General features: G+C 61.0%; 59 protein-coding genes, 1 tRNA gene and 1 riboswitch (1 of these 61 cut by a window edge). Of the genes, 39 read left to right on the forward strand and 21 right to left on the reverse strand.

Going from position 1 to position 54,820, the window contains the following annotated elements; all coding sequences use genetic code 11:
• A partial coding sequence (locus tag ACP7B1_RS03535) for a glycerol-3-phosphate dehydrogenase C-terminal domain-containing protein (RefSeq protein ID WP_426136519.1) occupies positions 1-505 on the forward strand: 505 nt, incomplete at its 5' end.
• Between the two features lie 58 nt (positions 506-563).
• Here the strand turns inward: ACP7B1_RS03535 and ACP7B1_RS03540 are convergent.
• From ACP7B1_RS03540 to ACP7B1_RS03550, 3 genes are all read right to left on the reverse strand, one after another.
• Positions 564-1,487: a homoserine O-succinyltransferase gene (locus tag ACP7B1_RS03540; protein WP_346305001.1), complete on the reverse strand. Its 924-nt coding sequence runs from the start codon at positions 1,485-1,487 to the stop codon at positions 564-566.
• 31 nt (positions 1,488-1,518) lie between these two features.
• Positions 1,519-1,596: riboswitch (SAM riboswitch) on the reverse strand.
• Between the two features lie 94 nt (positions 1,597-1,690).
• A complete protein-coding gene (locus ACP7B1_RS03545; protein WP_346305000.1) occupies positions 1,691-2,308 on the reverse strand; it encodes a glutathione S-transferase family protein in 618 nt (205 codons plus the stop codon).
• 87 nt (positions 2,309-2,395) lie between these two features.
• Positions 2,396-3,559 carry a dihydrodipicolinate synthase family protein gene (locus tag ACP7B1_RS03550; RefSeq protein WP_346304999.1) on the reverse strand — a complete coding sequence of 388 codons (1,164 nt, stop codon included), beginning with the start codon at positions 3,557-3,559 and terminating at the stop codon, positions 2,396-2,398.
• A 252-nt stretch (positions 3,560-3,811) separates the two neighbouring features.
• Here ACP7B1_RS03550 and ACP7B1_RS03555 point away from each other — a divergent pair, with 252 nt between their 5' ends.
• The 12 genes from ACP7B1_RS03555 (at position 3,812) to ACP7B1_RS03610 (ending at position 18,264) form a co-directional block, all read left to right on the forward strand.
• Entirely contained in the window at positions 3,812-4,855 is a 1,044-nt protein-coding gene (locus ACP7B1_RS03555; protein WP_346304998.1) for a LacI family DNA-binding transcriptional regulator, read from the forward strand.
• The gene (locus ACP7B1_RS03560) at positions 4,852-5,853 is read left to right on the forward strand and encodes a Gfo/Idh/MocA family oxidoreductase (protein ID WP_346304997.1); all 1,002 of its coding nucleotides are present in this window, start codon (positions 4,852-4,854) and stop codon (positions 5,851-5,853) included. The genes ACP7B1_RS03555 and ACP7B1_RS03560 overlap by 4 nt, the downstream gene beginning before the upstream one ends.
• A 17-nt stretch (positions 5,854-5,870) precedes the next feature.
• Positions 5,871-7,472 (forward strand): acyl CoA:acetate/3-ketoacid CoA transferase, encoded by a 1,602-nt coding sequence (locus ACP7B1_RS03565; protein WP_346304996.1) that lies wholly within the window; start codon positions 5,871-5,873, stop codon positions 7,470-7,472.
• Positions 7,465-8,244: an enoyl-CoA hydratase/isomerase family protein gene (locus tag ACP7B1_RS03570; protein WP_426136523.1), complete on the forward strand. Its 780-nt coding sequence runs from the start codon at positions 7,465-7,467 to the stop codon at positions 8,242-8,244. The genes ACP7B1_RS03565 and ACP7B1_RS03570 overlap by 8 nt, the downstream gene beginning before the upstream one ends.
• The gene (locus ACP7B1_RS03575) at positions 8,244-9,752 is read left to right on the forward strand and encodes an aldehyde dehydrogenase family protein (RefSeq protein WP_346304994.1); all 1,509 of its coding nucleotides are present in this window, start codon (positions 8,244-8,246) and stop codon (positions 9,750-9,752) included. Before ACP7B1_RS03570 ends, ACP7B1_RS03575 begins: the two co-directional genes overlap by 1 nt.
• 107 nt (positions 9,753-9,859) lie before the next feature.
• Positions 9,860-11,107: an ABC transporter substrate-binding protein gene (locus ACP7B1_RS03580; protein ID WP_346304993.1), complete on the forward strand. Its 1,248-nt coding sequence runs from the start codon at positions 9,860-9,862 to the stop codon at positions 11,105-11,107.
• Between the two features lie 94 nt (positions 11,108-11,201).
• Positions 11,202-12,080 carry a carbohydrate ABC transporter permease gene (locus ACP7B1_RS03585; RefSeq protein ID WP_105733954.1) on the forward strand — a complete coding sequence of 293 codons (879 nt, stop codon included), beginning with the start codon at positions 11,202-11,204 and terminating at the stop codon, positions 12,078-12,080.
• Positions 12,077-12,958 (forward strand): carbohydrate ABC transporter permease, encoded by an 882-nt coding sequence (locus tag ACP7B1_RS03590; RefSeq protein ID WP_346304992.1) that lies wholly within the window; start codon positions 12,077-12,079, stop codon positions 12,956-12,958. The genes ACP7B1_RS03585 and ACP7B1_RS03590 overlap by 4 nt, the downstream gene beginning before the upstream one ends.
• Positions 12,959-12,962: 4 nt before the next feature.
• Complete coding sequence (locus ACP7B1_RS03595; protein ID WP_346304991.1) at positions 12,963-14,081, forward strand: ABC transporter ATP-binding protein; 1,119 nt, start codon at positions 12,963-12,965, stop codon at positions 14,079-14,081.
• Between the two features lie 13 nt (positions 14,082-14,094).
• Positions 14,095-15,618, forward strand: a complete 1,524-nt coding sequence (locus tag ACP7B1_RS03600) for a GMC family oxidoreductase (RefSeq protein ID WP_346304990.1) — start codon at positions 14,095-14,097, stop codon at positions 15,616-15,618.
• Positions 15,618-16,394, forward strand: coding sequence for a 3-ketoacyl-ACP reductase (locus ACP7B1_RS03605; RefSeq protein WP_346304989.1), 777 nt, complete (start codon positions 15,618-15,620; stop codon positions 16,392-16,394). Before ACP7B1_RS03600 ends, ACP7B1_RS03605 begins: the two co-directional genes overlap by 1 nt.
• Positions 16,395-16,584: 190 nt before the next feature.
• On the forward strand, positions 16,585-18,264 hold the full coding sequence (locus tag ACP7B1_RS03610; RefSeq protein ID WP_346307629.1) for a GMC family oxidoreductase: 1,680 nt from the start codon (positions 16,585-16,587) through the stop codon (positions 18,262-18,264).
• A gap of 54 nt (positions 18,265-18,318) precedes the next feature.
• Here ACP7B1_RS03610 and ACP7B1_RS03615 read toward each other — a convergent pair whose 3' ends face one another.
• Together ACP7B1_RS03615 and ACP7B1_RS03620 are read right to left on the reverse strand one after the other, a co-directional pair.
• Positions 18,319-18,576: a DUF982 domain-containing protein gene (locus ACP7B1_RS03615; protein ID WP_105733947.1), complete on the reverse strand. Its 258-nt coding sequence runs from the start codon at positions 18,574-18,576 to the stop codon at positions 18,319-18,321.
• Positions 18,577-18,734: 158 nt separating this feature from the next.
• Positions 18,735-19,673 carry a LysR substrate-binding domain-containing protein gene (locus ACP7B1_RS03620; protein WP_346307628.1) on the reverse strand — a complete coding sequence of 313 codons (939 nt, stop codon included), beginning with the start codon at positions 19,671-19,673 and terminating at the stop codon, positions 18,735-18,737.
• 101 nt (positions 19,674-19,774) lie between these two features.
• Here ACP7B1_RS03620 and argH point away from each other — a divergent pair, with 101 nt between their 5' ends.
• From argH to ACP7B1_RS03645, 5 genes are all read left to right on the forward strand, one after another.
• Entirely contained in the window at positions 19,775-21,214 is a 1,440-nt protein-coding gene (gene argH, locus ACP7B1_RS03625; protein WP_346307627.1) for an argininosuccinate lyase, read from the forward strand.
• A gap of 5 nt (positions 21,215-21,219) precedes the next feature.
• On the forward strand, positions 21,220-22,119 hold the full coding sequence (locus ACP7B1_RS03630) for an amino acid ABC transporter permease (RefSeq protein ID WP_346307626.1): 900 nt from the start codon (positions 21,220-21,222) through the stop codon (positions 22,117-22,119).
• A 2-nt stretch (positions 22,120-22,121) separates the two neighbouring features.
• Positions 22,122-22,886 (forward strand): amino acid ABC transporter ATP-binding protein, encoded by a 765-nt coding sequence (locus ACP7B1_RS03635; protein ID WP_288194796.1) that lies wholly within the window; start codon positions 22,122-22,124, stop codon positions 22,884-22,886.
• A gap of 59 nt (positions 22,887-22,945) precedes the next feature.
• Complete coding sequence (locus ACP7B1_RS03640; protein ID WP_346307632.1) at positions 22,946-23,767, forward strand: ABC transporter substrate-binding protein; 822 nt, start codon at positions 22,946-22,948, stop codon at positions 23,765-23,767.
• A gap of 79 nt (positions 23,768-23,846) precedes the next feature.
• Positions 23,847-24,320 (forward strand): GNAT family N-acetyltransferase, encoded by a 474-nt coding sequence (locus ACP7B1_RS03645; protein WP_346307625.1) that lies wholly within the window; start codon positions 23,847-23,849, stop codon positions 24,318-24,320.
• A gap of 11 nt (positions 24,321-24,331) precedes the next feature.
• Here the strand turns inward: ACP7B1_RS03645 and ACP7B1_RS03650 are convergent, their stop codons facing one another.
• The gene (locus tag ACP7B1_RS03650; RefSeq protein ID WP_346307624.1) at positions 24,332-25,603 is read right to left on the reverse strand and encodes an MFS transporter; all 1,272 of its coding nucleotides are present in this window, start codon (positions 25,601-25,603) and stop codon (positions 24,332-24,334) included.
• A gap of 264 nt (positions 25,604-25,867) precedes the next feature.
• On the opposite strand from ACP7B1_RS03650, the gene ACP7B1_RS03655 reads away from it, so the two are divergent.
• Complete coding sequence (locus ACP7B1_RS03655) at positions 25,868-26,296, forward strand: DUF4864 domain-containing protein (RefSeq protein WP_403169083.1); 429 nt, start codon at positions 25,868-25,870, stop codon at positions 26,294-26,296.
• 12 nt (positions 26,297-26,308) lie between these two features.
• Here the strand turns inward: ACP7B1_RS03655 and ACP7B1_RS03660 are convergent, their stop codons facing one another.
• From ACP7B1_RS03660 to ACP7B1_RS03675, 4 genes are all read right to left on the reverse strand, one after another.
• Positions 26,309-26,716, reverse strand: coding sequence for an AprI/Inh family metalloprotease inhibitor (locus tag ACP7B1_RS03660; RefSeq protein ID WP_346307623.1), 408 nt, complete (start codon positions 26,714-26,716; stop codon positions 26,309-26,311).
• A 101-nt stretch (positions 26,717-26,817) separates the two neighbouring features.
• Entirely contained in the window at positions 26,818-27,495 is a 678-nt protein-coding gene (locus ACP7B1_RS03665; protein WP_346307622.1) for a lysoplasmalogenase, read from the reverse strand.
• Between the two features lie 30 nt (positions 27,496-27,525).
• Positions 27,526-28,458 carry a sterol desaturase family protein gene (locus ACP7B1_RS03670; RefSeq protein ID WP_346307621.1) on the reverse strand — a complete coding sequence of 311 codons (933 nt, stop codon included), beginning with the start codon at positions 28,456-28,458 and terminating at the stop codon, positions 27,526-27,528.
• Complete coding sequence (locus tag ACP7B1_RS03675; RefSeq protein ID WP_346307620.1) at positions 28,436-28,891, reverse strand: hypothetical protein; 456 nt, start codon at positions 28,889-28,891, stop codon at positions 28,436-28,438. Before ACP7B1_RS03675 ends, ACP7B1_RS03670 begins: the two co-directional genes overlap by 23 nt.
• 291 nt (positions 28,892-29,182) lie before the next feature.
• Here ACP7B1_RS03675 and ACP7B1_RS03680 point away from each other — a divergent pair, with 291 nt between their 5' ends.
• Complete coding sequence (locus ACP7B1_RS03680) at positions 29,183-29,950, forward strand: sulfotransferase family protein (RefSeq protein ID WP_403169087.1); 768 nt, start codon at positions 29,183-29,185, stop codon at positions 29,948-29,950.
• 25 nt (positions 29,951-29,975) lie between these two features.
• Here the strand turns inward: ACP7B1_RS03680 and ACP7B1_RS03685 are convergent.
• Positions 29,976-30,066: transfer RNA gene (locus tag ACP7B1_RS03685), tRNA-Ser, on the reverse strand.
• A 371-nt stretch (positions 30,067-30,437) separates the two neighbouring features.
• On the opposite strand from ACP7B1_RS03685, the gene ACP7B1_RS03690 reads away from it, so the two are divergent.
• The 3 genes from ACP7B1_RS03690 (at position 30,438) to ACP7B1_RS03700 (ending at position 32,797) form a co-directional block, all read left to right on the forward strand.
• Positions 30,438-30,761 (forward strand): hypothetical protein, encoded by a 324-nt coding sequence (locus ACP7B1_RS03690; RefSeq protein ID WP_223612331.1) that lies wholly within the window; start codon positions 30,438-30,440, stop codon positions 30,759-30,761.
• A gap of 269 nt (positions 30,762-31,030) precedes the next feature.
• Positions 31,031-32,029 carry a BMP family lipoprotein gene (locus ACP7B1_RS03695; protein WP_223612330.1) on the forward strand — a complete coding sequence of 333 codons (999 nt, stop codon included), beginning with the start codon at positions 31,031-31,033 and terminating at the stop codon, positions 32,027-32,029.
• A 132-nt stretch (positions 32,030-32,161) separates the two neighbouring features.
• On the forward strand, positions 32,162-32,797 hold the full coding sequence (locus ACP7B1_RS03700; RefSeq protein ID WP_346307617.1) for a LysE family translocator: 636 nt from the start codon (positions 32,162-32,164) through the stop codon (positions 32,795-32,797).
• Here the strand turns inward: ACP7B1_RS03700 and ACP7B1_RS03705 are convergent, their stop codons facing one another.
• The 3 genes from ACP7B1_RS03705 to ACP7B1_RS03715 are packed head-to-tail and all read right to left on the reverse strand — an operon-like array spanning position 32,798 to position 34,659.
• The gene (locus ACP7B1_RS03705) at positions 32,798-33,253 is read right to left on the reverse strand and encodes a GNAT family N-acetyltransferase (RefSeq protein ID WP_288192618.1); all 456 of its coding nucleotides are present in this window, start codon (positions 33,251-33,253) and stop codon (positions 32,798-32,800) included.
• 12 nt (positions 33,254-33,265) lie between these two features.
• A complete protein-coding gene (locus tag ACP7B1_RS03710; protein ID WP_105733935.1) occupies positions 33,266-33,475 on the reverse strand; it encodes a SlyX family protein in 210 nt (69 codons plus the stop codon).
• Between the two features lie 11 nt (positions 33,476-33,486).
• Positions 33,487-34,659: an iron-containing alcohol dehydrogenase gene (locus ACP7B1_RS03715; protein WP_346307630.1), complete on the reverse strand. Its 1,173-nt coding sequence runs from the start codon at positions 34,657-34,659 to the stop codon at positions 33,487-33,489.
• A gap of 209 nt (positions 34,660-34,868) precedes the next feature.
• Between ACP7B1_RS03715 and ACP7B1_RS03720 the strand changes: the two genes are divergently transcribed.
• The 7 genes from ACP7B1_RS03720 to deoA are packed head-to-tail and all read left to right on the forward strand — an operon-like array spanning position 34,869 to position 41,590.
• Complete coding sequence (locus ACP7B1_RS03720; RefSeq protein ID WP_223612327.1) at positions 34,869-36,401, forward strand: ABC transporter ATP-binding protein; 1,533 nt, start codon at positions 34,869-34,871, stop codon at positions 36,399-36,401.
• Entirely contained in the window at positions 36,398-36,952 is a 555-nt protein-coding gene (locus ACP7B1_RS03725; protein ID WP_346307616.1) for a cysteine hydrolase family protein, read from the forward strand. Before ACP7B1_RS03720 ends, ACP7B1_RS03725 begins: the two co-directional genes overlap by 4 nt.
• Positions 36,949-38,094 (forward strand): ABC transporter permease, encoded by a 1,146-nt coding sequence (locus ACP7B1_RS03730; RefSeq protein ID WP_288192615.1) that lies wholly within the window; start codon positions 36,949-36,951, stop codon positions 38,092-38,094. The genes ACP7B1_RS03725 and ACP7B1_RS03730 overlap by 4 nt, the downstream gene beginning before the upstream one ends.
• The gene (locus ACP7B1_RS03735) at positions 38,094-39,065 is read left to right on the forward strand and encodes an ABC transporter permease (RefSeq protein ID WP_346307615.1); all 972 of its coding nucleotides are present in this window, start codon (positions 38,094-38,096) and stop codon (positions 39,063-39,065) included. Before ACP7B1_RS03730 ends, ACP7B1_RS03735 begins: the two co-directional genes overlap by 1 nt.
• A gap of 1 nt (position 39,066) precedes the next feature.
• Positions 39,067-39,474 (forward strand): cytidine deaminase, encoded by a 408-nt coding sequence (locus ACP7B1_RS03740; RefSeq protein ID WP_288192614.1) that lies wholly within the window; start codon positions 39,067-39,069, stop codon positions 39,472-39,474.
• On the forward strand, positions 39,471-40,271 hold the full coding sequence (locus tag ACP7B1_RS03745) for a purine-nucleoside phosphorylase (protein WP_346307614.1): 801 nt from the start codon (positions 39,471-39,473) through the stop codon (positions 40,269-40,271). The genes ACP7B1_RS03740 and ACP7B1_RS03745 overlap by 4 nt, the downstream gene beginning before the upstream one ends.
• Positions 40,272-40,276: 5 nt before the next feature.
• Positions 40,277-41,590, forward strand: a complete 1,314-nt coding sequence (gene deoA, locus ACP7B1_RS03750) for a thymidine phosphorylase (protein ID WP_426136782.1) — start codon at positions 40,277-40,279, stop codon at positions 41,588-41,590.
• Between the two features lie 126 nt (positions 41,591-41,716).
• On the opposite strand, the gene upp is transcribed toward deoA, so the two are convergent.
• Positions 41,717-42,343, reverse strand: coding sequence for a uracil phosphoribosyltransferase (upp, locus tag ACP7B1_RS03755; protein ID WP_105733928.1), 627 nt, complete (start codon positions 42,341-42,343; stop codon positions 41,717-41,719).
• 30 nt (positions 42,344-42,373) lie between these two features.
• A complete protein-coding gene (locus ACP7B1_RS03760) occupies positions 42,374-43,393 on the reverse strand; it encodes an adenosine deaminase (protein WP_346308382.1) in 1,020 nt (339 codons plus the stop codon).
• Between the two features lie 116 nt (positions 43,394-43,509).
• On the opposite strand from ACP7B1_RS03760, the gene ubiE reads away from it, so the two are divergent.
• From ubiE to ACP7B1_RS03780, 4 genes are all read left to right on the forward strand, one after another.
• On the forward strand, positions 43,510-44,286 hold the full coding sequence (gene ubiE / locus ACP7B1_RS03765) for a bifunctional demethylmenaquinone methyltransferase/2-methoxy-6-polyprenyl-1,4-benzoquinol methylase UbiE (RefSeq protein WP_346308383.1): 777 nt from the start codon (positions 43,510-43,512) through the stop codon (positions 44,284-44,286).
• 8 nt (positions 44,287-44,294) lie between these two features.
• Entirely contained in the window at positions 44,295-45,872 is a 1,578-nt protein-coding gene (gene ubiB, locus ACP7B1_RS03770; protein ID WP_346308384.1) for a 2-polyprenylphenol 6-hydroxylase, read from the forward strand.
• 66 nt (positions 45,873-45,938) lie between these two features.
• Positions 45,939-47,333: a bifunctional phosphopantothenoylcysteine decarboxylase/phosphopantothenate--cysteine ligase CoaBC gene (gene coaBC / locus ACP7B1_RS03775; protein ID WP_346308385.1), complete on the forward strand. Its 1,395-nt coding sequence runs from the start codon at positions 45,939-45,941 to the stop codon at positions 47,331-47,333.
• A 106-nt stretch (positions 47,334-47,439) separates the two neighbouring features.
• Positions 47,440-47,976, forward strand: coding sequence for a GNAT family N-acetyltransferase (locus tag ACP7B1_RS03780; protein ID WP_223612318.1), 537 nt, complete (start codon positions 47,440-47,442; stop codon positions 47,974-47,976).
• A gap of 25 nt (positions 47,977-48,001) precedes the next feature.
• On the opposite strand, the gene ACP7B1_RS03785 is transcribed toward ACP7B1_RS03780, so the two are convergent.
• From ACP7B1_RS03785 to ACP7B1_RS03800, 4 genes are all read right to left on the reverse strand, one after another.
• The gene (locus tag ACP7B1_RS03785; RefSeq protein WP_346308386.1) at positions 48,002-48,367 is read right to left on the reverse strand and encodes a hypothetical protein; all 366 of its coding nucleotides are present in this window, start codon (positions 48,365-48,367) and stop codon (positions 48,002-48,004) included.
• Positions 48,368-48,420: 53 nt separating this feature from the next.
• Positions 48,421-48,966, reverse strand: coding sequence for an SRPBCC family protein (locus ACP7B1_RS03790; protein ID WP_346308387.1), 546 nt, complete (start codon positions 48,964-48,966; stop codon positions 48,421-48,423).
• A gap of 4 nt (positions 48,967-48,970) precedes the next feature.
• Positions 48,971-49,369 (reverse strand): metalloregulator ArsR/SmtB family transcription factor, encoded by a 399-nt coding sequence (locus tag ACP7B1_RS03795; protein WP_346308388.1) that lies wholly within the window; start codon positions 49,367-49,369, stop codon positions 48,971-48,973.
• A 110-nt stretch (positions 49,370-49,479) separates the two neighbouring features.
• Positions 49,480-51,069, reverse strand: coding sequence for a peptide chain release factor 3 (locus ACP7B1_RS03800; protein ID WP_223612314.1), 1,590 nt, complete (start codon positions 51,067-51,069; stop codon positions 49,480-49,482).
• A 108-nt stretch (positions 51,070-51,177) separates the two neighbouring features.
• Between ACP7B1_RS03800 and ACP7B1_RS03805 the strand changes: the two genes are divergently transcribed.
• Entirely contained in the window at positions 51,178-51,342 is a 165-nt protein-coding gene (locus tag ACP7B1_RS03805; RefSeq protein WP_346308389.1) for a hypothetical protein, read from the forward strand.
• A gap of 15 nt (positions 51,343-51,357) precedes the next feature.
• Here ACP7B1_RS03805 and ACP7B1_RS03810 read toward each other — a convergent pair whose 3' ends face one another.
• Positions 51,358-52,167, reverse strand: coding sequence for a class II glutamine amidotransferase (locus ACP7B1_RS03810; protein WP_346308390.1), 810 nt, complete (start codon positions 52,165-52,167; stop codon positions 51,358-51,360).
• Between the two features lie 162 nt (positions 52,168-52,329).
• Here ACP7B1_RS03810 and dut point away from each other — a divergent pair, with 162 nt between their 5' ends.
• The 4 genes in view from dut to ACP7B1_RS03830 are tightly spaced (at most 15 nt apart) and all read left to right on the forward strand, a layout consistent with a single transcriptional unit that may run on beyond the window.
• Entirely contained in the window at positions 52,330-52,815 is a 486-nt protein-coding gene (dut, locus tag ACP7B1_RS03815; RefSeq protein ID WP_223612312.1) for a dUTP diphosphatase, read from the forward strand.
• 15 nt (positions 52,816-52,830) lie between these two features.
• On the forward strand, positions 52,831-53,649 hold the full coding sequence (locus tag ACP7B1_RS03820) for an isocitrate lyase/PEP mutase family protein (RefSeq protein ID WP_346308391.1): 819 nt from the start codon (positions 52,831-52,833) through the stop codon (positions 53,647-53,649).
• Between the two features lie 2 nt (positions 53,650-53,651).
• The gene (locus ACP7B1_RS03825; protein ID WP_346308392.1) at positions 53,652-54,308 is read left to right on the forward strand and encodes an HAD family hydrolase; all 657 of its coding nucleotides are present in this window, start codon (positions 53,652-53,654) and stop codon (positions 54,306-54,308) included.
• Positions 54,308-54,820, forward strand: partial view of a proline racemase family protein gene (locus tag ACP7B1_RS03830; RefSeq protein WP_346308393.1) — the 5' portion only. It continues 492 nt past the right edge of the window; the window shows 513 of its 1,005 coding nt (coding positions 1-513); it begins with the start codon at positions 54,308-54,310; its stop codon lies beyond the right edge, outside the window. The genes ACP7B1_RS03825 and ACP7B1_RS03830 overlap by 1 nt, the downstream gene beginning before the upstream one ends.

A 54,820-nucleotide genomic window follows, 5' to 3' on the forward strand; every position in this document is an offset into this window, starting at 1 on the left:
GAAAAGCGATGCGCCGGCGGGGCTGGCGCCGCTGATGAACATTTTCGGCGGCAAGATCACCACCTACCGGCGGCTGGCGGAGCACATGCTGGAGAAGATCGAGGAGAAGCTCGGGGCCAAGGGCAAGCCATGGACGGCGACCGGCACGCTGCCGGGCGGCGATTTCCCGGCCGAAGGCTTCGAAGCGCAGCTGCAGCGGCTGCAGGCCGATTACCCCTTCCTCGCGCCGCGCCATGCCTACCGGCTCGTACGGCTCTACGGCACGCGGGCCTGGGTGCTGTTGGGCACGGCGGCATCGCTAACCGATCTCGGTGAGCATTTCGGCTGGGATCTCTATGCGGCGGAGGTGCGCTACCTCATCGCGCAGGAATGGGCGATGACCGCACAGGATGTGCTGTGGCGGCGCACCAAGGTCGGCCTGCATGTCACCGACGCCCAGGCCGACGCCCTCGAAACCTTCATGGCCAAAACCGTCCAGCGCCGATCGGATACCGCGCCGCAATAGGCTCCACGCTGCCCTATCCAAGGGTGAAGGGCGGGCGACCGTGCTGGCCCGGCCTCGTTTATCGGGATTTTCCGATTGAACCGATATCAAAGGGTGTCGTTTGATAAATCTCGTTTATCCAGTTGGACAGGAGCAAATGCGCATGCGAGCGCCAGCGATTGGGCGGCGGCCTTGATGGGTCGTCATCGGGGAAATAGTTGAACGGCAGGTTGATCGGTACCCCGGCCTGAATATCGCGGAAATACTCATCGGCCAGCGAACCGGAATCATATTCGAGATGGTCGAGCACATAAAGGCGGCGATACCGCGGATCTTCGACAATGCAGGCTCCCTTCTCCTGCGAATGTGTCAGCAGCGTCAGTTCCGGCCGCGCAAGAATGTCCGCCGGCCGCACTTCGGCCCAGCGTGATATCGGAATGGCGAAATCGTCGGAAAAGCCGTTGAGATAGGGCGACGCTGTCTTCAGGATTCTCTGGCTGTAGACGCCGAATGCTTTTTCGCCAAGCGCATGCTTCGGCACGCCGTGGAAATGATGAAGTGCCGCCATCGCCCCCCAGCAGACGTTCATGGTGGAATGGACGTTGGTTTGCGTCCACTCCAGGATATCGCGCATTTCCGGCCAGTAGCTGACATCCTCGAACGGGATTGTCTCGACGGGGGTTCCGGTAATGATGAAACCGTCGAACGTGCGGTGCTGCGCCTTTTCCCACGTCTCATAAAAGGCGCTGAGATGGTCTTCGGGCGTATTCTTCGGCTTGTAGCTGCCGACGGTCACCAGCGAAAGTTCGATCTGCAGCGGCGAAGCGCCAAGCAGGCGCGCGATCTGCAATTCTGTCTTGATCTTGTTGGGCATCAGGTTCAGCAGCCCGATCTGGAGCGGGCGGATATCCTGACGGATAGCCACGGCTTCCGTCATCACGCGTACGCCCTCGCTTACCAAAGTATCGAAGGCGGGCAGTTTGTCAGGAATCTTGATAGGCATCACGGTCACCAAAAAAAGCCAATAGAACGCTTCCGGTCCGCACGCGGCCCTTTAGCGAGTTTTTTAACGTGGCTGCAAGCCGGCCGGCCAAATCACCACGGGTTCTTCAATACTGGATGCTTGTGCAAATAGCTATCGGATTCAAATGCGGCGGGCTGTCGCTCGCCGCATGGGCCTGGAGGAGACGGTGTTTCACCGCCGTCTCAATCGTGCGTTTCACCGGAAAAGGCGGTTGCCTGCATCGAGGGACGCTGGCAATAGCCGGCATACCATGCGGCAAGGCGCGGGCGGCCTTCGGCAAACGGATAGACGTTGCGAAACGCGATCCAGTCGAGCGTTGTCGCGAGGGCGATCTCGCCGATGCGCGGCAGGCCCTCAAGGGATGCTTCCTTCTCGGCAAAATCGCAGGCCGCGATGATTTTCTGCAACTGGGCATCGCGCATGGTCGGCCAGCGCAAAGGCTCCGGCCGTCGCTCGGTTTCCCAGCGCACCACGATGCCGGAATCGGCAATGCCCTGCGCCGCCGCCTGCAGGCGCAATGTTTCCCAGCGTGCATTCCCGCTTGACGGGATGAGGGCGGAGCCGCCGGGGAGGGTGCTGAGATAGTCCGCTATGGCAACCGAATCGAACAGTGCAAAGCCGTCCTCGCCGATCAGCACCGGAACCTTTCCCAGCGGGTTGAGCGCATAGACCGCCTCATTGCGCCGGGTTGGGCTGGTTTCGTGGTGGATGACCTCGACCCTATCCGCCAGACCGATTTCGTGCATGGCGACCAGTATCTTGCGGGCGTAGGGCGAGTGTGTCTGGTAAAGCAGCTTCATGGGGAATCCCGGATGATGGAGCGAGTCGGCACGGACAATCGCCCGGCAAGCCCGCAGGATCAAGGGGGCTCCAGCAGAAGCCGGATGTCAGAGACCGTATAGCTGAAGCAGGCTCTTCATGCGGCTTGTGGCAAGTTCCGGCCTGTCGAGAACATTGGCCTGATCAGCCAGCCGGAAAATATCGGCATAGTGAACGATACCGCGTGCCGACTGCATGCCGGCGGGCATGGTGAAATGGCTCTGATGACCATTGAGCCAGGCCAGGAAAACCACTCCCGCCTTGTAATACTGTGTTGGGGCTTCGAAGATTTTGCGGGACAGCGGCACGGTGGGTTCGATCACCGCGCGGAAGGCCGTTGTCTCGCCCTTTGCCAGCAGCGCCAGTGCCTTCGAGGCCTGCGGCGCGACCGCATCGAAAATGCCAAGCAGGGCGTGGCTGTACCGCGCGCCGTCGCCTTCGATCAGTTCGGCATAGTTGAAATCATCGCCGGTGAAGCACAGCACGCCCTCGGGCAGCCGGTTGCGCAGGGCAATTTCCCTGGTGTTGTCGAGCAGCGAAATCTTGATGCCTTCGACCTTGTCCCTGTTGTCGTTGATGATGGCAAGCACGGTTTCCAGTGCGTCGTCAAAGGCATGGGAGCCCCAATAGCCGGCAAGTTGCGGATCGAACATGTCACCGAGCCAGTGCAGGACAACCTTGTTGCGCGTCTGGCGCAGGATTTCGCCGTAGACGGCCCGGTAGTCGTCCGGGGATTTTGCCACTTTGGCGAGCGCCCGGCTGGCCATCATCACCGCCCGGCCGCCCTCAGCCTCGACAAAACCGATCTGCGTTTCATAGGCGGCGATCACGTCTGCGAGGCTGTGGGTGTCTTCCGGCGCCAGCTGGTCGGTCCCGGCGCCGCAGGCAAGATCGGCGCCCGGCACGCTGCGCGCCTCGGCGAGCGACCGGCGGATCAGTTCCTGCGCGCCTGCCCAATCCAGCCCCATGCCGCGCTGGGCCGTGTCCATGGCTTCGGCGATCTTGAACCCGAGTGACCAGAGGTGATGGCGAAAGGCCATGGTGGCATCCCAGTCGACGGCGGGCGAACCCCAGGGTGTGCTGTCCCGAAGCGGATCGGACACCACATGGGCTGCGGCGTAGGCGATACGGCTGAAGGATGGCGGAGCATCCGGCCGCGCTGTCGGCTCGCCGGAAAGGCGGTAGGCTGAAAGTGTGCCATCGGCGGCGGGCAGGTTCAGAACTAGGCTCATCATATCGCTCCCGGTCGTATGAAGGGCTTTGTAATTTGGAACGTTCCAAAAAACAAGAGGAAAAAATCCAAGCCTTTGCGCGACCTGAAGATAAAGAGCCGCCGGTCGAGAGGGTTCAAATGAGCAAAAAATTACCGTAAATCAAAGCGTTCTGTGATACTCTGATGTTGCGTGGGGATAGGTCCCGATATTTCCCGCTTGACATATTTGGAACGTTCCAATTATATTTGCCATCTGACAGGGAGGAAGACCGTGAGCCGAAGCCGGACAACCGTTGTGGATATTGCGCATGCCGCCGGCGTGTCGAAGTCCACCGTGTCCCTGGTTCTGCAGGGCAGTCCGCTGGTCAATGAAAAAACCCGCGAGAAGGTCAACAGCGTCATCGCCGATCTCGGCTATGTCTATAATCGCGGTGCGGCCAACCTGCGCCAGTCGCGCTCGAAAATCGTCGGCATCGTGGTCAATGATCTCACCAACAGCTTCTTCGCCGAACTCGCCGTCGGTATGGATATGGTCGTTCAGTCGGCAGGCTACGTGCAATTCCTTGCCCATAGCGGCGAGAGCGTCGACCGCCAGCGCGAAGTCATCGCGTCCATGCGGGAAAACGGCATCGCCGGGATGATCCTGTCGCCGGCGCGCGGCACCGAGGCGGCGGATATCAAGCCGTTGATCGATAGCGGTATTCCGGTGGTGGTCGTGGTGCGCAATCTGCCGGGTGCCAAGGTCTCCACCCTGCTTTCCGACAATTATGCCGGCGCGAAGGCGGCCGTGCGTCATCTGGTTGCCCTTGGCCACACGCGCATCGGCTTCATGGGCGGCTTTCTCGATACCGCGGTTTTTGCCGAGCGGCTGCGCGGTTATCGCGATGCCTTGCAGGAAGCGGGCATTGCCGTCGATGAGGCGCTGATCATCCATTCCGCGCCATCCCGCGCCGGTGGTGTTGCCGCTGTGGAGCGCATGATGCTCCATCCCGATCGGGCAACGGCGGCGCTGTGCCTCAACGATGCGGTGGCCTTCGGTGTCTGCGATGGTTTGCGGGCAGTCGGCATCGAGCCCGGCAAAGGTTTTGGCGTGATCGGTTTCGACGACGTGATCGAGGCCAAGACCGCCGTCCCGGCGCTGACAACCGTTTCGGTCGACCCGCAGGGCATGGGCCAGCGTGCGGCCCAGCTCCTGCTCAAGCAGATCAATGCCGGCGGCAATGAGCAGGAATCGCTGGTGACATCCGTGCGCCTTGTGGTGCGGCAAAGCTGCGGTGCGCCGGTCAGGAACAATCATCTGGAGGAAATGGCATGACGCGGTGGGGATTGATCGGAGCAAGCACGATTGCGCATGAATGGGTGATCGACGCGATCCGTGCCCAAGGCGGCGAGATCGTTTCCGTCATGAGCACCAGTGCCGAGCGTGGCCGGAAATATGCTGCCGATCACGGCATTGCCAAATCCGTTGCATCCCTCGATGCGCTGGTCGGCGATCAGGATGTCGATGCGGTCTACATCTCGACCACCAATGAACTGCACAGGGGTCAGGTGCTCGCGGCTGCGGCTGCGGGAAAGCATGTGCTGTGCGAAAAGCCGCTGGCCATGAGCCTTGCGGATGCGCGGGCCATGGTTGACGCCTGCCGTGCGACCGGTGTGGTGCTTGGCACCAATCATCATCTGCGCAATGCCGCGAGCCACACGGCCATGCGCGATGCCATTGCTGCCGGCCGGATCGGCACGCCGCTTGCCGCCCGGGTCTTCCATGCCGTCTATCTGCCGCCGCACCTGCAGGGCTGGCGGCTTGACAAGCCGGAAGCCGGCGGCGGCGTTATTCTTGATATCACCGTGCATGACACGGATACCCTGCGCTATGTGCTGGGCGACGATCCTGTCGAGGCGGTTGCCGCCAGCCAGATCGGCGGCCTTGGCAAGGCAGGCCTTGCCGATGGCGTCATGGGCGTGCTGCGCTTCAAATCGGGCCTGATTGCCCAGTTCCATGATGGTTTCACCACGAAATATGCCGAAACCGGCTTCGAGGTGCACGGCTCCGAAGGTTCGCTGGTCGGCCGCAATGTCATGACGCAGAAGCCGGTCGGCACCGTCACCCTGCGCAATGCCGAGGGTGAAACCGAGCTCAAGCTCGACCAACGGAACCTCTACGAAACCGGCATTGCCAAATTCCATGCCGCCATCCTCGGCAAGGGGCAGCCGCCGGCAACGGGTGAAGATGGTGTCTGGTCGCTTGCCGCCGGTCTTGCGGTCACCGAGGCCGCCCGCACCGGCACTGCGCAGACAATCAATCCAGGTCTTTGAAGAGAACGACGTCAAGCATGAGCAAGCACATAACCCCTGAAGAGGCGGCAAACCTCATCCCCGACGCAGCGATCGTTTCGGTCTCGTCGTCGAGCGGCCTTGGCTGCCCCGATCTGATGTTGAAAGCCATCGGCGCGCGTTTCGATGCGACGGGCCATCCGCGTGATCTGACCACGCTGCATCCCATTGCGGCGGGTGACATGAGCGGCATCAAAGGCATCGATTACATCGCCAAGAAGGGGCTGCTCAAGCGCATCCTCGGCGGCTCCTACCCTTCCGGGCCTTCGACCGCCGAACCGCCGCTGATCTGGCAGATGATCGGCAATGACGAGGTGGCAGCCTACAATATTCCTTCCGGCATCCTGTTCGACATGCACCGCGAGGCGGCGGCCAAGCGGCCGGGCGTTCTGACCAAGGTCGGGCTCGATACATTCGTCGACCCGGACCGCCAGGGCTGCGCCATGAATGCTTCGGCCGCCCGCGAGCCGGTGGTCCGCAAGATCGAGTTTGAGGGCGAAGAGTGGCTGTTCTTCAAACCCGTTATCCCGCAGGTCGCCATTATCCGCGCCACCACGGCGGATGAGCGCGGTAATCTGACCTATGAGCATGAGGGCGCATACCTCGGCGGCTTCGATCAGGCTCTGGCCGTGCGCAACAATGGCGGTATCGTCATTGCGCAGGTCAAGCGCATCACCAAGAGCGGCTCGCTCAAGCCGCATGATGTGCGCGTTCCCGGCATTCTCGTTGACTATGTCGTTGTCGACCCCGACCAGAAACAGACAACACAGACCGTGTATGACCCGGCTATCTCGGGTGAAATCTTCCATCCGCTCGACGATTTCGCCCTGCCGGATTTCAACATCCAGAAGGTGATTGCCCGCCGTGTCGCCACGGAGCTTGAGGCAGGCAGCGCCGTCAATCTCGGTTTTGGCATCTCCGCCAATGTCCCGCGCATCCTGCTCGAAGAGGGCCTGCATGGCGCGGTGACATGGGTGATCGAGCAGGGGCCGGTCGGCGGTATCCCGCTTCTCGATTTTGCCTTTGGCTGTGCTTCCAACGCCGAAGCCTTCGTGCCGTCGCCGCACCAGTTCACCTATTTCCAGGGCGCGGGCTTTGATGCCTCGCTGTTGTCCTTCCTCGAGATCGACAAATCCGGCTCGGTCAACGTGTCCAAGCTCAGCTTCCGCCCGCATGTGACGGCCGGTGCCGGCGGTTTCGTCGATATCACCGCGCGAGCCCGCAAGATCGTCTTCTCCGGCATGTTCAATGCCGGTGCGAAGGTGCATGTGGAGAATGGCAAGCTTGTCATCGAGAAGGAAGGCAAGCTGAAGAAACTGGTCAACGAAGTCGAGCACGTCACCTTTTCAGGTCGCCGTGCCGTGGCGCAGGGGCAGGACATCACCTATGTCACCGAGCGCTGCGTCATGGTCCTGCGCCGGGAAGGCATCGTGCTGACCGAGATTGCACCGGGTGTCGATCTCCAGACCCAGATTCTCGATCAGTCGGAATTCCCGCTCATCGTTGCCGGCGATCTGAAACTGATGGCGGCAGAGCTTTTCGCCGAAGGTCCTTTCGGCTTGAAGCTGCCGCAGAAACCGGAAAGGACGCTCCATGGCTGAGCCCCGCATCACGGTTGACTTCAACGGGCCTGTCGCGGCCATCACCGTGTCGCGCCCGGAAAAACTCAACGCTTTCGATATTGCCATGCTGAAGGAACTTTCAGCCGCGTGCGACGAATTGGAGGCCAATGCCGATATTCGCGTCGCCATCCTGACCGGCGCCGGCAAGGCCTTTTCCGCAGGCGGCGACATCAAGGCTTGGGCGGCGATGACGCCGAACGAGTTCGGCCACGCCTGGGTCCGCTTCGGGCACCGCGTGTTCGAGCGTCTGGCGACGTTGCGTGTGCCATTGATTGCCGCGCTCAACGGCCATGCGCTGGGCGGCGGGCTGGAGCTTGCCGCGGCTGCCGATATTCGCATTGCCGAGACGCATATCCGCATCGGCCTGCCGGAGACGGGCCTCGGCATGGTGCCGGGCTGGTCGGGAACGCAGCGGCTTGTCCGCCGGTTCGGGGCACAGGCTGTCCGCCGCATGGCGCTGGGCGGAGAAATCTTCAGCGCGACCGAAGCCGCCGCGCTCGGGATCGTCGACCACGTGGTGGAAACCGGTGCCGTCGTCACCGCCGCGCAGGCCTATGCCGAGCGGATCGCCAGGCGCGGACCGGCTGCGGTGGAAGTGGCGAAACTGATGATTGCGTCGGCTAACGGCGAAGACAATGGCACGGCGGTCGAAGCCCTCGGCTCGATCCTCGTCGCCAAAACAGCGGACCTGAAAGAAGGTGTTTCGGCCTTTGCCGAAAAGCGTGAGCCCGTGTTCAAGGGAGAATGGTAATGACGGTTCTGATGCGGCCACAAGCGCTCGACAATTTCAAGGTGCGCGAATTCCGGATGCTGATCGACGGCAAATGGACCGATGGTGCAGAGGGCGGCGTGATCGAGCGCAAGAGCCCCGGCCATGGTGTCGTGGTCTCGCGCTATCAGGCGGGCACGAAAGCCGATGCGGAGCGCGCCATCCGTGCCGCCCGCAATGCTTTCGACAACGGCCCGTGGTCGCGCATGACCGGCGCTGAACGCTCGAATATCCTGCTTAAAGCCGCTGATCTGATTGCCGCACGTTCCGACGAACTTGCCTATCTCGACTGCATCGAATCCGGCAAACCAATTTCGCAGGCCAAGGGCGAACTGGGGGGTGCGGTCGATATCTGGCGCTATGCCGCCGCGCTCGGCCGCGATCTGCACGGTGAAAGCTACAATACGCTGGGCGATGGCACGCTGGGTGTGGTCCTGCGTGAGGCGATCGGTGTCATCTCCATCATCACGCCGTGGAATTTCCCCTTCCTCATCGTCAGCCAGAAACTGCCCTTTGCCCTGGCTGCCGGCTGCACGGCCGTGGTGAAACCGTCGGAACTTACCTCGGGGTCGACGCTGGTTCTCGGTGAAATCCTCATGGAAGCCGGTGTTCCCGCCGGCGTCGTCAATATCCTTGCCGGTACGGGCGCGGAAGTCGGTGCGCCGATGACCACCCATCCGGATGTCGATATGGTCTCGTTCACAGGCTCGACCCTTGTCGGCAAGCTGACGATGGCCAATGCCGCCCAGACGCTGAAAAAGGTCTCGCTGGAGCTTGGCGGGAAGAATCCGCAGATCGTTTTCCCCGATGCCAATCTCGATGATTTCATCGATGCGGCGGTGTTTGGCGCCTATTTCAATGCGGGCGAATGCTGCAATGCCGGTTCACGCCTGATCGTTCACCGGGATATTGCCGATGAGGTCACACAGCGTGTTGCCGCGCTGTCGGCCAAGGTCCGGGTTGGCGATCCGCTTGATCCGCAGACCAAGGTCGGCGCGATCATCACGCCGGAACATCTGGCCAAGATCGACGCCTATGTGCGCAACGCCGCATCGGCGGGCGCTGCCGTTTCCCATGGCGGCACGCCGCTGGATCTCGGCCTTGGGCAATATATGAGCCCGACCATTCTTTCGGCGGTGCAGCCGGATATGGCCGTCGCGCGTGAAGAAGTGTTTGGTCCTGTGCTTTCCGTGCTAACATTCGAAACGATGGAAGACGCCATCCGGATTGCCAATTCCATCGACTACGGCCTGTCGGCAGGCGTATGGAGCCGCGATTTCGATACCTGCCTGACGGTAGGCCGCCGGGTACGTGCCGGGACCATCTGGATGAACACGTTCATGGATGGTGCAGCGGAGCTGCCGTTCGGCGGTTATCGCCAGTCTGGTCTTGGTCGTGAACTGGGCCGTCATGCGGTCGAGGACTACACCGAGACCAAGACCCTGAACATGCATATGGGGCGGAGGACATTACTTTGGGCGTCGAATTAAATCGATTGTATTCGCCATTCGGCTTATTGTATGAATGGGGCAGGCTGAGGGATAACTGAGGTCTAGGGTAGTGGGAATTTTATCTTTTTTTCCTTGGGAGGAATGAAATGAATAAGTTGATGAATACGGTTGCTGCGGCAGCCATGCTGCTCGGCACGGCCACGATGGCCCGCGCTGCCGAAAACGTCGAAGTCCTGCATTGGTGGACATCCGGCGGTGAGGCGACAGCGCTGGAAGTCCTGAAAAAGGATCTGGAAAAGAAGGGCATCACCTGGTCTGACATGCCTGTTGCCGGTGGTGGCGGTACGGAAGCCATGACCGTGCTGCGCGCCCGCGTCACCGGCGGCAACCCTCCGACAGCCGTACAGGCCTTGGGCTTCGACATCACCGACTGGGCCAAGCAGGGCGTTCTTGCCAATCTTGACGATGTCGCATCGAAGGAAAAGTGGGCCGACGTTATTCCCGGCGCACTGCAGAACTTCTCCAAATATGACGGTCACTGGATCGCCGCACCGGTCAACGTCCACTCCACCAACTGGATGTGGATCAACAAGGCTGCACTCGACAAGGCTGGCGGCAAGGAACCCAAGAACTGGGACGAACTGATTGCCCTTCTCGACAACTTCAAGAAGCAGGGCATCACACCGATCGCCCACGGCGGTCAGCCATGGCAGGACGCGACGATTTTCGACGCGGTCGTGCTGTCGCTCGGCAATGACTTCTACAAGGCAGCTTTCATCGATCTCGATCCCAAGGCTTTGGGCGGCGCGAAGATGAAGGAAGCGTTTGACCGCATGACCAAGCTGCGTTCCTATGTGGATGACAACTTCTCCGGTCGCGACTGGAATCTTGCCTCCACCATGGTTATCGAAGGCAAGGCCGGCGTGCAGTTCATGGGCGATTGGGCCAAGGGCGAGTTCGTCAAGGCCAAGAAGGAGCCAGGCAAGGATTTCGTTTGCATGCGCTTCCCGGGTACCCAGGGTTCGGTCACGTTCAACTCTGACCAGTTCCTGTTCTTCAAGAAGAGCGATGCTGAGCACAAGTCGCAGCTCGTCATGGCATCGTCCATCGAGAGCCCGACCTTCCAGTCCGCTTTCAACGTCGTGAAGGGTTCAGCTCCGGCACGTACGGACGTTTCCGACGCAGCGTTCGATGCCTGCGGCAAGAAGGCGATCAAGGATCTGGCTGAAGCCAACAAGGCCGGCACGCTCTACGGTTCCATGGCCCATGGCTATGCGGTTCCGGCCGCCATCAAGAATGCGATCTATGACGTGGTCACCCGCGAATTCAACGGTGACCTGACATCAGACGCAGCGGTCAAGGAACTCGTTTCCGCCGTGGACGCTGCCAAGTAAGCGCGCTCCTTCTGTCCGGGGCGCAAAGCCCCGGACAGGTTTCCGTGAACATGCACGGCAATGACAAGAACTTAAGAGTTGAAGGGGTGAGGCTATGGATACCCGCAGCCGCATACAGGACTTGATACCCAAACTGGTGTTGGGGCCGAGTTTTCTGATTGTCCTGATCTTCGTCTATGGCTTTATCATCTATACGGGCGTCCTGTCGTTCACCGACAGCAAGATGCTGCCGTCCTTTGGTTTTGTCGGACTGGAGAATTACCGCAAATTGTGGGCGCTGCCGCATTGGTGGCGGGCCATCACCAATCTGGGTATTTTTGCCTCGCTCTATATCATCATCTGCACCGTCATCGGGCTTGGCCTTGCCATCCTGCTGGATCAGAAGATCCGCATCGAAGGTTTCCTGCGGCCGATCTACCTTTATCCCATGGCGTTGTCGTTCATCGTGACCGGTGTTGCCTGGAAATGGTTTCTCGATCCCGGCATCGGCCTTGAGAACACCATGCACCAGTGGGGCTGGACCAGTTTCGCCTTCAACTGGATCAAGGATTCCAAGATGGCGATCTATACGGTGGTGATCGCCGCCGTCTGGCAGTCCTCCGGCTTCGTCATGGCCATGTTCCTTGCCGGACTGCGCGGCGTCGACAACGAGATCATCAAGGCGGCACAGATCGACGGCGCCTCGACGGCCATGATCTATCGCCGCATCATCATTCCGCTGATGCGTCCGGTCTTCCTGTCGGCCTTTGTCGTGCTCGCCCATCTCGCCATCAAGGCGTATGACCTGGTGATTGCGCTGACCGGCGGCGGCCCCGGACAGGCAACCGAACTGCCTGCGACCTTCATGTATTCCTATACGTTTACACGCAATTCCATGGGCATCGGCGCGTCCTCGGCCATCATCATGCTGATCACCATTTTCGCGATCATCATTCCCTATCTCTATTCTGAAGTCAGGGGAGGCAGCAAATGAGCGCTCCGAGTCCGGACAATGCCATCTCCAGCGGCAAGCTGACCCGCGTCCTTATCTATATCGCCCTGCTGGTCTTCGCCTTTTACTACCTTTTGCCGCTCTACGTCATGGTGGTGAACTCGCTGAAGACCCTCGATGAAATCCGTCAGGGTGGCATGCTGTCGCCGCCGCATGAATGGACCATCGAGCCCTGGCTTGCGGCATGGTCGACGGCCCAGATCGGCGTGCAGCCGACGGGCTTGCGGCCTTACTTCATCAACTCGATCATCATGGTCATCCCGGCCGTGGCGATTTCAACGGTGCTGGGCGCGCTGAACGGCTATGTGCTGACGAAGTGGCGGTTCCGCGGCTCGAACGTCATGTTCGGCATGCTGCTGCTCGGCTGCTTCATTCCGTTCCAGATCGTCCTCATACCCATGGCGCGGGTTCTCGGCGCCCTCGGAATGGCCGGCACCATTCAAGGCCTGATTTTCGTGCACGTGATCTACGGTCTCGGTTTCACCACGCTGTATTTCCGCAACTACTACGAAGCATTCCCGACGGAGCTGGTTCGCGCTGCGCAGATCGACGGTGCCAGCTTCTTCCAGATTTTCTGGCGCATCCTGCTGCCGTCGTCGGGTCCGATCATCGTGGTGTCCGTCATCTGGCAGTTCACCAACATCTGGAACGACTTCCTGTTCGGCGCCTCGTTCTCGGGGTTCAGCAGCACACCGATGACGGTCGCGCTCAACAATCTCGTCAACTCGTCGACGGGCGTGAAGGAATACAACGTGCATTTCGCCGGCGCGATCCTCGCCGCACTGCCAACTCTTATCGTCTACATCGTTTCCGGGCGCTACTTCGTCCGTGGACTTATGTCCGGCGCCGTGAAGGGATAACCCAATGTCATTTCTCCAGATCAAGAACCTGCATAAATCCTATGGCAATGTCCCGATCCTGAAGGACATCAATATCGAGATCGACGAGGGTGGCTTTCTCGTCCTCGTCGGCCCTTCCGGCTGCGGCAAGTCCACACTGCTCAACACCATTGCCGGGCTCGAACCGATCAGCTCGGGCGATATTTCCATCAAGGGCAAATCGATCAGCGGCCTGCATCCGTCCAAGCGTGATATCGCCATGGTGTTCCAGTCCTATGCGCTTTATCCGAACATGACCGTTGGCGGAAACATCGCCTTCGGCATGGAAATCCGCGGCGTGCCGAAAGACGAGCGTGAGAAGGCCATCAAGCAGGTTGCCGATATGCTGCAGATCGGCCATCTGCTCGACCGCAAGCCGAGCCAGCTGTCCGGCGGCCAGCGCCAGCGCGTGGCCATGGGCCGGGCGCTCGTGCGCAACCCGCAGGTGTTCCTGTTCGATGAGCCGCTGTCCAATCTCGATGCCAAGCTGCGCGTCGACATGCGCACCGAGATCAAGCGCCTGCACCAGCGGATGAAAACCACGATCGTCTATGTGACGCACGACCAGATCGAGGCGATGACGTTGGCCACCAAGATCGCCGTGCTCAAGGACGGCATCCTGCAGCAATTCGGCACCCCGTCGGAAATCTACAACAATCCGACCAATCTCTTTGTCGCGGACTTCATGGGCTCGCCTGCCATGAACCTGCTCAAGGCGAAAATCGAGGGCGGTGCTTCGGATTTGAGTGTCGTGCTCGACCGGCCCGATTCCTCGCCGTTGCGGTTGCCGATCAGGAAAACCAACAGTGCGCTGGTGGGCCATTCCGGCAAGGACGTGATTTTCGGCATCCGGCCGGAAGCCCTGACCGATCCCGATGGGGCAGACCGCAATGCGAGTTCGCTGGTGGAAGGCGAGTGCCTGATCGACGTGGTCGAACCAGCGGGGTCTGATACCTTCGCCGTGACCAGGCTTGGCAGCAAGGAAGTGGTGGCGCGCCTGCGTGCCGACGCCCAGATCCTGCCGGGGCAGAAGACACAGCTGGCGTTTAATCTCGACAAGGCCGTGTTCTTCGATCCGCAATCGCAGCTGCGTATCGGCGCCTGACGATCACAATGTCATGAACGCCGCATCGCAACGAAGCCAATCCCCCGATATCGTCATCATCGGTTCGGGGATTGGCGGGTCGACTATTGCCGCCGGTCTGGCGGGATCGGGTGCAGACATCCTGATCCTGGAGGCGGGGGGTCATTTGCCCGACCGTCCGGAGAACCGCGATCCGCGCGCGATCTTCCAGAAGGGTTTTTTCCGCCCGGATGAAAGCTGGTACGATGCGGAAGGCAAGGCGTTCAATCCCGGCAATTACTACAATGTCGGCGGCAATTCGAAGTTCTATGGCGCGGTACTGACGCGTTACCGGGCTGAGGACTTTGCCGAGATGCAGCATCTCGAGGGGGTCTCACCCGCCTGGCCGTTTGCCTATGGCGAGCTGGAGCCGTGGTACGGCAAGGCGGAGGCGCTCTATCAGGTGCGCGGAAGCCAAGGCGAAGATCCGACGGAACCGCATCATTCGGCGCCCTACGGCTTTCCGCCCGTGCCCGACGAGGAACCCATCGGTATCCTGCGCAGGCGGCTGCGTGTTGCCGGTGTCCATCCGTTTTCCCTGCCGCTCGGCGTCGATATCGATACATGGATGTCCCACGGCAGGACGCCCTGGGATGCGCATCCCAACAGCTTCAACGGCAAGATGGACGCGGAAACCACCGCTCTAGCCGCAGCATTGAAGCATGGCAACGTTCGCCTGCAGACCAATTCACGCGTCACGCGGCTTGAGACAGCCGCAGACGGAAAATCGATTGCCGCTGTTCATTACGTGAAAGACGGAACAGTCTCTGTTGTCAGGCCAAAGCTGGTGATCCTCTCGGCAGGCGCCGTTCAATCCGCGGTGCTTCTGTTGCGTTCGGCTGACAGCTGCAATCCCGCCGGCCTTGCCAACCGTTCCGATCAGGTCGGCCGCAACTTCATGAATCACAACCTGTCGGCGGTCATCGGGTTCGATCCGCGCTTCCGCAATGATTCCATCTATCAGAAGACGTTCGGCTTCAATGATTTCTATCTGTCTGACGGCGAGGGTGGCGCGCCGCTCGGCAATGTGCAGCTGCTCGGCCGCATCAGCGGACCCGTGCTGAAGTCGGACCTGAAACTCGTGCCTGAATGGGTCCTTGACCGGTTCTGCAATCACACGGTGGATTTCCTCGCCATGAGCGAGGATGTGCCGAAACCGGAGAGCCGCGTTCGCGTCGATGGCGACAGGATCATTCTCGAATGGGTGCGCAGCAACTGGCCGGCACATCAGAAACTGGTCGCCCGGATCAAGTCGGTGTTGCGGGCCGCCGGATTTCCCATCGTTCTGTCCAAGGCCTTTGACCGCAAGACGCCGTCGCATCAATGCGGCACCGTGCGGATGGGCACGGATCCGGCGCGGGCACCGCTGGATGTCTATTGCCGCGCCTACGACCATCCCAACCTGTTTGTCGTCGATGCCGCCTTCCTGCCGACATCAGCCGCGGTCAACCCGGCGCTGACCATCGCCGCACAGGCGCTGCGCGTCGCCGATCACATCATTGCCGGGGAGCTTGCATGATGAGTATCCAGCCCAAACCCGTCGCCCTGGTTACCGGCGCCCGGCGCGGCATCGGCCTCGGCATTGCCAGGGCGCTTGCCGCCAGGGGATTTGATCTGGCAATCACCGACCTCGTGCGGGATGAAGCGGCTGATGCCGCTGTTTCAGCACTGGAATCACGCGGCGCAAAAGTACGGTTTATCGAGGCAGATCTGGCTGATCTTTCCAATCACGCGCAAACCGTCGGCGCCGTCATGGCAGCATTCGGCCGGATTGATTGCCTCGTCAACAATGCCGGCATCGGTTCGAAAGTGCGTGGTGATTTCCTCGATCTTGAGCCGGCAAACTACAATGCGATCTTTGATATCAATGTGCGGGGAACCGTGTTCTTCACGCAGGCGGTGCTGCGGGCCATGCTTGGCCGCACCGATGGCCGGGCCGCCCGTACGATCGTCAACATCACATCAGTTTCCGCGGAGATGACCTCGCCGGAACGTCTCGACTACTGCATGACCAAGGCGGCACTGGCGTCGTTCACGCAAGGGCTGGCCGTCCGGCTTGCGGAGGAAGGGATCAGCGTTTTCGACGTGCGCCCCGGCATCATCCGCTCCGACATGACGGCCGTTGCCGCAGCCAAGTACGACAAACGTATCGCCGAAGGTCTCGTGCCGATGAAGCGCTGGGGCGAGCCGGATGATCTTGGCCGTATCGTTGCAGCGTTGGCCGGCGGCGATTTCAACTTTGCCACAGGCTCGATCATCAACGCGGATGGCGCCCTTTCGATCAATCGACTTTAGCAGGTTGCAAAACATGAATTTCACCCCCCTCTGGGCTGCCGCCCGTCTCCCCCACAAGGGGGGAGATCAGCTGTCAGTTTCGTTCCATTTCGCCTTGCATCGCTGTTCAAGATGCAAAAACGTCAATGCCGATGTGATCTCCCCCCTTGTGGGGGAGATGGGCGGCAGCCCAGAGGGGGGTGCCTGAGTCATGGCAAACTCAACCCAAAAATCATCCTCCTACGATTACATCATCACCGGTGCCGGCCCTGCGGGGTGTGTGCTTGCCAATCGCCTGAGCGAGGACCCCGATGTAAAGGTCCTGCTGCTCGAGGCCGGCGGCGGCGACTGGAATCCGCTGTTCCATATGCCGGCCGGCTTTGCCAAGATGACCAAGGGTGTCGCCAGCTGGGGCTGGTCGACCGTGCCGCAGAAGCACATGAAGAACCGCGTGCTGCGCTACACGCAGGCCAAGGTCATCGGTGGCGGCTCCAGCATCAACGCACAGCTTTATACGCGCGGCAATGCAACCGACTACGACCTGTGGTCCTCGGAAGATGGCTGTGCCGGTTGGAGCTACCGCGACGTGCTGCCCTACTTCAAGCGTGCCGAAGACAATCAGCGCTTTGCCGATGATTACCATTCCTATGGCGGCCCGCTGGGTGTTTCCATGCCGGTAGCGACACTGCCGATCTGCGATGCCTATATCCGGGCCGGGCAGGAACTCGGCATTCCCTACAATCATGATTTCAACGGCAGGCAGCAGGCCGGTGTCGGTTTCTACCAGCTGACCCAGCGCGATCGCCGCCGCTCGTCAGCGTCGATGGCCTATCTTGCCCCGGTCAAAGACCGCAAGAACCTGACGGTCCGCATGGGCGCGCAGGTGACAAAAATCGTGGTGGAGAACGGCCGGGCCGTCGGTGTTGAAATCGCTGGTGGCAATGCCCGCGAGATCATCCGCGCCGAGCGGGAAGTGCTGGTCAGTTCCGGCGCCATCGGCTCGCCGAAACTGCTGCTGCAGTCGGGTATCGGCGCGGCGGATCACCTGCGGAAAATCGACGTTCCCGTCGTGCACAATCTGCCCGGTGTCGGCGAAAACATGCAGGATCATCTGGATCTGTTCGTGATTTCCGAATGCACCGGCGATCACACCTATGACGGTGTCGCCAAGCTGCACCGCACCCTGTGGGCCGGGCTGCAATATGTGCTGTTCCGCTCCGGGCCCGTCGCGTCCAGCCTGTTTGAAACGGGCGGTTTCTGGTACGCCGATCCCGACGCCCGTTCGCCGGATATCCAGTTCCATCTCGGGCTGGGGTCAGGCATCGAGGCGGGTGTCGAACGGCTGAAGAATGCTGGTGTCACCCTGAATTCGGCCTATCTGCATCCGCGGTCGCGCGGCACGGTGCGGCTGCAATCGGCCGATCCAATGGCCGCGCCGCTGATCGATCCCAACTATTGGAGCGATCCGCACGACCGGAAGATGTCGATCGAAGGATTGAAACTTGCGCGCGAAATCATGAACCAGGCGGCACTGAAGCCCTTCGTCATGGCGGAACGCCTGCCCGGGCCGAAGTACAATTCGGACGAGGAACTGTTCGATTATGGTTGCGCCAATGCCAAGACCGATCACCATCCGGTCGGCACCTGCAGGATGGGCACCGATTCCATGGCCGTTGTCGGCCTCGACCTGAAGGTGCATGGGCTGGAGGGGCTGCGTGTCTGCGACAGTTCCGTCATGCCGCGGGTTCCCTCGTGCAACACCAATGCACCGACCATCATGATGGGCGAAAAGGGCGCCGATATCATCCGCAAGCTCGCGCCGTTGCCGCCCGCTGTGTTCAGTCATGAGCTGAATGAAAGACGCCCGCGGGCGCGGGCGGATATTCGCTGATATCGGAGAATGGGCGCTGCCGGAGCATATCGGTTCCGGCGTCGCCCGCTCCGGCTACTGACGCAGTCTCGTGTCGAGAAACACCCCGGCATCGCGCGCGGCGCTGATAAAGGCATGGCGCGCCTTGTGGGCGGGTTTCCATCCGTCCAGGGCATCGAGACAGGCCTGCAATGCGCGGCGATAGCTCGCGCCGGTCTTCGACGGCCAGTAGCGCTGCAGGCACTCCATCGCCTCCCAGACACTGGTGATGGCCCTTTGGCCCGTAGCGCCCAGTTTGACCATGACCGGTATGGGAAAACGCTTGTCGTTCATCACTTCCTCCCTGAGTATTCTGATGAGCATGGCATGCTGTTTGGCAGTGCCAGACTAGACGAGGAAATGCGTCGGGAGTCCGTCCGGTTCCATGACAAGTTGATTAAATATTTTTGAATGGGATGGGCTCTGAAAACACGCAGGTTTGATCGGCCGGATCACCGCATGTCGGACGGCATGGAGCTGACTTCCCGGAGCAGCCAGTCAAGGAATATGCGCATGGCCGGCCGTTGCGGACGGTCCTGCGGACAGGTCAGCCAATAGGCGTGGCGGCTGACGAAGCCGAAGCCCTGCGGATTGACGAGCTTGCCGCTGGCCAGCTCGTCGGCGATCAGGCCGCGCGGCACCAGTGCCAGCCCCTGTCCGGCAATTGCCGCCCGGATGACCAGCGCATAGAAGCCGAAATGTGTGATACGGTCCGGAGCGAAATCGGTAATGCGCTGCGCTTCGGCAAACTCTTCCCAGCGTAGGGGCGTATACTTGTGGTGGAGCAGCGGAAACGCGCCGATGTCGCCGGGATGCCGGATGCCGCCAAGCCGGGCAATGAAGTGCGGCGCGCCGACAAGCGCCACCTCGCGGCCAAAGAGGTAGTGGTTGTCCTGATCGGGCCAATCGCCTTCGCCGAAACGAAATGCGGCATCCGCCTGGTTGATCAGATCGTTATTGGCAAAGGTCGACAGTTCGACATTGATGTCCGGATGCGCTTCGGCGAAGCTGGCAAAGCGCGGGATCAGCCAGCGGTCGCCCATGATCGGCAGGATGTGCAGCTTGATGGCATTGGGCGACGATCCCAACGCGGCGACCCGCAAGGCCGCATTCTCCATGGCGCCAAGCGCGATGCGGGCTTCGACCACATAAATCCTGCCCGCTTCCGTGGTCGAGAGGCCGTAGGGCGTGCGGACAAACAGCGGAACGCCGGCCAGGGCTTCCAGCGCCAGCAATTGCTTGCTGACGGCACTCTGCGTCATGTTCAACGCCTTGGCGCAGGCCGTCGTGCTGCCATGTTCGGCAATCGCCGCAATGACCTGCAATGCCCGTGTGGACGGATATATCCGGCCGGATACCATCGCCTTCGCCTCGCTGGTTCTTCGGAACACAGGGTATTCCTTTTTGGAATGGATATGCGAATTCATTTCGTTTGTCGTGTCAAAAACACAACCATAAGCTTCCAACAACGAGAAAAAGGGGAATAAATGCCATGACCGAGCAGTCCGTCCGTTTGTGGGGGGCGCGTTTCAGGACGAGTCCATCACCTGAGCTGACAGCGCTTTCCCGTTCGGAAAGCAGCTATTTCCGGCTTGTCCCGTATGACCTGAGCTCGTCGCTGTCCCATGCGCGGGAACTGGTGCGCGCCGGGATTTTGACCGAGGCCGAAGCGAAAACGGTTTTCGCGGCGATCAAGGACATCGGCGCCGACTACGCGGCCGGCGCGATCGAGCCATCCGCCGCCGATGAAGATATTCATACATTCCTGGAGCGGGTTCTGGGCGAACGCATCGGCGCGCTTGGCGGCAAGCTGCGGGCGGGCCGTTCCCGCAATGATCAGGCCGCCAACGACCTGAAGCTTTATCTACGCGATGTGGCGCGCGGGCTCGGCGCGGATATTCTTCTCCTGCAGCAGGCGCTTGTTGGCCAGGCGGAAGCCCACGTGACGACGCTCACTGCGGGTTTCACCCATTTGCAGCCGGCCCAGCCCATCAGCTTTGCCCATCAGCTGCTTGCCCATGCGCAGACCTTTGCCCGCGATCTTGACCGGCTGCGCGATTGGGACAGGCGCGCGGCACGCTCGCCGCTCGGAGCGGCTGCCATGGCTGGTTCAAGCATCGCCGTGCAGCCCGAGCTGTCGGCGCGCGAGCTTGGCTATGACGCGCCGTGCGAAAACTCCATCGATGCGGTGGGCAGCCGCGACCACGTAGCGGAATTCCTCTTTGTGACGGCCATGTTCGGCGTGCACCTGTCGCGTCTTTCCGAGGAGCTTTTCCTGTGGTCCTCGCGCCAGTTCCGCTGGGTCGAGATGGACGATGGTTACGCCACCGGGTCGTCGATCATGCCGCAGAAGAAGAACTGCGATATCGCCGAACTGACGCGCGGCCGTGCTTCCCGGCTGATCGGTAGCCTGACGACGATGCTCGTCGCCCTCAAGGGGCTGCCCTTCGCCTATAACCGTGACCTTGCCGAGGACAAGCATGCCGCCTTTGATACCATCGATGCCCTGACACTGGTTGTGCCCGCCATGGCCGGGCTGGTCAGGACGATGCGTGTCAACGTCGATATCATGCGCAGGCAGTCAGTCGATGGTTTTACACTGGCAACCGAGGTGGCTGACTGGCTGGCCAAAACGGGTATCCCGTTCTCCGAGGCGCATGAAATCACCGGTGCGCTGGTGCGTTACTGTGAAGACAGGAATATCGGCCTTGAGGATGTGAGCGACGATGACCTTGCCGCCGTCGATGTCAGGCTGCTGCCGTCGATCCGGTCAAGCCTGTCGCCGCAGGCGGCCGTTGACGCGCGCAAGGGCTATGGCGGAACGGCTCCGGACCGGGTTCGCGAGCAGATCGTCAGGCTCAAAACCGTGTTGGAATCGCAGCGGGAGTGGCTATCCTCCTATGCGAGCCCGACGGCGGCTTTGAAAGGATGAGTACGATGGCCACTATCGAACACACGGTTTCCGTCCCGCCTGCCAAATATTCCATTGCGCACCTGAAGCACCAGCCCCGGCGCCACTATGGCCGCTGGCTGGCCGCCGCCCTGATCATTCTGGCGCTGGCCATGATCGTCAAGGCCTTTGCCCAGGGGCAGATTGCCTGGCCGGTGGTCGGCCAGTTCTTCACCGCACCGGCCATTCTCGCCGGTCTGTGGAACACCATCCTGATGACGATCTGTGCCATGGCCCTGGGCCTGCTGCTCGGCGTCATCTTTGCCATCATGATCATGTCGCCCAATCCGGTGCTGAAATATGTGGCGGTGTTCTACATCTGGTTTTTCCGGGGAACGCCGCTGCTGCTGCAGCTGCTGCTCTGGTTCAATCTCGCGCTGATCTTTCCGACACTCGGCATTCCCGGCCTGTTCGAAATGCGCACCGTCGATTTTATGACGCCGTTCATGGCCACGCTGCTCGGCCTTGGCATCAATCAGGGGGCCTACACCGCCGAGGTCGTGCGCGGCGGCATCCTGTCCGTCGACAACGGCCAGATCGAAGCCGCCAAGGTCATCGGCATGACCCGGCTGACCATGCTGCGCCGTATCGTGCTGCCGCAGGCCATGCGCGTGATCATTCCGCCTGTCGGCAATGAAGTCATCAGCATGGTCAAGCTGACCTCGGTTGCCAGTGTGATCCAGTACGCGGAAATCCTGCGCAACGCACAGGCCGTGTACTACGCCAACAACCGCGTCATGGAACTGCTGATCGTTTCGGCCATCTGGTATCTGGCGGTTGTGACCATTCTTTCCATCGGCCAGCATCTCCTCGAGAAGCACTATTCGAAAAGCCTGGGGCGCCGGACCGGCAAGCGCACCGAACCTGCCGCAGCGGAAGGAGTTTGAACATGTCAGCCATGGTCGTAGCGGTAGACGTCAACAAGTATTTCGGGCCGTTTCACGCGTTGCAGAACGTGTCGCTTGAAATCAGTCACGGCGAAGTCCTGTGTATCATCGGGCCTTCGGGCTCCGGCAAAAGCACGCTCCTGCGCTGTGTCAACCAGCTGGAGCGCATCGACTCCGGCGCCATCTGGGTCGACGACGAACTGGTCGGCTTTCGCCAGGAGGGCAACAAGCTCTATGAACTGACCGATGCGGAGATTTCGCGCCAGCGCCTGGCAAGCGGCATGGTGTTCCAGCGGTTCAACCTTTTCGCGCATATGACGGTGCTGGAAAACATCGTCGAAGGGCCGGTTATCGTCCAGAAGCGTGCGAAAAGCAGTGTCATCCCGGAAGCTATGGCTTTGCTCGAACGGGTCGGTCTGGCCGACAAGAAGGATGCCTATCCCAGCGAACTTTCCGGCGGGCAGCAGCAGCGCATCGCCATTGCCCGCGCCCTCGCCATGCAGCCCAAACTGATGCTGTTCGACGAGCCGACATCGGCGCTCGATCCGGAGCTGGTTGGCGACGTGCTGAGTGTCATGCGCGATCTCGCCACCAGTGGCATGACGATGATCGTGGTCACGCACGAACTCGGTTTCGCCCGCGAGGTTGCGCACCGGGTGGTGTTCATGGATCGCGGCCGGATTGTCGAGACCGGAACCCCGCACGACATCCTCAGCAGCCCGAAAGAAAAACGCACACAGGACTTCATCGCAGCGGTGTTGTCCTGAGCCGAACTGAAATCAACAGGCCGGAAGAACCGGCCAGAGAGGAACCAGACATGAAAACCATGACACGGCTTGCAATTCTCGGTGGAGCGCTGGCATTCAGCTTTTCTGCCATGGCACAGGACCTTCCGGCCCGCATCAAGGATGCCGGTAAACTTGTTATAGCGACCATGCCGAACTATCCGCCGATCACCTACAAGGACCCGGCCACCAATGTGCTGCAGGGGTTTGACATCGAGCTTGGCGAAGCCATCGGCAAGGAACTTGGTCTGAAAGTCGAATGGCAGGAAATCGCTTTTGCCCAGATGCTGCCGTCCCTGCAGACAGGCCGCGTCGATCTGGCGATGGCCGGCATGAGCGACAAGAAGGCCCGCCAGGAAACCGCGGACTTCGTCGACTACATGAAGTCGGGTGCGCAGTTCTACACGTCCAAGGCCTTGGCCGGCGAAATCAAGTCGGTGGACGATCTTTGCGGCAAGTCGGTGGGCGCCAGCCGCTCGACGGATTGGCCCGCGCAGATCACCGCCTGGAGCGAAGCCAACTGCGTCGCCAAGGGCAAGCCTGCGATCAATGTTATGGGCACGGAAGGGTCCGCCGATGCCCGCACGCAGATCAAGAGCCAGCGTCTTCAGGCAGCGGCCCAGGGCAATGAAACCCTTCCCTACAACCAGAAGCTGGAACCTGATACTTACGTTACGCTCGGCGAGGCATTCAGCCAGTCTCTGGCCGGCATTCCGGTCCTGAAAAGCGAGACCCAATTGCGCGATGCGGTGAAAGTGGCGCTTGAAAAACTGCAGGCGAATGGTACCTATGATGCACTTTTGGATAAATATGGTTTGAAGGCCAACAAGCTGACGCCCGTTACCATCAATGCCGGCGAATAAAGCATAGGGCCGAAGAGACGAAAGAGGCGGTTCCGGTATTGGCTGGAGCCGCCTTTGCATGGAAAGGAATGCGGGATTGATGAAAGTCAGTTTGTCCAATCCGTCGGATCACCCGCAGCTTGCGGCCCTGTTTGAGGAAATGCAGGCCCATTACAACGTGCCCTGTCCGCCGCGCGCGGAAATATTGCGCGGATTGCGCGATATGCCAGATGGGACGGAAATCCTGGTCGCCGGCACCGATGAGCTCGTTGGCTTTGCCGCGTTCTCGTCGATCTATCCGGGACCGGGTCTGCAATCCGGCCTGTTTCTCAAGGAGCTCTTCGTTTCAAAGGCGCATCGCAGCAGCGGAGCCGGGACCTCGCTGATGCACGCACTGGCCAAACTGGCGCTGGAGCGGGGTTACAAGCGCGTCGACTGGACCGCCGACCGCAACAATCCGAAGGTCCTGGCCTTCTACAATGGGTTCAGCGCGTCCCCGCTGCCGGACAAGCTCTTTTACCGGATGGATGGCGAAGCGCTTGCCGCCGCCGCCGCGAAAGCCGGCAACGCGTAAGCGTTGGCTTGCTAAGCCTGCCGCGGCCGTACCAGCCAGCAATAGGCCGAACCGAGGGCCAGCAGCACGCAGGTTGCCAGAAACACGGCGCGCATGCCGAAATGCCCTCCGATGAAGCCGCCGGCCAAGGGGCCGACGACCTGTCCGGCATATTGCGATGATGTCGAATAGCCCAGTATGCCGCCTGCGACCCGATCCGGAACGTTGTGCCGGATGACGCTGGTGATGCAGGGCAGAAGCCCGCCAAGCGCCAGCCCCATCAGAAACCGCAGCCCGATCAACTGCCAGCCCTCGGTCACGAAAGCCTGGGGTATCAGCAGCAAAGCCGATACGGCGAGGGCGGCAATAATCACATTCCAATGGCCGACATGGTCGGCCAGCTTGCCCAGTCGTGACGCAGACAGGATGCTGCCGAGCGCCGCCGCCGACATGACAACGCCGGAAACAATCGTCACTTTGCTGGGATCGCTGACCAGCTGCGCCACATAGACCGTGATGATCGGTTCGATAGACATGTTGGCCAGCATCAGCAGCAGGCCGGTCGCCAGCATGGCGATGATCGGGCGCTTGTCGGGAATTGCCGACCAGCCGCCCGTCACCTTGGCGCCCTTGCTCTTCGGCGGGCGCCGCTCCTCCTTGATGAAAAGACTGGTGGCGATGAAGGTCAGGAAAATCACGCTGCCCGCCAGCCAGAATGTCTGGCGGATGCCGATCAGGGGCGGCAGGCCACCGCCGATCAGCGGGCCCACCAGATTGCCCGCCATGATGCCCGACGACAGGGTGCCGAGCGCCCAGCCGGTGCGCGCCTTCGGCGTCTGGGTCGCCACCAGAACGGTGGAGCCGGAGGCATAGCCGCCGAGCAGTCCGGCCGCGAGGCGCAGCGCCACGAGCTGCCACACATCCGTCGCCATGCCGATCAACGACATGGCGACGGCCATGCCGAGGCTCGCGCGAATGAGCATCAGCTTGCGGCCATAGAGATCGGCGAGCCGCCCCCAGAGGGGTGCAACGAGGGCTGCGGTGAAAAAGGTGGCGCCATAGGCCACGCCCGACCATTGCACGATTGCCGCGTGTTCCTTGACGCCCAGCTGTTCGACATAGAGCGGCAGGAAGGGCAGAAGCAGCGTCATGGCCACGATCGTCGTGAACGATCCGATGAGGCAGACGACAAGGTTCTGGCGCCAATAGCGCGATTCAGTCTCGGATTCACCGGCAATGGCCGGAGCGGGCGCAGCGGTCACGGTTGTACCGCCCGTGCCATGCTGTTGATCAGGTGTATTCATGGAAACATGTTTTCGCGGCAGGGGGGCTGCCGTGCCTCTCACTCTTTCGAGCACCGAACTCGCTCGCACTGTTTCACCGCAGCCAGCCAATAGCAATCGTCCGACCGGCTTGAAGTGGCAACAAGTCGCAATCGTCGGGATTCGCAGCAAAGTGATCCATCACCATGACGGCCACGTATTGCAGCGAAAGAACCGGGCAGTGGACTTCATCCGCAAGAGGTTTATCCTGTCGGCTGGTTGTCCCGGCAGATGCAAGGAGACGGCATGATGAAGACATTTCCCGCTTATATCATTTTCGGCCTGTTCCTGTTGATCGCCATGCCGGGCGCGGCGATGGCCGATGAACCGCTGGATACGGGACAGTCGATCATCAGGAAGCAGATCGCCGCCTTTCTCAACGACGATGCGGCAACCGCCTATTCCTTCGCCTCGCCGGCCATTCAGGGCAAATTCGTCAATCAGGACATGTTTTTCGAGATGGTCAAGCGGGCCTACCAGCCCGTATACCGGCCGGGCAATTTTGCCTTCGGCCGCAGCAAGGTGTCGGATAGCGAGATCGTGCAGGAAGTCGTCATCCGCGGTCCCGACGGCAAGGACTGGACGGCGCTGTACCAGTTGACGAAACAGCCCGACGGCAGCTGGAAGATCAATGCCGTCCGCATGATGCAGGCCGCGCCCGGACCCGAAATCTGAGCGCCCGGCCGCTCATTCGCCAGCCAGTTGCTCGATGGTGAATATGCCGTCCGTCTGCGGCTGCGCAATGTAGGTCTCGTCCGGTGTCTCGAAGGTGATGCGCGTCTTGCGCGTCGCGTCGACGAGTTCGATGGTCCAGTTTTCCTTCAAGCGCCACGCGGTGATGTCGCCCATGACAGGAAATGCCTTGACGCAGGCCGGGTCAATATCGATCTGCGAGCCGCCGATGGTCTCGTCCCGTTTGAGCGTCACCTTGCACAGCCTGTTGCCGCCTTCGTCGCGAATTTGCCATGGGCCAAAAAAGCTTTCGAGCAGATCGGGATCGACGGCATCCATATCCATCGGTTTGAGATCGTCAGCCAGTGCTGCCGTTACCGGCAGGATGGCCATGAGAAAGAGCGAGGCAACCGTGTTCCGCATGATGATCAAACCTGTCACTGTTTCCCGTCTATCGGCAAATCTACCCGCAATTCTCCCGCCGGAAAACCGCCAATGCGGTGATCGGGAGAAACGGCGGAGTTTCACTGACTGGATGATGCGACCGACCGCGCAATGAACCATTGCGCCGCATAATAGGTTCCCAGAACCCAGAGGGGGCCAAGCGGCATGGCGAAGCGGAATTTCCCATAGGCCAGCAGCGTGTCACTGGCCAGAAACAGCATGCCGCCCACGCCCGCCAGCCGGGCAGGGGACGTTGCAAGGTGTTGCGCCCGGCTGATAGCCTGGGCGCCCATCGCGGCCAGAACCGCCGCATAGACCGTGACAGGAAGCTTCAGTTCCGCAGGCAGGCTTGACCACAGGCCCCAGACGATTGCCAGCGCCAGAAGGGCGCAGGCGGCGAAGGTGAGGGGCACGGCGCCGAGGCGGACATCACCGGTCAGCGCGACGATATAGGCGCAGTGCGTGATGAGAAAACAGATCAGCCCGGCGACGAACAGATCCTGCGGCAGCATCAGGAAAATATCGCCGCACAGCGAAAAGACCAGACCCGCGGCAATCGCCCATTGATAGCGCTTTGAAACCGGGTTGGCCGTCTGCACGACCAGGAGCAGCAGCAGCGCCGTCGCCAGCGGCTTGCTGACATAGTGCAGCCAGCGCCCGTCCGTGCCGAGCAGCGCGCTGGCAATGGCCGCCACCGCCGCAATCGCGAACAGCCTGTGCAGCGCCGGTCGGATGGCCGGTTGTGTCTTGGGTGTCATTGCCGTCCCCCGCAAGGTTTCAGTACCGTGTCACAATTTTGGCAGTCCGGCCTTGCCCGCTTCCCCGGGATGCCGCCTGACATAATCGGCTTTCAGGTCTTCCGAGGTTCGGCGGCTGCCATCATGGCTCCAGCCCGGCGGGGCGGCCATGTAGAGCAGCCGCTCGCGCAAGGTCAGGCCCGGCGAGAAAACGTCCTTGAGCATGCCGGCCCATTCGTGGAAAGCCACGCGCACCGGGTTGAATGTGCCGATATTCCGGACGATCCCATAGCGCGGAACATCCTCATCCAGCTCTTCGACGAATGTCCCGAACATGCGGTCCCAGATGATCAGCGTGCCGGCAAAATTGGCATCGAGATAACGCGGGTTGGTGGCGTGATGCACGCGGTGATGCGACGGGGTGTTGAAGATGAATTCGAACGGACGCCACATCTTGCCGATGGCTTCGGTATGAATCCAGAACTGGTAGACGAGATTGAACCCGTAGACAAAGGCGATCACGGCGGGGTGGAACCCGAGCAGCACCATCGGCACCTGCAAAATGAACATGCCGGTTATCTGACCGGTCCAGGATTGGCGCAGGGCCGTGGAAAGGTTGTAATGCTGGCTGGAGTGATGGTTGACATGCTCCGCCCAGACCCAGCGCACGCGGTGGGCAATACGGTGATAGCAGTAATAGCGCAGATCGTCGAAAACGAACGCCACGATGAACACCCACCAGTGCAGGCCGAGATCGAACAAGCGGAACTGCCAGACCCACATCAGGGCTGTCACAGAAACGAAACCCAGAAGCAGCCCGGCAGCGACATTGCCCGTGCCCATCAGCAGGCTGGTCAGTGTATCGCGCGTCTCAAAGTCGCCCTTGCGGTGCCAGTAGCGGATGGCCACGAGTTCAATGAGGATGGCGAGGATATAGAACGGGACGGCCAGTTTCGTGACGTCAAAGAACATGGGCGCGTTCATGGGTGATCCCTTCGGCAGACATCGCTGGAGCCTGAAGCCAGGCCCGGACGATACGTCGCTCTGTGTCGCTGGCAAATGAAAATGTCTGGCGCGGCCATGTGATGTCGTGCCAGCGCACATTGAGCGCGTGTTCGCCGACCGGTTCTGCGCCGGCAACATCGGACGCGGAAATACAGCGCGTCAGGAACTTGTTGCCGATGCCATGCACAATGCCGGTCTGGTGCGTGGGGAGTTCGAAAAACGCCGTCCGCCGGTCGTGCGTATAGACAATCGGCCCGATGCGGCTTTCGGGGAAATCGGCAAGGAAGATCGATCGGGTCTCGTCGTCATCGGCAAGCTGCGGCCGCGCGCTGCCGCCAGCCAGGTGCACGGCAAGAACGCCGACTGAAATACCGACAACAATCATGCCGATCAGTGCTGGCAAGCCGAGCAATGCACACCTCCCCATAATGCCGGCCCATCGCCCCGGCCCCTGTGCCGAATCGGGGGACCGTCCCATTCTCCCGCAAATAGTTTTCCACAGTGCGGATCAATGCACAATCACAGAGGTTTCGCGTGCGGCTCGAGGTTTTGGCCGGCGGGCACTCCCGGGGGATATACTGTTCAAATCTAAGTGATACCCGGCGATGCAGTGTATTTCCAGCTGTATATTTCGCTGATACCCTTGACATGAATTAAAACAATAAAAGAATATAATGATATTGGGGCGGTGATGCAGGGGTATATGGGGGACGATTCAAAACTTAGTCCAGTGATAATCTGTGGATGCAAGAGAAGTGGTACAACAGCGCTCGTTCGAATATTGAATGAGAACGGTATTACTATTTCCAATGAATGGGCTCTGTTTGCTTGGGGCGCATGGAAGCATGAATTTTCACTTTCCGACTGGCTGCACAACAAACATCTGGAAGTTGAAAACACAGAATGGCTGCAACACTGGAATTATCGAATGAAGCTTTCGGGCGAGGAGGCAGAGCTTGGCTTCCCCGCCGCGCTTCACGCGGTTTATGGCAGCAAGCCGCGCTGGAAATGGGGCGACAAATGGCCTGACTACGTGTTTCACATGCGGGAAATCAAGGCGCATTTCCCCAATGCCAAGGTGATCAACATCTACAGGGATGGCCGGGATGTGGTGGCGAGCATGCTGCGCAAGCAAATAGCCGACGACGTCAATCATGGTTTCGAACAGTGGGTCAGCGCCATCGGGGCGTGGCGATCCTGGGAAAACGAGGTCGATCACATCGCCATCAGGCAGGAGGATCTGCTGCGATATCCAGCGGAAGTCGGCGCCTATATCGCCCGGTATTGCGGCATCCGGCTGTCGAGTGCGGATCATGCGCGGCACGTCGTTCTTGGCGCGGATGAGCAGTCGGATGACGATTATGTCGCGGAAAACCCGTTTGCCCACACGGGGGCCTACACCGCGCTGTTTTCCGATGACGATGTCCCGCCGGCGGCAAAGCGCCTGCTGGCATCTCTCGGCTATATCTGATGGATCGGTGTGAAAGGAAGGAAACTGGCGGAGAGAGCGGGATTCGAACCCGCGTTACGCTTTTGACGTAAACACACTTTCCAGGCGTGCGCCTTCAACCACTCGGCCACCTCTCCGCAATTCGTCCGGCATGGGGCCGGTCGGGTTGGTCGTTCTCAGCCGGAAAACCCGGCTCAGGAGCACCGTCAACCATCGGTCACTCAGTCTTTGGAGTTTGCGCGAGTCACTTGAAGATGGTTAGCCAACAACGACCCCGTGCGGCGCGCACTATAGTCAGAACAGGCTCTTGTTCAACACCTATTTCAACATAAATGCGCTTTGGCATAATTTCATTCCTTTGTCACTGAAATTGCTGGGAATTTTCAGGGAAACTTCATCGTTCGGTCCCAAAATGCCGGTAAGTTTGCATTCAACCGGTAGGCGTTCCGCGCTAGAATACCGTTTTCCCGGCGCCTGATGGCACCGGCCGATGACTTTGGAGAAAGACGTGATCCGACCTGTATTGAGGCTTTTTGCCTATATTGCGCTTGCCATGGCAATCATCGCTGCGGTTCTTGACGCGGCGCGGTCCGTGGGGGCGTCGCATCTGGTGACCACCCCTCTGCAGGAAAGCTGGCAATCGCTCTCCGCCTCATCCCTCGGCGTCGTCGAGGCCTATTTCAAGGCCCGCCTCTATCCCGTGCTCTGGGACCCGCTGATGCTGTGGATTCTTGCAACGCCCACCTTCGTCGTTTTCGCCATCCTGGCGCTGCTTCTCTATAGCCTGGGCTACCGGCGCGAAAACCGTGCCGGCCGCTTTGCCGCCCGTTGAGGTGCGATCCCGCCCGGAATCCGGTGGTCTGTCGCGGCCTGCGCGGCAGCGGGCATAGCTTGCCCTGTTCCACAGGCGAAATCTGCATAAGATACTGATAGGGCTTGGTTATTTCGCAATATTTGACCGGGAGGCAAAATTCCGCGTGAATTTTGCCGTGAGCCGTGCAAGATTGCTTTCGGGGCGGCTGTGACGGGATGGGCCGCAACACAGTCCGGAACCGGCGGAATGCCGGTCCTGCTTAACAAAATCCAGAGGGTTGGTATCAAATGAAGCGTATTGTTCTTGGTCTGCTGGCTGCCACAGCCATGTCCTTCTCGGCCTATGCCGCGGACAACAAACCTGCCTTGATCTTCGATCTCGGCGGCAAATTCGACAAATCCTTCAACGAGGCTGCGTTTCATGGCGCAGAAAAATACACCAAGGAATCCGGCGTAAAATTCCGCGAGTTCGAAATCCAGAACGAAGCCCAGCGCGAACAGGCTCTGCGCAAATTCGCTTCCGATGGCAACTCGCCGATCGTGATCGCCGGTTTCTCCGCTGCTGCGGCCATTGAAAAGGTCTCGACGGAATTTCCGGATACGAAATTCGTCATCATCGATGCGGTTGTCGACAAGCCAAACGTGCGGTCGGTTGTCTTCAACGACAATGAAGGCTCCTATCTCGTTGGCGTCATCGCCGCCAAGACCTCGAAGAGCGGCACGGTCAGCTTTGTCGGCGGCATGGACGTGCCGTTGATCCGCAACTTTGCCTGCGGCTATGTCGGTGGCGTGAAAGCGACAAATCCGGCTGCCAAGGTCATCCAGAACATGACGGGCGACACGCCTGCCGCCTGGAACGACCCTGCCAAGGGTGGTGAAATTGCCAAGTCGCAGATGGATCAGGGCTCTGACGTGATCTTCGCGGCGGCCGGCGGCACCGGTATCGGTGTGCTGCAGGCGGCTGCCGATGCAAACAAGCTCGGTATCGGCGTCGATTCCAACCAGAACGGCCTGCATCCGGGCAAGGTTCTGACCTCGATGATGAAGCGCGTCGACGTGGCCACCTACAACGCGTTCAAGGACGGCGCGGACGGTAAGTTCACCGCCGGCGTCAATGTTCTGGGCGTCAAGGAAGGCGGCGTCGACTATGCCGCCGACGAAAACAACGCCAAGCTGCTGACCGACGATGTCAAGAAGGCCGTCGAGGCGGCAAAGGCCGATATCATTTCGGGCAAGGTCAAGGTTCACAACTACAACACGGACAATGCCTGCCCCTATAAGGGCTGATATTTCACCGATCTGACGGGCCGCCGGTTGCAAGACCGGCGGCTTTGTTTTGGGCGCCGGGGCTGCTTGTTTTATCCATGAAACATGAGAATATGCCGCTCCGCGTCACTGACGCACGCTGGAGGTCATCCCATGTCTGCGATCACCGTTTTCTTCACCATTCTTGGGGTTCTGCTGCTGGGCGCGATGAGCCCCGGCCCAAGCTTCGTCCTGGTTTCCCGCATTGCCATCACCTCGCCGCGTTTGCACGGCGTGGCGGCCGCGCTGGGCATGGGCATAGGCGGCGCGATTTTTTGCTGTTTGGCCGTTCTGGGGCTGACCGCCCTGCTGATGCAGGTCGAATGGCTTTATCTGGTCCTGAAAGTCGCCGGCGGGGCCTATCTGATCTACATTGCCATTCGCATCTGGAGCAATGCATCCGAACCGCTGGCTTTGACGGGAACTGGCGGGCATATGTCGCTGGCCCGGTCATTCTCCTTTGCCCTGATGACCCAATTGAGCAATCCCAAGACAGCAATTTTCTATGCCAGCCTCTTTGCCGCGCTGTTGCCCGCTGACGCACCGCTCTGGCTGTTGCTGGCGCTGCCGCCCATGGTGTTTCTGATTGAGACGGGCTGGTACACGCTCGTTGCCACCATGTTCTCGACGACAAGAGCCCGTGCGGCCTATGCCGGGTTCAAGGCATGGATCGACCGCGGTGCCGGCGCCGTCATGGGCGCGCTGGGCATGAAACTGATCGTCGAGGCGTTCAAGACGCACAGGATCTGATCAGAGGGCGCGATTGAGGATCGCCATTCCAGCGTTCTCGCCGGCCAGCGCTTCGTGGTGTTTCCAGCCGGCGGCGCGGTAGTAGTCGGGCTTATCAGTGTAGAGATAAAGCTCAGAATGGCCTTGGTCGCGGGCAGCATTTTCCGCCGCCGCGATCAGCTGCTTTCCGACACCCTTGTTGCGGAAGGCAGGGTCGACATACAGGCTGGCCAGCCAGGGCGTGAGATGGGCATGGCTGTCGAGATCATTGTCGATCAGAAGCACCAGTCCGGAGGGAAAGCCGGACACGAGCGCGACAAAGGCTTTCTGCCGGCTCCCGGGCGCCAGCAGCTCCATGAAGGCGTCGATGGTCTGCTCCATGCTCCGGCCATCGGCATGACCCCATTCATGAAAATTCCAGCGCGCGCATACGGGAACAAGCTCGGGGCGATTTTCCAAGGGTTCTACGGTGATCATGGAATATCCGGCCTACCAGTGGGGTGGTTTGGTCACCGGAATGTCCGGCGTGGTTTGTTCTTCGAGAACAAGGAAGCGGTCCGTCAAGGCATCGAGCTTCCGGCGCATGGCTTCGATCACTGTCCATTGTTCGGCAATCTGGGCAGAAAGCTCTTCAATGGTTTTTTCCTGTTCCGTCACCAGGATTTCCAGGCTGGTGACACGGTCCGTATCAGCGGTCATTTCTCTCTCCGTTACCAGGCCGTTCTGTAGATTGACAGGGCATCGGCCTCGGTCACATCCCGCGGGTTATTGACGAGAAGCCGCCCCTGTTTCATGGCATCGGCCGCCATCACAGGCAGATCGCCCTCGCCAATGCCGACATCGCGCAGCCGCGTCTGCAGCCCCAACTGGGCCGAGAGGCCAGCGAGACGGTCGATAAACCTGTTGCAGATGCGCTCTGCCCCTCCCGACACATCGATACCGGCGAAAGCATGCGGCGCCAATGCAGCGTAGTGTGTGGCCGCTCCATTCATCGAATCGGCCGCGTTGTACCGCAGCACATGGGGCAAAACCAAGGCGTTGGACAGGCCGTGCGGTACATGGAAGGTCCCGCCGATGGGATAGGCAAGCGCGTGGACAGCGGCAACGGGGGAGTTGGCGAAGGCCTGTCCGGCCAGCATCGAGCCGAGCAGCATCGCCGAACGCGCCGCCTTGTCCCGGCCTTGGAAAACCGCGGTCTCGATGTTCGCGCCGAGAAGCCGCAAGGCTTCGACGGCCAGCGCCCGGGAGAGTGGATTGTTGTTGGCGTTCTTCGAGGCATAGGCCTCGATGGCATGCACCATGGCATCGATGCCCGTCGCCGCCGTCACATGCGGCGGAAGGCCGAGGGTGAGGTCCGGGTCAAGCAGCGCCACGTCGGGCAGGATGAGCGGTGACGAGACGCCGCGTTTTTCATTGCTGCCGACGGTGATGATGGAAACTGGCGTCACCTCGGAACCGGTTCCGGCGGTGGTGGGAACAAGCGTCAATTTCAGGCGCGGTCCCCTGGCATTGCCCACGCCCCAGGCATCGTCGAGATTTTCATTTGAACCTGCGAGCAGCGCGACGAGTTTGGCCACATCCAGCGAGGAACCGCCGCCAAAGCCGAGCACATGGTTCACGCTGTTCTCCCGGGCCACGCCCACGGCATTCAGCAGTGTATCGAGCGATGGATCCGCTTCCACCTCGCCGAACACCGTGATATCGGCTCCGGCGGCTTGCAGGCTGGCAATGGCTGGTTGCGCCAGTCCAAGGGTCAGGATGGTGGCATCCGTGACGACAAGCAGCCGGTCCCTGGGCTTTATGCGCAGGTGCGCGGCAATATCACCGCTGGCGCCTGCCGCAAAGACGATGCGCGGCGTGGTGTGGAAAACGAAGGGAGTGATGATGTCGGCCATGCCGGGAGATTGCCAGAGCCGGGCCCGGTTTGTCGAGGCCCGCTACGGAACGGGAAATGTGCAATTCTTGACTGAAAAGTAAAAAATCCGGTGAACGAGCAATCGGGGACCCAACGGAACCGGTTCCATTTGATTTTTCTTTGCTCTAGGGTCAAAAGTTCGGAACGATAAAAAGCTGATCAACAGCGGATGGGGACATGGCAGAACCGGCGATTGAACTTGTTGGAATTGATAAGCGGTTTGGTGCAGTTCACGCCAATCGCGACATTCATTTGCGCGTCGAAAAAGGCACTATTCACGGTATTATCGGGGAAAATGGCGCTGGCAAGTCCACGCTCATGTCCATTCTCTACGGGTTTTATCAGGCCGATAATGGCGAAATCCGCATCAATGGCGCGCCGGTCAGGATCAGCGATCCCAATGCAGCCATCGGGCTGGGCATCGGCATGGTGCACCAGCATTTCATGCTGGTTGAAAATTTCACCGTGCTTGAAAATGTCATGCTCGGTGTCGAGGGCGCACCGCTCCTGAAGCGCGGCATTGCCAAGGCCCGCGCAGAGTTGAAGCGGCTGGAACAGGAATACCAGCTGGATGTCGATCCCGATGCGCTGATCGAGGAACTGCCGGTCGGTCTGCAGCAGCGCGTTGAAATCCTCAAAGCCCTGTATCGCGGCGCTGATATTCTGGTGCTCGACGAGCCGACCGGCGTGTTGACACCAGCCGAAGCCGACCACCTGTTCCGTATTCTGGAGCAGTTGAAAGCGCAGGGCAAAACCATCGTCCTCATCACCCACAAACTGCGTGAGATCATGGCCGTCACCGACAATGTTTCGGTCATGCGCCAGGGCTCGGTCGTGGCAACGCGCAAGACGGCGGAGACGACGGTGGAGGAACTGGCCGAACTGATGGTCGGACGCCGGGTTCTCCTGCGGGTGCAGAAAGGCGAAGCCAAGCCGGGCGAGGTCAAGCTCTCGGTGGAAAATCTCACGGTGCGCGACAGCCGCGGCGTGGTCATGGTCGACAATGCGTCCTTCACGGTTCGCGCCGGCGAAATCGTCGGCATTGCCGGTGTGGCGGGCAATGGCCAGTCGCAGTTGATCGAGACGGTCGCCGGCATTCGCACGGCGGTGTCCGGCCGCGTGCTCCTGGACGGGCAGGTCATCGATATAACCGGTGCCGCCGATCCGGGCGAATTGCGCGATCGCGGCCTCGCCCATGTGCCGGAAGACCGGCATCACATGGGGCTGGTTCTTGCCTTCGAGGAATATGAGAATTCCATCCTCGGTTACCACGATGATCCGCTCTATCTGAATGGGCCATTCCTCGATATCGACGCCATCAAGGCCGATGCACGCAAGAAGATCGAGAAATATGACATCCGCCCGAGCGATCCGCGCCTGAAGACAGCGAATTTTTCCGGCGGCAACCAGCAGAAGATCGTGCTGGCCCGCGAGATCGAGCGTGATCCGGGCGTGCTGATCATCGGCCAGCCAACGCGCGGTGTTGACGTTGGTGCGATTGAATTCATCCACAAGCGGATCATCGAGATGCGCGATGCGGGCAAGGCCGTGCTGCTCGTTTCGGTTGAGCTGGATGAAATCCGCTCCCTGTCCGACCGCATTCTGGTGATGTTTGCCGGACGCATCGTCGGAGAGCGCGACGCGGATGCGAGCGAAGGTGAGCTGGGTCTTCTGATGGCCGGTGTTGAAAATCAGGAGGCGGCGGAATGACCACCACCCAGGCACTTCTCGTCATCGATGTGCAGAATGCCATCGATGATCCGAAATGGGGCCGCCGCGGCCAGCCGGACGCCGAGGCGCAGATTGCCCGGCTGCTCGGCGCATGGCGGGAGCGCCGCCTGCCGGTCGTCCATATCAAGCATGATTCCACCGATCCGGCATCGCCCTATCGCCCCGGCACGCCGGGCAATGATTTCAAGCCCGAGGTGGCGCCGCAAGTGGGCGAGCCCGTGGTCGACAAGCGCACCAACAATGCCTTCATTGGCACCGATCTGATGGATGTGCTCGATGAACTGCAGGTGCACAGCCTCGTGGTAACGGGTGTCCTTCTCGAAAACTCCGTCGATGCGACCGTGCGCATGGCGGCCAATCTCGGCTTTGAGGTGATTGTGCCTGAAGATGCCGTCGCCAGCATCGATCGCACCGATCATCGCGGCAAGAGCTGGAGCGCGGAAGATGTTCACGCGCTGGCGCTGTCCGTTCTTGATGGCGAATATGCCAAAATCTCCACCTCCAACGCCATCATTGAGGCCCTGCCATGAGCCAGCCCTTTGCCAAACTGCCCGCCTGGGCTGACTATGGCCTGCTGCCGCTGATCAATCTGATCGTGGCGTTCTTTGTTGCGGGCCTCGTCGTTCTGCTGGTCGGCGAAAGCCCGATTGATGCCGCCGTCCTCATGGTCAAGGGCGCCTTCGGCTCCGGCGATGGTGTCGGCTACACGCTGTATTATGCGACGAACTTCATTTTCACCGGTCTTTGCGTCGCCGTGGCGTTCCATTGCGGCCTGTTCAACATCGGCGGCGAGGGGCAGGCCTATATTGGCGGCCTCGGCGTTGCGGTGGTCGGACTTGGCCTCGGCAATGTCCTGCCCTGGTGGATCACCTTTCCGCTGGCCATCATTGCCTCGGGGCTGGTCGGCGCGCTCTGGGCCCTCATTCCGGCCTGGCTGCAGGCCAAGCGCGGCTCGCACGTGGTCATCACCACGATCATGTTCAACTTCATCGCCGCCAGCATCATGGTCTATCTGCTGGTGGGCTATCTCAAGGCGTCGGGCACACAGGCACCGGAAACCCGTGTCTTCGGTGATGGCGGGCAATTGCCGGGCCTCGGCTGGCTGCTCAGCCTGATCGGGCTGAACATGCGCTCCGCACCGCTCAACATCAGCTTCCTCCTGGCGCTGGTTGCTGCCTTCCTTGTCTGGGTGCTCATCTGGCGCACCAAGCTCGGCTATGAAATCCGCACCATGGGCTACAGCCCCAAGGCCGCGCGCTATGCCGGTATCGGCGAGGTCAGGATCATCGTCATCACCATGATGATATCGGGCGCGCTGGCCGGCATGATGGCGCTGAACCCGATCATGGGGGCGCAGCACCGCGTGCAGCTTGATTTCGTCGCCGGCGCCGGTTTCGTCGGCATTGCCGTGGCGCTGATGGGACGGTCGCATCCGGCGGGCATCGTTCTCGCCGCCATCCTGTTCGGCATGCTCTACCAGGGCGGTGCGGAAATCGCCTTCGACATGCCCAATATTTCCCGCGACATGATCGTCATCATCCAGGGTCTGGTGATCCTGTTTGCCGGCGCGCTGGAGCACATGTTCCGTCCAACCCTGTTGCGCGTCCTGCAGCGGTTCGCCCGGACGAAGCGCCAGTCCACACCGGCCGTTGCCGCCGAGGGAGGTCAATAATGGATAGCTTCACCGTCGTCCTGCAGGTTCTCGATTCGACCATCCGCCTCTCCGTGCCGCTGCTGCTGGCCTGTCTTGCCGGGCTCTATTCCGAGCGTGCGGGCATCTTCGATATCGGTCTGGAGGGCAAGATGCTGGCCGGCGCCTTTGCGGCGGGCGCCGCGGCCACCTATTCCGGCTCGGCCTATGCCGGGCTGCTCGCGGCCGTCGCGGTGTCCGTTGCGCTGGGACTGGTGCACGGCTTTGCCTCCATCACCCATCGCGGCAACCAGATCGTTTCGGGCGTTGCCATCAACTTCATTGCCGCCGGCACCACCGTTATTCTCGGCCAGGCCTGGTTCCAGCAGGGCGGGCGCACGCCGTCGCTGCCCAATGCCGCACGCTTCAACCCGATCGACCTGCCGGGCGTGGAAACGCTGAACGGCATTCCGGTCATCGGCGCGATCTATTCCGAGCTGATTTCCGGCCACTCCGTGCTGGTCTATCTCGCCTTCCTGCTGGTGCCGTTCACCTGGTGGGTGCTGTACCGCACGCGTTTCGGCCTGCGCCTGCGCGCGGTCGGCGAGAACCCGGCGGCGGTGGATACGGCGGGTATTTCCGTGCCGTGGCTGCGTTACCGTGCGGTGATCTGCTGCGGCTTGCTCTGCGGCATCGCCGGTGCCTACCTGGCAACAGCGCAAGGGGCGGGTTTCGTCAAGGATATGACCGCTGGCAAGGGCTATATCGCGCTCGCCGCCCTGATCTTCGCCAAGTGGCGGCCGGTCCATGCCATGTTTGCCTGCCTGCTCTTCGGCTTTCTCGATGCCATTGCCATCCGCATGCAGGGGCATCCCCTGCCACTCATCGGTGAGGTTCCCGTGCAGCTGATGCAGGCCTTGCCCTATATTCTCACCATCGTGCTGCTGGCCGGTTTCATCGGCAAGGCAATTCCGCCCAAGGCGGGTGGTGTGGCCTATGTGAAAGAGCGATAGAATGAATACAGACCTGTTCGATGCCGCCTTTGCGGCCATGCAGAAAGCCCATGCGCCCTATTCGCAGTTCCCGGTGGGCGCTGCCGTACGCACCAGCGATGGCCGGATTTATTCCGGCTGCAACATCGAAGTCATTTCCTATCCGGAGGGATGGTGCGCCGAAACCACCACCCTGTCGCACTTCGTCATGGGCGGCGGCGGTACAATCACTGATATTCTTGTGGTTGCAGAAAAGAAGGCGAAATGCACGCCCTGCGGCGGCTGCCGCCAGCGGCTGGCGGAGTTCGCCGGTCCCGAGACGCGCCTGCACCTGTGTGACAACAACGGCGTCGTCGAAACGCTGACGATGAAGGAGATTTTCCCCTACGGCTTTGAAGCGGAAGTTCTGGGAAAAGGAAGTGCCGCATGATTGCGCCTGCCACCGGAGCACTCATCCACAAGTTGCAGGGTCTGGCGCCGCGTGTCGCGCTCGTCCTCGGGTCCGGTCTGGGTTCCCTCGTGGATGCGGTCGAGAATGCCATCCGCATTCCCTATGCCGATCTGCCGGGTTTTCCGCACAGCGGTGTCTCCGGCCATGCCGGGGAAGTGGTTGCCGGCTATCTCTCCGGCAAGCCGGTGCTGATGCTGGCGGGCCGCGCCCACTACTACGAAAAGGGCGATGCCGCGGTCATGCGTCCGGTCATGGCGGCGCTGGCCGACCTTGGCATCGAAATGCTGATCCTGACCAATGCGGCGGGCTCGGTGCGTCACGACCTCGCGCCGGGCAGCGTCATGCTGATTGACGATCACATCAACTATTCCGGGCTCAATCCGCTGATCGGCGAAGCCTCCGATCATCGCTTTGTCGGCATGACGGCTGCCTATGACAGGAAGCTCAAGGATGCCTTTGTCATCGCCGCCGGTGAGGTGGGCGAGAAGCTGCCGATGGGTGTCTATATGTGGTTCTCCGGCCCCTCATTCGAAACACCGGCGGAAATCCGCATGGCGCGCACGCTCGGCGCCGATGCGGTTGGCATGTCGACGGTGCCTGAAGTCATTCTCGCCCGCTTCTTCGGCCTGCGTGTTGCCGCCTGTTCGGTCATTACCAATTACGGTGCGGGGATGACCGGAGCGGAACTCTCGCATGAGGAAACCAAGGATGTCGCGCCGAAGGGCGGTGCGCGCCTGCAGACAATTATCCGGGCGCTGGTCCGGGAGATCGGCTGATCATGTTGCTGCCGCAGGAAATCATCCGCCGCAAACGCGATGGGCATGCGCTTGATGCGGCGGATATCACCGCCTTCGTCAACGCCATGAGCTCCGGTGCCATCACCGAAGGGCAGGTTGCCGCCTTTGCCATGGCGGTGTTCTTCAACGGCATGAAGCGCGACGAAGCGGTCGCCCTGACGCTCGCCATGCGCGATTCCGGCGATATTCTCGATTGGTCCGATCTGCCGGGCCCGGCTGTCGACAAGCATTCGACCGGCGGCGTCGGCGACAATGTCTCATTGATGCTGGCGCCTATTGCGGCGGCGTGCGGAGCCTATGTCCCGATGATTTCCGGGCGCGGCCTTGGCCATACCGGCGGCACGCTCGACAAGATGGATTCGATCCCCGGCTATCGCAGCCAGCCGGACAATCCGCTGTTCCGCAAGGTCGTGCACGAGGTCGGCTGCGCCATCATCGGCCAGACCGCCAATCTCGCGCCTGCCGACAAGCGCTTCTATTCCATCCGCGACGTCACCGCGACGGTCGAATCGATCCCGCTGATCACCGCGTCCATCCTCTCGAAAAAACTGTCGGCCGGGCTCAACGCGCTGGTGCTTGATGTGAAATCGGGCAATGGCGCATTCATGGCGCGCAGCCGCGATGCGGTGGCCCTGGCCGAAAGCATTGTCGCGGTGGCAAGCGGCGCGGGATTGACCACCACCGCTTTGCTGACCGACATGAACGAGCCGCTGGCACTTGCCGCAGGCAATGCCGTGGAAGTGCTCAATGCCGTGGATTTTCTGACCGGCGATCTCCGGGATCCACGCCTTGAAGCGGTGACGCTGGCACTTGTTGCGGAAATGCTGGTTTCGGCCAAGCTTGCCGCCAGTCCCAAGGCCGCCGTGGACAGGGCGCGGGAAGCCCTGAATTCAGGCAAGGCAGCTGATGTTTTTGGCCGCATGGTTGCCGGGCTTGGCGGACCCACCGACTTCGTCTCCCGCGCCCGCCATTATCTGCCGGTTGCCCCGGTGACGCTGGAAGTGAAGGCACCGCAGGCAGGATATGTCGCGTCGGTGGAAACCCGGGCGATTGGTGTCGCCGTTGTCACGCTGGGCGGCGGGCGTATCCGCCCGCAGGACCCGGTTGACCACGCGGTGGGCATCACGGCGCTGCAGCCGGTCGGTGCGCTGATGGAAACGGGCGATCCGATTGCCCTTGTCCATGCGCGCAGCCAGAGCGATGCCGAGGCGGGTGCCCGCGCCATTCTTGCCGCCTATGGTTTCTCCGGCCGCAAGCCGCGCACGGTAAATCCCGTCCTGCGGCGCATTGGCGGGTAACGTTCTCCCGGCACGATCGTTGTGCGTGGTTCGACAAGCTCACCATGAGGGAAGTGGTTTGGCTGCAATCCTCGCTCTCCCTCATGGTGAGCTTGTCGAACCACGCACGGTGTTCTTGCAGCAGACCTATTTCGTCCCGTACATGCGGTCACCGGCATCGCCAAGACCGGGCATGATGTAGCCCTTTTCATTCAGGTGGCTGTCGATGGCCGCGGTGAATACCGGCACATCGGGATGGGCCTTGGTGAAGCGCTCGATGCCTTCCGGTGCCGCAAGCAGGCAGAGGAAGCGGATATTGGTTGCGCCGCGATCCTTCAGCTTCTGGATTGCCGCGATGGCCGAATTGGCGGTCGCCAGCATCGGGTCAACGACGATGATCAGCCGGTTGACGATATCTTCCGGTGCCTTGAAGTAATATTCCACCGGCTGCAGCGTGTCGTGGTCGCGATAAAGGCCGATATGCGCCACGCGCGCGGCGGGCACCAGGTCGAGCATGCCTTCGAGCAGGCCGTTGCCGGCGCGCAGGATCGAGGCGAACACCAGCTTCTTGCCTTCCAGCACCGGCGCATCCATTTCCATCATCGGGGTCTGGATGCGGATGGTGGTCAGCTCGAGATCGCGTGTCACCTCGTAGCAGAGCAGCAGCGAGATTTCCTTGAGCAGCCGCCGGAATCCCGCCGTGGATGTATCCTTGTCGCGCATGATGGTGAGCTTGTGCTGGACAAGCGGATGGGAAACGATCGTAACGCCCATGGAGAACTCCTACTCGAATTTTCCCCGACCTTAGCTGCTTGCAACCGATCCCGCAAAGTCCGCATCCCCGGCACGCACAGTTTTGTCGGCGTCGAGGCGCTCAATCAGGGCGTTTCGCGTGGTTTCGTCGATATAGGCGGCCTTGAGTGCTGTGCGCGTGATCTCCGTCAAGGCGTCGTCGTCGCAACCGAAGAACGTGGCGGCGATATCGTACTCCCGCGCAAGGTCCGTATGGAAATAGGGCGGGTCGTCGGAATTCAGCGTGACTGGCACGCCGGCCTTGGCCAGCATGGGGAAGGGGTGGGACGGGAAATCGGCATAGACCTGCAGCGAAATGTTTGAGCCGGGGCAGCATTCCAGAAGGATTTGTTCTTCCGCCAGCCGCCGCACCAGATCCGGATTTTCGATGGCGCGCACGCCATGGCCGATGCGTGACGGCCTGATCGCATCGAGCGCGTCGGCAACGCTTTCCCAGCCGGAAAGCTCGCCCGCATGCACGGTGATGCCGAGGCCGGCATCGCGGGCGACATCGAAAGCCCGGGCGAAATCCCTGGGGTGGTGCATGCGTTCGTCGCCAGCCATGCCGAACCCGGTCACCAGCGGATGCGGGTTTTCGGCGATGTATCTTGCTGCTTCCATCACCGCATCGGGACCCTTATGGCGCAGGCCCGTGGCGATCATGCGCGATTCGATGCCGGTGGCCGCCTTGGCGCGCCGCATGCCTTCCGCCAGCCCCTCGATATAGGCGCGCGGCGAAAGCCCGGCGCTGATCGCATGGTCGGTGGAGATGAATACTTCCGAATAGATCGCGTCCTGCGCGCTGAGGGACAACAGGTAATCCTCGGTCAGATCCGCATAATCCTCCTGCGTGCGGAACAGTGCCGAGGCCTGATCATAGGCGCGCAGGAAGGAGGTGAAGTCGTGCCAGACGAACCGGCCGTCGACGATGAAGGCCGAAACATCGGCGCCATATTTGCCGGCTTTTCGCTCGACGAGGGCGGGAGAGGCGGCGCCTTCGACGTGACAATGCAGTTCGGCCTTCAACACCATGGGCGGTCTCCATTCGACAAAATGTGCAGCGCGTCGCTTCATCGCGCAACAGACAATAGCCTTCTGCGTTTCAATCTTCTATGCTCCGCCCGCAAAAGAGATCAGCAGGTAGCACAATGAGCCAGCAACGCACCGGTGCCCATGGCGGCATGGAAACGTCCTTCGGTTTTCAGGATGTCGGCGACGGAGAAAAGCAGACACGCGTCAATGACGTGTTTCACCGCGTCGCCAAGCGCTACGATGTGATGAACGATCTGATGTCCGGCGGACTGCACCGCGTCTGGAAGGATTCGATGATCGCCTGGCTTGCCCCGTCCAAGACATCGAACTGGAAGACACTCGATGTCGCCGGCGGCACGGGCGATATCGCCTTCCGCATCATCGAGGCTTCGAATCGCAATGCCCACGCCACCGTGCTCGACATCAACGGCTCGATGCTGGGCGTCGGCCGTGATCGCGCGGCGAAAAAAGGCCTTGCCGATAATACCGAGTTTGTTGAAGCCAATGCCGAGGAACTGCCGTTCGAGGATGCCAGCTTCGACGCCTATACCATCGCCTTCGGCATCCGCAACGTGCCGCATATCGACCGCGCTCTGGCGGAAGCCTATCGTGTGCTGAAGCCGGGCGGCCGCTTCCTCTGCCTTGAATTTTCCGAAGTGGAACTGCCGGTTCTCGACAAGATTTACGACGCCTGGTCGTTCAATGCGATTCCGAAAATCGGCAAGGCGGTCACGGGGGATGCGGATTCCTACCAGTATCTGGTGGAATCTATCCGCAAATTCCCCCGCCAGGCGGATTTCGCCGAGATGATCCGCACGGCAGGTTTCGAGCGGGTGAGCTGGCGCAACTTTACCGGCGGTATCGCTGCCCTGCATTCCGGCTGGAAATTGTGACGTTCTGAATGAGTAAGTTTACCGCAACATTTCGCCTGATCCGGGCCGGATGGATCATGACGCGCGAAGGCGTTATTTCCGCACTGCCCGCCGAAGGCCTGAGCGGCCTTCCCGCATTCGGCCACCGCATCGCCGGGCTGCTGGCAAGGCGGCGCGCCCGCACGGCCCGTCGTTCCGAGCGCATGTCGCGCGCCATCAACAAGCTCGGGCCGTCCTACGTCAAGCTGGGCCAGTTCCTGGCGACACGGCCGGATGTGGTCGGCACCGAAGTGGCGGACGATCTGGCGCTGCTGCAGGATCAGCTTGATTTCTTCCCGATGGAAGCGTCGGTCAAGGCCATAGAGGGCTCGCTCGGCCGCCCCGTCGATGATCTCTATGTCAACCTCGGCGAACCCATTGCCGCAGCATCGATTGCGCAGGTTCACCCCGCCTATATCAAAACGGATGGTGAAGACCGCAAGGTCGCCGTCAAGGTTGTCCGGCCGGGCGTGCGCCAGCGCTTCAACAACGATCTGGAAAGCTTCTTCCTCGTGGCAAAGTGGCAGGAGCGCTACGTGCCTGCAACGCGCCGCCTGCGGCCGATCGAAGTGACGCGCACCCTGGCGCAGACGACGCGGATCGAGATGGATCTGCGGCTGGAAGCGGCTGCGCTTTCGGAAATCGGCGAAAACACCAAGAACGATCCGGGCTTCCGCGTGCCAACCGTTGATTGGGAGCGCACGGGGCGCGATGTGCTGACGCTCGAATGGATCGACGGCATCAAGATGTCGGATATCGATGGCCTGCGCGCTGCCGGTCATAATCTTGTCGGCCTTGCCGAAACACTGATCCAGTCCTTCCTGCGCCATACATTGCGCGATGGCTTCTTTCATGCCGACATGCATCCCGGCAACATGTTCGTCGATGATCGCGGGCACATCGTTGCCGTGGACTTCGGCATCACCGGGCGGCTCGGCAAGAAGGAGCGGCGGTTTCTCGCGGAAATCCTCTACGGCTTCATCACGCGTGACTATGTCCGTGTCGCCGAGGTGCATTTCGAGGCGGGCTATGTGCCGCATCACCATGATGTGGCGAGCTTTGCCCAGGCCATCCGCGCCATTGGCGAACCCATCCATGGCCAGCCCGCCGAAACCATTTCCATGGCCAAGCTCCTGACCCTGCTGTTCGAGGTCACCGAGCTTTTCGATATGGAGACCCGGCCGGAACTGGTCATGCTGCAAAAGACCATGGTGGTGGTGGAAGGCGTCTCCCGCACGCTCGATCCGCATTTCAACATGTGGAAAGCATCCGAACCTGTCGTGGGCGACTGGATCCGCCGCAATCTCGGCCCGCAGGGAATTCTTGCCGATGCGCGTGAGGGCGTCGGCGCCCTGCTGCATCTCGCCCGTCAGGCGCCCGAGCTCGTTGCACGGGCCGACCGCCTGTCGAAAGAGATGGACCGGATGGCGGAGCAGGGTTTCCGCTTCGATGACGAGACGGCAAAGGCCATCGGCAAGGCGGAGGCGCGGCATACCCGCTCCGGCCGCGTTGCCCTATGGGTGATTGCAATCTGTCTGGTTGTCATCACTTACACCCTTCTTTTCTGAGCTCAATTGCGTTAATGTGATTGCAATGATTGCATTTTATGCAGTCTTTGTTCTCGGAGTGCAATCATGGCGAGCATAACCATCCGCAATCTCGATGATGCGACCAAGGAAAAGCTGCGGCTGCGCGCCGCCGCCCACGGCCGGTCGATGGAAGAGGAGGTGCGCCTCCTGCTTGCGGCGCTGGATGTGCATGCCGGTTCTTCCATCACCCAGGTCTCGGCACCTTCATCAGCGTTGGCTACCGGACCGCTTGCGGGGCGGCATATTCTTCTCATCATCGGCGGCGGCATTGCCGCCTATAAATGTCTCGACCTCATCCGCCGCTTGCGCGAGCGCGGTGCGCATGTGCGCCCGGTGCTGACGAAGGCAGCGGAAGAGTTTGTCACGCCCCTATCCGTCGGTGCGCTGGCCGCGGACAAGGTCTTTACCGATCTGTTCTCCCGCGAGGATGAGCACGATGTCGGGCATATCCGCCTGTCGCGCGAAGCGGATCTCATTGTTGTGGCTCCGGCAACGGCGGATCTCATGGCAAAAATGGCGGGCGGTCTGGCCAACGATCTCGCCTCGGCGGTACTGCTGGCAACCGACAAGCCCGTCCTGATTGCACCGGCCATGAACCCGAGAATGTGGAATCATCCCGCAACCCGGCGCAACCGGGAAACCCTTGCCAATGATGGCATCCGCTTTGTCGGGCCGAACAGCGGCGAGATGGCCGAAAGCGGCGAGGCGGGTGCCGGGCGCATGGCTGAGCCTTTGGAGATCGTCGCCGCGATTGAAAAGTGTCTCGACAAAGGGCCGAAGCCGCTCGCCGGAAAAACCATTGTCATGACGTCGGGTCCGACACACGAGCCCATCGATCCCGTGCGCTATATCGCCAATCGTTCTTCCGGCAAGCAGGGACATGCCATCGCCGCCGCGCTGGCGCGGCTGGGTGCAACGGTGCATCTGGTCTCCGGGCCGGTGACCATCGCCGACCCCGAGGGCGTGTCGGTCACCCACGTGGAATCCGCGCGCGACATGCGCGATGCCGTGGAACGGTTGCTGCCCGCCGATGCGGCCATCATGGTTGCGGCCGTCGCCGACTGGCGCACGGCAAACGAAGCGGGCGAAAAGATCAAGAAGCAGCCGGGTGCGGCGGCCCCAGCCCTGCAGATGGTGGAAAACCCCGATATTCTCGCCGGGGTCGGGCACAGCAAGCAGCGCCCGCGCCTCGTGGTGGGGTTTGCTGCGGAGACTCAGGACCTGCTCGCCAATGCACGCAAGAAGCTCGACAAGAAGGGCGCCGACTGGATTGTTGCCAACGATGTCAGCCACGCCACCGGCGTGATGGGCGGCGACCGCAATGCCGTGCGCATTGTCACGCGTTCCGGTGTCGAAGAGTGGCCCGATATGAGCAAGGAAGAGGTGGCGGAACGGCTGGCCGCCCGGATCGCTGCCGCCTTGCAGACGATCGAAGTGTGATGCCGGAATACCAGTAAGGTAAGCACATGCTTACGCGATAAGCCGTTTGACTTGATGCACAATAATCTCCAGAAAACCCAATATCATTGCTGAAGACGGAATCCCCATGACCGCCACCACCACGCCTATCGTTGAAACCGAACGCCTCATTCTGCGCGCACACAGGCTGGACGATTTTGAAGCGCTGCACAGCCTGTGGACGCAACCGGCGGTTTATGAATTCATTTCGGGCAAGCCATCGACCCGCGAGGCTTCCTGGGGCCGATTGCTTAAATATGCCGGTCTCTGGACCTTGAACGGCTATGGATTCTGGGCGGTCGAGGACAAGGCCACGGGCCGCTATGTCGGCGATATCGGCTTTGCCAATTTCCTGCGTGATATCGAACCGCCCTTTGGCGACACGCCGGAGATGGGCTGGGTCCTCGCGCCGGAAATCCACGGCAAGGGCTATGCCAGTGAAGCGCTTGCGGCGGCTGCGGCGTGGGGCGACGGTTTTTTCAGGCAGGACCGAGCCCTGTGCATCATTTCGCCGGAAAACACCGCTTCGCTCCGGGTGGCGGAAAAGACCGGCTTCGCCCGGATTGGCACGGCCGATTATACCGGCGAGACGGTCCTGTTGCTCGAGCGCAGGTTCAAACGCTGATTGGGCAGTAGTCGCCGGTCAGCGCTTACCACCCTTCACCCTTCTGCGATATGTGGTGAACGATCTGGCAGGGACTGGCAATCCAGAAATCCCGGTGGCCCTCCGGCAGCGCCTCGATTGCGTCGCAGCGGACAACGCCGGCAGCGTTCAGGTGTGCCGCCGCCGCACCGGCATCGTCCGCAGCAATTTCCAGCCACAGTTCCGCCTGGCTCATGCCGGGCACCCGGTCGATCCACAGCTGGTTCGAGCCGAAATGGAACCCGACATGGGGAGGGTGGTTGTCGAGGGGTTTCAGGCCGATCACATCGCGGTAGAAGGCGACCGTTGCCTCATACTGGTGCGGCGGAACTTTCATGGCGATGTTGTGGTTGCCTTCATAGCGCGGTTTCATGCGAGGTCATCCTTCCGGGAATGTGGTGCGCCAGCATTGACGCAGTGAAAATGTCACGCGGGCAGCGCCCTGTCATATTCAGCCTCGAGGTGCTCCAGCTTCGCCCAGAAATCGGCAGTTTCGGCCCCGTTCAGCACGTTGATCAGCACGCTCAGATGCGTGTGCCAGCCGCTGGCGACGCTGACCATGGCGCCATGATCGGCGAGACGGCTGTGGGTGAGGGTCAGCAGGGTGTCGTCGCCGGCCGCCTGCAGTTCAAAACTCACCTCCGATGCCGTGCCATTGCCCTCTTCCCATGTGAAGGACAGGTATGTCGGCGGCTCGCAGCGTATGACCTTCCCGATATTCCGGTGGCCTTCATATTTCCGGTACTTTTCCGGGGTGGGCGCGGTGGACAATTCGGAATGGCGGAAGGTCAGTTCCACCGGTCCGCCGGCATGGCCCGCCATCGGCCCCTTGGCGAGCCATTTTCCGCGCTTTTCCGCGTCGGTGAGATAGGCCCATACGCGTTCCACCGGACCGGGAAGCAGCCGTTCGATGCGTACGGTGCGCGGGGCTGTTGCAATGCCAAGCTGGTCGTTTCCCTGATGCAGGCTCATCGTTCTACTCCTTGGTATCCGGTTTGGATTTGGGGGCCTTGCGGGCCGCGTGTTTCGCTGTGTCGGCAAGCGCACGGTCCTCCGCGCGCAGAATATCTTCCAGATTGTCGAGCCGTTCCTGCCAGAACTGCTCGTAATAGCGCAGCCATTCCTGCGCTTCGGCCAGCCGGGCCGCCTGCAGGGCGCAGATGTGGGTCCGGCCCTGCACGTGCCGCCGCACCAGCCCGGCCGCTTCGAGCACCTTGATGTGCTTGGATGCGCCGGCGAGCGACATGTTGAACGGCGTTGCCAGTTCGCTGACGGTGCGCTCGCTGGTCGACAGCCGGTGCAGCATGGCTCTCCGCGTCGGGTCGGAGAGGGCATGGAAAACGGCGTCGAGCGTGGGTGTGCTATATTCAACCATAAGGTTTAATATAGTTATGCGATTTCAATTGTCAACCATTTGGTTGAATAAATGCGCGAGGCCGATCAAGGCGACGAACAGCGGTCAGTCTGGTTGAAGGGCAGGCGGGCTCAGGCGGCTTTTTCGCGGACCTGATAATCCTTGATCGCGGCGAAGCGGATAGCCTTCCAGCGCTCGGCTTCATAGGACAGCGAGAAGGAATTCTGCGCCAGGAACACCGGATCATTGTCGAGATCGTGGGCGATATCGGCCCGGTGCGCGTTGATGAAGCGCTGCAGCTCCGCCGGGTCATCGGCCGAGATCCAGCGCGCAATGGTGAAGCGTGCCGGCTCGAAGCCGACGGGAAGCGTGTATTCGACTTTCAGCCGCTCGGTCAGGACGTCGATCTGCAGGGCGCCGACCACGCCGACGATGGCGGGCGAACCGTCATCGGGCAGGAACAACTGGACGACGCCTTCTTCCGCCATCTGTTGCAGCGCCTCGCGCAGCTTCTTTGCCTTCATCGCATCGTCGAGCCGCACGCGGCGCAGGATTTCAGGGGCAAAGTTCGGCACGCCGCGGAACAGGATGTCTTCGCCTTCCGTCAGCGTGTCGCCGATGCGCAAGGTGCCATGGTTGGGAATGCCCACCACATCGCCGGCCCAGGCTTCGTCAGCAATCTGGCGGCTGCGGGCGAAGAAGAACTGCGGTGCCGACAGGCTCATCGGCTTGCCGGTGCGTACCAGCTTGGCTTTCATGCCGCGTGACAGTTTGCCGGAGCAGACGCGCAGGAAGGCGATGCGGTCGCGATGGTTCGGGTCCATGTTGGCCTGGATCTTGAAGACAAATCCGGTCATCTTGTCTTCGGTCGCTTCAACGCGGCGGATATCGGCATCCTGCGCGCGCGGGCTCGGCCCGAAATCGCAGAAGGCTTCGATCAGATCGCGCACGCCGTAATTGCGCAGCGCCGAACCGAAATAGACCGGCGTCATATGGCCTTCGCGGAATGATTGCAGATCGAAGGGATTGCAGGCATCGCGCGCCAGGGTCACCTCGTCGATCCACGCCTGGCGTTCGTTCTCGGGCAGCAGGCCGGAGGCACCGGCGGCTTCCGGTCCGTTGACCGGTGTCGGCTTTTCCTCTTCATCGCGGCGCCGCACGGTATTGTCCTGCAGGTTGTAGGTGCCGGCAAAGCTCTTGCCGCGTCCGATCGGCCAGGTGATCGGGGCGGTGTCGAGCGCCAGTTTCTGCTCGATTTCGTCGAGGATTTCGTAGGGGTCGCGGCTTTCCCGGTCCATCTTGTTGACGAAGGTGACGATCGGAATATCGCGCATGCGGCAGACTTCGAAGAGTTTCAGCGTCCGCGCCTCGATACCCTTGGCGGCGTCGATGACCATGACGGCGCTGTCGACGGCGGTGAGCGTGCGGTAGGTGTCGTCGGCGAAATCTTCGTGGCCGGGCGTATCCAGAAGGTTGAAGATGCAGTCCTTGTACTCGAAGGTCATCACCGAGGTGACGACCGAGATGCCGCGATCCCGTTCGATGTTCATCCAGTCGGAGCGTGTCTGGATACGGTCCTTCTTGGCCTTGACCTCGCCGGCAAGCTGGATCGCTCCGCCGAACAGCAGCAGCTTTTCGGTCAGCGTGGTTTTACCGGCGTCCGGGTGCGCGATGATCGCAAACGTACGGCGTTTCGAAACGGGATGGTCGGCAGAAGACATGAAGCGGCTCAAATTTCTTAATCGTAGGGTTGCGCGCCTTCTATCAGCCGGAGGCCTTGCCGTCGACTGTCAATTCCAAGGCGCCTTCTACGAAGGTTGTATCACGGCGTGATACATTATACGGCGCTGCGGCTGGGAAAATATTTCAACACGTCCGCAGAGTTCTGGCTGAACATGCAGATGTCCTACGATCTCAAGATCGAAACCCGCGACAAGCGGACTGAAATCGACAGGATCGTCGCGCTCAAGCGCAAAGCCGACAAAGCGGCGTAGTCAAAATTTTGAAATTTACACTTTCTCCAGCACCGGCCCGGATTTTTCCTGTGCCATGAACGGCTCGATGGCGATGCGCTTGCTGTTCTTGACGGTCACGAAACTGTTCGGCGGCACCGGCATCCAGTTTTCCGCTTCTCCGTCCAGCGGTTCCGAGACGACGCACAGGCCGGAGCTCGGTGCGAGCGTCGCCGTATAGAGCGTCGGGGCAAAGCGGTCGGTGGCGTAGCGCACTGCGTAGAGCTGTGTCCCGTCGGAAAATGCCGCGGTCAGCCGGATGAAGGGCGGCACGCCGGCGCGCTCCGCCTCGGCGGTGATGACATTGACCGTTTCAACGAGAGACTGCGCCGGGTCCTTGTCCAGGCCGTGCTGCAGCATCAGCAAGAAAATCAGCTCCGAATCCGTCGATCCCAGCTTCTGCACATAGAGCGCATCGTCGAGCTTGGCTTCCAGCCCGCGCCGCAGCCGGTCGAAATGGCCGATCTGTCCGTTGTGCATGAAACTCCATTGGCCCGAGACGAACGGATGGCAATTGGTCCGGCTGGTCGAGCCGCCGGTGGAGGCGCGCACATGGGCGAGAAACAGGTGCGACCGGATTTGCCGCGACAGGCTCTTCAGGTTCTGGTCGGACCAGGCAGGGAGAATATCGCGGTAAAGGCCGGGTTCCGGCCGCTCGCCATACCAGGCAACGCCGAAACCATCGCCATTGGTGCGGGTCTTGGCCTCGTGCGCATCATGGCTCTGGGCGATCAGCGAATGGCAGGGCGAAGCAATGACATCTTCGAGATAAAGCTGAGGTCCGAGATAGGCTGCCCATCGACACATGATTCACCCGATTCACTCTTGATCCGACTGACAATAGCGCGTCGCGCGGCGCTTGGGAATCGTCAGGTTCAGCCACTGCTAGAAAGAGATTGTGTGCAAACAATGATCCGGACAAATCTTGTGAGTTGACCAATCCGGCGGACTGGTGAAAAAGGTGATCTCATGTCTCAATCATCCGATTCCGCACGTCACGTGCATCCCGCTCTCGGTCTTGTCCGGTTGCCGCATGGGCGGGACCTCGATTTGCCCGCCTATGAAACCCCCGGCTCGGCCGGAATGGACCTGCGCGCCGCAGTGCCTGAGGACCGTCCGCTGCTGCTTTTGCCCGGCCGCCGCGCCCTGGTGCCAACCGGCCTCGTCTTCGAAATCCCGCAAGGCTATGAAGCGCAGGTAAGGCCGCGTTCCGGCCTTGCCCTCAAGCACGGAATTACCTGCCTCAACACACCGGGGACCATTGATTCCGACTACCGGGGTGAGGTAAAAGTAATCCTGATCAATCTTGGAGATGACGACTTCTACGTCGAGCGTGGCATGCGCATCGCGCAGGTCGTGCTGGCGCCGGTCGTGCAGCTCGAGGTTGAAGAACGGCAGCATGCCAGCGAAACGGCACGCGGTGCCGGAGGGTTCGGGTCAACGGGCACGTCGTAATCGCGGGAGGATAGCATGGACAAGGGCAAGGTTTTCCGTCAGCTGCATCAGGGACCGGAAATTCTGTTGATGCCCAATCCATGGGATCCCGGCACGACCCGGTTCCTCGCGTCGCTCGGCTTCAAGGCGCTGGCCACCAGCAGCGCCGGGTTTGCCTTTTCGCGCGCTCTGCCCGATGGCGGCGTTGCCTTCGATGTCATGATGCAGCATTGCCGCGATCTTGTGGCAGCAACGGATCTGCCCATTTCCGGCGATCTGGAAAAGGGCAAGGGTGACAGCGCCGACAGCGCCGGTGAGACCATCTTCGCCGCCGAAGCCGCCGGTCTTGCCGGCTGCTCCATCGAGGATTTCTCCGGCGATGCGGACAAGCCGATCTATGATTTCGACCATGCGGTCGAGCGTGTCTACGCGGCGGCGGAAGCCGCACGGGCGCTGAAGAGCGATTTCGTCTTCACGGCGCGTGCCGAGAATTTCCTGCATGGCCGTGCCGATCTCGATGACACGATCAAGCGGTTGCAGGCATTTGAACGGGCCGGTGCCGATGTGCTTTTTGCGCCCGGCATTTCCGATCTCGAGAGCATCCGCACGATCTGTGCCTCCGTGTCGAAGCCGGTCAATGTCCTCGCGCCGGCATCATTGAGCGTCAGCACGCTGAAATCCGTCGGTGTGCGCCGCGTTTCGCTCGGGCCGCGGCTGACCACCGCCGCCTTCACCGCCATTCGCGATGCGGCCCGCGAAGTGCTCGACAAGGGCACGTTCGAATTCTCAAAAACCGGCGTGACGTTCGGGGAGCTGCAAAAGCTCTACGCGCAGGACGCAGACAAGGAAGATTAAGCATGACTCGCCCCGATCTGGTGATTTTCGACTGTGACGGGGTCCTGGTCGATACCGAAGCCCTTGCCAATCAGCATCTGATCAAGATGCTCAATGCCGCGGGCTATCCCATCACCTTCGATGAGGCGCGCAAGAACCTCTGCGGCATGCCGATGCGCGCGGTGAAGGAGAAGGTGGAGGCGCAAGGCTATTCCCTTGGCGACGATTTTGTCGAGCGCTGGTATCAGGCCATTCCCGTCATTTTTGAAAACGGCGTCGACGCCATTCCGCACATCGAAACGGTCATCGATGCGGTGAAGGAAGCGCAACTGTCCTATTGCGTGGCCTCCTCCGCCAATGTGGAAAAAATGCACCTGACGCTGGGGAAAACCGGGCTGATCGGCCATTTCCATGATGTGCTGTACAGTGCATCCATGGTGGCGCGCGGCAAGCCGTTCCCCGATCTCTTCCTGCATGCGGCCAGGGAAATGGGCTTCGAGCCGTCCCGCTCCGTGGTGATCGAGGACAGCGTGGCGGGAACAACGGCGGGAACGGCGGCCGGCATGCGGGTGTTTTCCTATTGCGGCGATGCGCATGCCGACCATGAAGGTCTCGTCGCGGCGGGCGGTATCCTCTTCGACGACATGCGCAAGCTGCCTGCGCTTCTGGGCATCGCCTGATGGCCGCGCCGCTCAGCGTCATCGACATGCACACCGGCGGCGAGCCCCTGCGCATCATCACCGGCGGCTATCCCGTCCTGCCGAAAGGCACGATCCTGGAGAAGCGCGCCTATGTCCGGGACAATCTCGACCATCTCCGCAAAATCCTGATGTTCGAGCCGCGCGGCCATTTCGACATGTATGGCGCGCTGCTGGTCGAACCGAACCTGCCCGGCGCCGATCTTGCAGTGCTGTTCATGCACAATGAGGGCTATTCGACGATGTGCGGCCACGCCATCATCGCGCTTGGCCGCTATGCCATCGATTATGGCCTTGTTGAGAAGGTCGAGCCGGTTACGACGGTCCGCATCGAATGCCCCTGCGGCATGGTGGTGGCCTCCGTCGAGGTGAAAGACGGCAAGTCCGCCAGCGTCTCCTTCGAAAGCGTCCCGGCCTTTCTGTTTGCCGGGGACCGGACCATCCATCTGCCGCCCTATGGCGACATAACGTTCGACGTGGCCTATGGCGGCGCC

Origin of the sequence: Phyllobacterium sp. SL163 (assembly GCF_049896885.1) — a bacterium.
Classification (GTDB): domain Bacteria; phylum Pseudomonadota; class Alphaproteobacteria; order Rhizobiales; family Rhizobiaceae; genus Phyllobacterium; species Phyllobacterium calauticae.

Bases quoted from the DNA above. Each gene is read 5' to 3' on its own strand.
- ACP7B1_RS03540 (WP_346305001.1), bottom strand. From the start codon at position 1,487: ATGCCTATCAAGATTCCTGACAAACTGCCCGCCTTCGATACTTTGGTA.
- ACP7B1_RS03545 (WP_346305000.1), bottom strand. From the start codon at position 2,308: ATGAAGCTGCTTTACCAGACACACTCGCCCTACGCCCGCAAGATACTG.
- ACP7B1_RS03550 (WP_346304999.1), bottom strand. From the start codon at position 3,559: ATGAGCCTAGTTCTGAACCTGCCCGCCGCCGATGGCACACTTTCAGCC.
- ACP7B1_RS03560 (WP_346304997.1), top strand. From the start codon at position 4,852: ATGACGCGGTGGGGATTGATCGGAGCAAGCACGATTGCGCATGAATGG.
- ACP7B1_RS03565 (WP_346304996.1), top strand. From the start codon at position 5,871: ATGAGCAAGCACATAACCCCTGAAGAGGCGGCAAACCTCATCCCCGAC.
- ACP7B1_RS03570 (WP_426136523.1), top strand. From the start codon at position 7,465: ATGGCTGAGCCCCGCATCACGGTTGACTTCAACGGGCCTGTCGCGGCC.
- ACP7B1_RS03575 (WP_346304994.1), top strand. From the start codon at position 8,244: ATGACGGTTCTGATGCGGCCACAAGCGCTCGACAATTTCAAGGTGCGC.
- ACP7B1_RS03580 (WP_346304993.1), top strand. From the start codon at position 9,860: ATGAATAAGTTGATGAATACGGTTGCTGCGGCAGCCATGCTGCTCGGC.
- ACP7B1_RS03585 (WP_105733954.1), top strand. From the start codon at position 11,202: ATGGATACCCGCAGCCGCATACAGGACTTGATACCCAAACTGGTGTTG.
- ACP7B1_RS03590 (WP_346304992.1), top strand. From the start codon at position 12,077: ATGAGCGCTCCGAGTCCGGACAATGCCATCTCCAGCGGCAAGCTGACC.
- ACP7B1_RS03595 (WP_346304991.1), top strand. From the start codon at position 12,963: ATGTCATTTCTCCAGATCAAGAACCTGCATAAATCCTATGGCAATGTC.
- ACP7B1_RS03600 (WP_346304990.1), top strand. From the start codon at position 14,095: ATGAACGCCGCATCGCAACGAAGCCAATCCCCCGATATCGTCATCATC.
- ACP7B1_RS03605 (WP_346304989.1), top strand. From the start codon at position 15,618: ATGAGTATCCAGCCCAAACCCGTCGCCCTGGTTACCGGCGCCCGGCGC.
- ACP7B1_RS03610 (WP_346307629.1), top strand. From the start codon at position 16,585: ATGGCAAACTCAACCCAAAAATCATCCTCCTACGATTACATCATCACC.
- ACP7B1_RS03615 (WP_105733947.1), bottom strand. From the start codon at position 18,576: ATGAACGACAAGCGTTTTCCCATACCGGTCATGGTCAAACTGGGCGCT.
- argH (WP_346307627.1), top strand. From the start codon at position 19,775: ATGACCGAGCAGTCCGTCCGTTTGTGGGGGGCGCGTTTCAGGACGAGT.
- ACP7B1_RS03630 (WP_346307626.1), top strand. From the start codon at position 21,220: ATGGCCACTATCGAACACACGGTTTCCGTCCCGCCTGCCAAATATTCC.
- ACP7B1_RS03635 (WP_288194796.1), top strand. From the start codon at position 22,122: ATGTCAGCCATGGTCGTAGCGGTAGACGTCAACAAGTATTTCGGGCCG.
- ACP7B1_RS03640 (WP_346307632.1), top strand. From the start codon at position 22,946: ATGACACGGCTTGCAATTCTCGGTGGAGCGCTGGCATTCAGCTTTTCT.
- ACP7B1_RS03645 (WP_346307625.1), top strand. From the start codon at position 23,847: ATGAAAGTCAGTTTGTCCAATCCGTCGGATCACCCGCAGCTTGCGGCC.
- ACP7B1_RS03650 (WP_346307624.1), bottom strand. From the start codon at position 25,603: ATGAATACACCTGATCAACAGCATGGCACGGGCGGTACAACCGTGACC.
- ACP7B1_RS03655 (WP_403169083.1), top strand. From the start codon at position 25,868: ATGATGAAGACATTTCCCGCTTATATCATTTTCGGCCTGTTCCTGTTG.
- ACP7B1_RS03660 (WP_346307623.1), bottom strand. From the start codon at position 26,716: ATGCGGAACACGGTTGCCTCGCTCTTTCTCATGGCCATCCTGCCGGTA.
- ACP7B1_RS03665 (WP_346307622.1), bottom strand. From the start codon at position 27,495: ATGACACCCAAGACACAACCGGCCATCCGACCGGCGCTGCACAGGCTG.
- ACP7B1_RS03670 (WP_346307621.1), bottom strand. From the start codon at position 28,458: ATGAACGCGCCCATGTTCTTTGACGTCACGAAACTGGCCGTCCCGTTC.
- ACP7B1_RS03680 (WP_403169087.1), top strand. From the start codon at position 29,183: ATGGGGGACGATTCAAAACTTAGTCCAGTGATAATCTGTGGATGCAAG.
- ACP7B1_RS03695 (WP_223612330.1), top strand. From the start codon at position 31,031: ATGAAGCGTATTGTTCTTGGTCTGCTGGCTGCCACAGCCATGTCCTTC.
- ACP7B1_RS03700 (WP_346307617.1), top strand. From the start codon at position 32,162: ATGTCTGCGATCACCGTTTTCTTCACCATTCTTGGGGTTCTGCTGCTG.
- ACP7B1_RS03705 (WP_288192618.1), bottom strand. From the start codon at position 33,253: ATGATCACCGTAGAACCCTTGGAAAATCGCCCCGAGCTTGTTCCCGTA.
- ACP7B1_RS03710 (WP_105733935.1), bottom strand. From the start codon at position 33,475: ATGACCGCTGATACGGACCGTGTCACCAGCCTGGAAATCCTGGTGACG.
- ACP7B1_RS03720 (WP_223612327.1), top strand. From the start codon at position 34,869: ATGGCAGAACCGGCGATTGAACTTGTTGGAATTGATAAGCGGTTTGGT.
- ACP7B1_RS03725 (WP_346307616.1), top strand. From the start codon at position 36,398: ATGACCACCACCCAGGCACTTCTCGTCATCGATGTGCAGAATGCCATC.
- ACP7B1_RS03730 (WP_288192615.1), top strand. From the start codon at position 36,949: ATGAGCCAGCCCTTTGCCAAACTGCCCGCCTGGGCTGACTATGGCCTG.
- ACP7B1_RS03735 (WP_346307615.1), top strand. From the start codon at position 38,094: ATGGATAGCTTCACCGTCGTCCTGCAGGTTCTCGATTCGACCATCCGC.
- ACP7B1_RS03740 (WP_288192614.1), top strand. From the start codon at position 39,067: ATGAATACAGACCTGTTCGATGCCGCCTTTGCGGCCATGCAGAAAGCC.
- ACP7B1_RS03745 (WP_346307614.1), top strand. From the start codon at position 39,471: ATGATTGCGCCTGCCACCGGAGCACTCATCCACAAGTTGCAGGGTCTG.
- upp (WP_105733928.1), bottom strand. From the start codon at position 42,343: ATGGGCGTTACGATCGTTTCCCATCCGCTTGTCCAGCACAAGCTCACC.
- ACP7B1_RS03760 (WP_346308382.1), bottom strand. From the start codon at position 43,393: ATGGTGTTGAAGGCCGAACTGCATTGTCACGTCGAAGGCGCCGCCTCT.
- ubiE (WP_346308383.1), top strand. From the start codon at position 43,510: ATGAGCCAGCAACGCACCGGTGCCCATGGCGGCATGGAAACGTCCTTC.
- ubiB (WP_346308384.1), top strand. From the start codon at position 44,295: ATGAGTAAGTTTACCGCAACATTTCGCCTGATCCGGGCCGGATGGATC.
- coaBC (WP_346308385.1), top strand. From the start codon at position 45,939: ATGGCGAGCATAACCATCCGCAATCTCGATGATGCGACCAAGGAAAAG.
- ACP7B1_RS03780 (WP_223612318.1), top strand. From the start codon at position 47,440: ATGACCGCCACCACCACGCCTATCGTTGAAACCGAACGCCTCATTCTG.
- ACP7B1_RS03785 (WP_346308386.1), bottom strand. From the start codon at position 48,367: ATGAAACCGCGCTATGAAGGCAACCACAACATCGCCATGAAAGTTCCG.
- ACP7B1_RS03790 (WP_346308387.1), bottom strand. From the start codon at position 48,966: ATGAGCCTGCATCAGGGAAACGACCAGCTTGGCATTGCAACAGCCCCG.
- ACP7B1_RS03795 (WP_346308388.1), bottom strand. From the start codon at position 49,369: ATGGTTGAATATAGCACACCCACGCTCGACGCCGTTTTCCATGCCCTC.
- ACP7B1_RS03800 (WP_223612314.1), bottom strand. From the start codon at position 51,069: ATGTCTTCTGCCGACCATCCCGTTTCGAAACGCCGTACGTTTGCGATC.
- ACP7B1_RS03810 (WP_346308390.1), bottom strand. From the start codon at position 52,167: ATGTGTCGATGGGCAGCCTATCTCGGACCTCAGCTTTATCTCGAAGAT.
- dut (WP_223612312.1), top strand. From the start codon at position 52,330: ATGTCTCAATCATCCGATTCCGCACGTCACGTGCATCCCGCTCTCGGT.
- ACP7B1_RS03820 (WP_346308391.1), top strand. From the start codon at position 52,831: ATGGACAAGGGCAAGGTTTTCCGTCAGCTGCATCAGGGACCGGAAATT.
- ACP7B1_RS03825 (WP_346308392.1), top strand. From the start codon at position 53,652: ATGACTCGCCCCGATCTGGTGATTTTCGACTGTGACGGGGTCCTGGTC.